Origin of the sequence: Streptomyces sp. NPDC048297, from assembly GCF_043201585.1 — a bacterium.
In the GTDB taxonomy this organism is placed as follows: Bacteria; Actinomycetota; Actinomycetes; order Streptomycetales; family Streptomycetaceae; genus Streptomyces.
In genome coordinates this window covers 91,468-149,138 of the sequence record NZ_JBICZA010000003.1, presented here as the reverse complement: position 1 = coordinate 149,138, position 57,671 = coordinate 91,468, and the positions used below count along the sequence as shown (strand labels likewise).

Annotated in this window: 43 protein-coding genes and 2 pseudogenes (2 of these 45 only partly in view); 20 read left to right on the top strand and 25 right to left on the bottom strand. The window is 70.2% G+C overall.

The genetic code is table 11. The annotated features are described in order from the left end of the window. The 3 genes and pseudogenes from ACGFYV_RS04470 to ACGFYV_RS04460 form a co-directional block, all read left to right on the top strand. Positions 1 to 979, top strand: the 3' portion of a protein-coding gene (locus tag ACGFYV_RS04470; protein ID WP_393876848.1) for a class I SAM-dependent RNA methyltransferase. The gene continues 350 nt to the left of window position 1, outside the view; 979 of the gene's 1,329 nt are visible here — the last part of the coding sequence; its start codon lies off the left edge, out of view; the stop codon is at positions 977 to 979. Between the two features lie 497 nt (positions 980 to 1,476). Then, a pseudogene (locus ACGFYV_RS04465) lies at positions 1,477 to 2,182 on the top strand (transposase); the annotation flags it as partial. 19 nt (positions 2,183 to 2,201) lie between these two features. After that, a pseudogene (locus ACGFYV_RS04460) lies at positions 2,202 to 3,179 on the top strand (tyrosine-type recombinase/integrase); the annotation flags it as partial. A gap of 384 nt (positions 3,180 to 3,563) precedes the next feature. Here the strand turns inward: ACGFYV_RS04460 and ACGFYV_RS04455 are convergent. Further along, the gene (locus ACGFYV_RS04455) at positions 3,564 to 3,809 is read right to left on the bottom strand and encodes a DUF2283 domain-containing protein (RefSeq protein ID WP_393876847.1); all 246 of its coding nucleotides are present in this window, start codon (positions 3,807 to 3,809) and stop codon (positions 3,564 to 3,566) included. Positions 3,810 to 3,811: 2 nt separating this feature from the next. Continuing rightward, positions 3,812 to 9,769, bottom strand: coding sequence for an RHS repeat-associated core domain-containing protein (locus ACGFYV_RS04450; RefSeq protein WP_393876846.1), 5,958 nt, complete (start codon positions 9,767 to 9,769; stop codon positions 3,812 to 3,814). Positions 9,770 to 9,977: 208 nt separating this feature from the next. Here ACGFYV_RS04450 and ACGFYV_RS04445 point away from each other — a divergent pair, with 208 nt between their 5' ends. The 5 genes from ACGFYV_RS04445 (at position 9,978) to ACGFYV_RS04425 (ending at position 13,753) form a co-directional block, all read left to right on the top strand. After that, the gene (locus tag ACGFYV_RS04445) at positions 9,978 to 11,225 is read left to right on the top strand and encodes a helix-turn-helix domain-containing protein (protein WP_393876845.1); all 1,248 of its coding nucleotides are present in this window, start codon (positions 9,978 to 9,980) and stop codon (positions 11,223 to 11,225) included. Between the two features lie 157 nt (positions 11,226 to 11,382). Next, entirely contained in the window at positions 11,383 to 11,721 is a 339-nt protein-coding gene (locus tag ACGFYV_RS04440) for a hypothetical protein (RefSeq protein ID WP_393876844.1), read from the top strand. Continuing rightward, entirely contained in the window at positions 11,714 to 12,001 is a 288-nt protein-coding gene (locus ACGFYV_RS04435) for a hypothetical protein (protein WP_393876843.1), read from the top strand. The genes ACGFYV_RS04440 and ACGFYV_RS04435 overlap by 8 nt, the downstream gene beginning before the upstream one ends. A 663-nt stretch (positions 12,002 to 12,664) precedes the next feature. Then, positions 12,665 to 13,072 (top strand): hypothetical protein, encoded by a 408-nt coding sequence (locus ACGFYV_RS04430; RefSeq protein ID WP_393876842.1) that lies wholly within the window; start codon positions 12,665 to 12,667, stop codon positions 13,070 to 13,072. Between the two features lie 273 nt (positions 13,073 to 13,345). Continuing rightward, positions 13,346 to 13,753 (top strand): DUF2690 domain-containing protein, encoded by a 408-nt coding sequence (locus tag ACGFYV_RS04425; RefSeq protein WP_393876841.1) that lies wholly within the window; start codon positions 13,346 to 13,348, stop codon positions 13,751 to 13,753. Between the two features lie 121 nt (positions 13,754 to 13,874). On the opposite strand, the gene ACGFYV_RS04420 is transcribed toward ACGFYV_RS04425, so the two are convergent. Together ACGFYV_RS04420 and rpmF are read right to left on the bottom strand one after the other, a co-directional pair. After that, complete coding sequence (locus ACGFYV_RS04420) at positions 13,875 to 15,056, bottom strand: GTP-binding protein (RefSeq protein ID WP_393876840.1); 1,182 nt, start codon at positions 15,054 to 15,056, stop codon at positions 13,875 to 13,877. 6 nt (positions 15,057 to 15,062) lie between these two features. Then, a complete protein-coding gene (gene rpmF, locus ACGFYV_RS04415) occupies positions 15,063 to 15,233 on the bottom strand; it encodes a 50S ribosomal protein L32 (RefSeq protein WP_393876839.1) in 171 nt (56 codons plus the stop codon). A 169-nt stretch (positions 15,234 to 15,402) separates the two neighbouring features. Here rpmF and ACGFYV_RS04410 point away from each other — a divergent pair, with 169 nt between their 5' ends. The 5 genes from ACGFYV_RS04410 (at position 15,403) to ACGFYV_RS04390 (ending at position 21,386) form a co-directional block, all read left to right on the top strand. After that, positions 15,403 to 16,056 carry a response regulator transcription factor gene (locus ACGFYV_RS04410; protein WP_393876838.1) on the top strand — a complete coding sequence of 218 codons (654 nt, stop codon included), beginning with the start codon at positions 15,403 to 15,405 and terminating at the stop codon, positions 16,054 to 16,056. 17 nt (positions 16,057 to 16,073) lie between these two features. Continuing rightward, positions 16,074 to 17,360: a sensor histidine kinase gene (locus ACGFYV_RS04405; protein ID WP_393876837.1), complete on the top strand. Its 1,287-nt coding sequence runs from the start codon at positions 16,074 to 16,076 to the stop codon at positions 17,358 to 17,360. Positions 17,361 to 17,398: 38 nt separating this feature from the next. Then, positions 17,399 to 18,676: a hypothetical protein gene (locus ACGFYV_RS04400; RefSeq protein WP_393876836.1), complete on the top strand. Its 1,278-nt coding sequence runs from the start codon at positions 17,399 to 17,401 to the stop codon at positions 18,674 to 18,676. Between the two features lie 224 nt (positions 18,677 to 18,900). After that, entirely contained in the window at positions 18,901 to 20,442 is a 1,542-nt protein-coding gene (locus tag ACGFYV_RS04395) for a hypothetical protein (protein ID WP_393876835.1), read from the top strand. Positions 20,443 to 20,447: 5 nt separating this feature from the next. Continuing rightward, positions 20,448 to 21,386 (top strand): lysylphosphatidylglycerol synthase domain-containing protein, encoded by a 939-nt coding sequence (locus tag ACGFYV_RS04390; RefSeq protein WP_393876834.1) that lies wholly within the window; start codon positions 20,448 to 20,450, stop codon positions 21,384 to 21,386. A 102-nt stretch (positions 21,387 to 21,488) separates the two neighbouring features. On the opposite strand, the gene ACGFYV_RS04385 is transcribed toward ACGFYV_RS04390, so the two are convergent. From ACGFYV_RS04385 to ACGFYV_RS04365, 5 genes are all read right to left on the bottom strand, one after another. After that, entirely contained in the window at positions 21,489 to 22,235 is a 747-nt protein-coding gene (locus ACGFYV_RS04385; protein ID WP_393876833.1) for a response regulator transcription factor, read from the bottom strand. A gap of 80 nt (positions 22,236 to 22,315) precedes the next feature. Next, the gene (locus ACGFYV_RS04380; RefSeq protein ID WP_393876832.1) at positions 22,316 to 24,967 is read right to left on the bottom strand and encodes an FtsX-like permease family protein; all 2,652 of its coding nucleotides are present in this window, start codon (positions 24,965 to 24,967) and stop codon (positions 22,316 to 22,318) included. Continuing rightward, positions 24,964 to 25,626, bottom strand: a complete 663-nt coding sequence (locus tag ACGFYV_RS04375; RefSeq protein WP_393876831.1) for an ABC transporter ATP-binding protein — start codon at positions 25,624 to 25,626, stop codon at positions 24,964 to 24,966. The genes ACGFYV_RS04380 and ACGFYV_RS04375 overlap by 4 nt, the downstream gene beginning before the upstream one ends. Continuing rightward, the gene (locus ACGFYV_RS04370; RefSeq protein ID WP_393876830.1) at positions 25,613 to 26,437 is read right to left on the bottom strand and encodes an ABC transporter ATP-binding protein; all 825 of its coding nucleotides are present in this window, start codon (positions 26,435 to 26,437) and stop codon (positions 25,613 to 25,615) included. The genes ACGFYV_RS04375 and ACGFYV_RS04370 overlap by 14 nt, the downstream gene beginning before the upstream one ends. Before the next feature lie 5 nt (positions 26,438 to 26,442). Further along, a complete protein-coding gene (locus tag ACGFYV_RS04365; RefSeq protein WP_393876829.1) occupies positions 26,443 to 27,078 on the bottom strand; it encodes a hypothetical protein in 636 nt (211 codons plus the stop codon). Between the two features lie 154 nt (positions 27,079 to 27,232). Here ACGFYV_RS04365 and ACGFYV_RS04360 point away from each other — a divergent pair, with 154 nt between their 5' ends. The 3 genes from ACGFYV_RS04360 (at position 27,233) to ACGFYV_RS04350 (ending at position 30,094) form a co-directional block, all read left to right on the top strand. Continuing rightward, positions 27,233 to 28,558: a histidine kinase dimerization/phospho-acceptor domain-containing protein gene (locus tag ACGFYV_RS04360; protein ID WP_393876828.1), complete on the top strand. Its 1,326-nt coding sequence runs from the start codon at positions 27,233 to 27,235 to the stop codon at positions 28,556 to 28,558. A 142-nt stretch (positions 28,559 to 28,700) separates the two neighbouring features. Then, entirely contained in the window at positions 28,701 to 29,150 is a 450-nt protein-coding gene (locus ACGFYV_RS04355; RefSeq protein ID WP_393876827.1) for a BlaI/MecI/CopY family transcriptional regulator, read from the top strand. Then, a complete protein-coding gene (locus ACGFYV_RS04350) occupies positions 29,147 to 30,094 on the top strand; it encodes a M48 family metalloprotease (RefSeq protein WP_393876826.1) in 948 nt (315 codons plus the stop codon). Before ACGFYV_RS04355 ends, ACGFYV_RS04350 begins: the two co-directional genes overlap by 4 nt. An 81-nt stretch (positions 30,095 to 30,175) precedes the next feature. On the opposite strand, the gene ACGFYV_RS04345 is transcribed toward ACGFYV_RS04350, so the two are convergent. Genes ACGFYV_RS04345 through ACGFYV_RS04325 form a run of 5 tightly spaced genes read right to left on the bottom strand, consistent with a single transcriptional unit; the run spans position 30,176 to position 35,859 of the window. Further along, positions 30,176 to 31,567: an MATE family efflux transporter gene (locus ACGFYV_RS04345; protein ID WP_393876825.1), complete on the bottom strand. Its 1,392-nt coding sequence runs from the start codon at positions 31,565 to 31,567 to the stop codon at positions 30,176 to 30,178. An 8-nt stretch (positions 31,568 to 31,575) separates the two neighbouring features. Then, positions 31,576 to 32,607, bottom strand: a complete 1,032-nt coding sequence (locus tag ACGFYV_RS04340) for a cysteine synthase family protein (RefSeq protein WP_393876824.1) — start codon at positions 32,605 to 32,607, stop codon at positions 31,576 to 31,578. Between the two features lie 38 nt (positions 32,608 to 32,645). After that, positions 32,646 to 34,019, bottom strand: coding sequence for a Y4yA family PLP-dependent enzyme (locus ACGFYV_RS04335; RefSeq protein ID WP_393876823.1), 1,374 nt, complete (start codon positions 34,017 to 34,019; stop codon positions 32,646 to 32,648). Further along, positions 34,010 to 34,999: an ornithine cyclodeaminase family protein gene (locus ACGFYV_RS04330; RefSeq protein ID WP_393876822.1), complete on the bottom strand. Its 990-nt coding sequence runs from the start codon at positions 34,997 to 34,999 to the stop codon at positions 34,010 to 34,012. The genes ACGFYV_RS04335 and ACGFYV_RS04330 overlap by 10 nt, the downstream gene beginning before the upstream one ends. A 47-nt stretch (positions 35,000 to 35,046) precedes the next feature. Then, complete coding sequence (locus ACGFYV_RS04325; protein WP_393876821.1) at positions 35,047 to 35,859, bottom strand: TauD/TfdA family dioxygenase; 813 nt, start codon at positions 35,857 to 35,859, stop codon at positions 35,047 to 35,049. Between the two features lie 606 nt (positions 35,860 to 36,465). Here ACGFYV_RS04325 and ACGFYV_RS04320 point away from each other — a divergent pair. From ACGFYV_RS04320 to ACGFYV_RS04305, 4 genes are all read left to right on the top strand, one after another. Beyond that, entirely contained in the window at positions 36,466 to 38,022 is a 1,557-nt protein-coding gene (locus ACGFYV_RS04320; RefSeq protein ID WP_393876820.1) for an ABC transporter substrate-binding protein, read from the top strand. A 413-nt stretch (positions 38,023 to 38,435) separates the two neighbouring features. After that, a complete protein-coding gene (locus tag ACGFYV_RS04315) occupies positions 38,436 to 39,326 on the top strand; it encodes an ABC transporter permease (RefSeq protein WP_393876979.1) in 891 nt (296 codons plus the stop codon). Next, the gene (locus ACGFYV_RS04310; RefSeq protein ID WP_393876819.1) at positions 39,323 to 40,180 is read left to right on the top strand and encodes an ABC transporter permease; all 858 of its coding nucleotides are present in this window, start codon (positions 39,323 to 39,325) and stop codon (positions 40,178 to 40,180) included. The genes ACGFYV_RS04315 and ACGFYV_RS04310 overlap by 4 nt, the downstream gene beginning before the upstream one ends. Beyond that, positions 40,177 to 41,874 carry an ABC transporter ATP-binding protein gene (locus tag ACGFYV_RS04305; RefSeq protein WP_393876818.1) on the top strand — a complete coding sequence of 566 codons (1,698 nt, stop codon included), beginning with the start codon at positions 40,177 to 40,179 and terminating at the stop codon, positions 41,872 to 41,874. The genes ACGFYV_RS04310 and ACGFYV_RS04305 overlap by 4 nt, the downstream gene beginning before the upstream one ends. Before the next feature lie 22 nt (positions 41,875 to 41,896). Here the strand turns inward: ACGFYV_RS04305 and ACGFYV_RS04300 are convergent, their stop codons facing one another. From ACGFYV_RS04300 to ACGFYV_RS04250, 11 genes are all read right to left on the bottom strand, one after another. After that, entirely contained in the window at positions 41,897 to 42,499 is a 603-nt protein-coding gene (locus ACGFYV_RS04300) for a hypothetical protein (RefSeq protein WP_393876817.1), read from the bottom strand. Continuing rightward, positions 42,499 to 43,317: an ABC transporter permease gene (locus ACGFYV_RS04295; protein ID WP_393876816.1), complete on the bottom strand. Its 819-nt coding sequence runs from the start codon at positions 43,315 to 43,317 to the stop codon at positions 42,499 to 42,501. Before ACGFYV_RS04295 ends, ACGFYV_RS04300 begins: the two co-directional genes overlap by 1 nt. Before the next feature lie 8 nt (positions 43,318 to 43,325). Next, on the bottom strand, positions 43,326 to 44,174 hold the full coding sequence (gene efeU / locus ACGFYV_RS04290; protein ID WP_393876815.1) for an iron uptake transporter permease EfeU: 849 nt from the start codon (positions 44,172 to 44,174) through the stop codon (positions 43,326 to 43,328). A gap of 130 nt (positions 44,175 to 44,304) precedes the next feature. Further along, positions 44,305 to 45,468, bottom strand: a complete 1,164-nt coding sequence (efeO, locus tag ACGFYV_RS04285; RefSeq protein ID WP_393876814.1) for an iron uptake system protein EfeO — start codon at positions 45,466 to 45,468, stop codon at positions 44,305 to 44,307. A gap of 335 nt (positions 45,469 to 45,803) precedes the next feature. Beyond that, positions 45,804 to 48,914: a glycoside hydrolase family 18 protein gene (locus ACGFYV_RS04280; RefSeq protein ID WP_393876813.1), complete on the bottom strand. Its 3,111-nt coding sequence runs from the start codon at positions 48,912 to 48,914 to the stop codon at positions 45,804 to 45,806. Positions 48,915 to 49,129: 215 nt separating this feature from the next. After that, positions 49,130 to 50,386 (bottom strand): PLP-dependent aminotransferase family protein, encoded by a 1,257-nt coding sequence (locus ACGFYV_RS04275; protein ID WP_393876812.1) that lies wholly within the window; start codon positions 50,384 to 50,386, stop codon positions 49,130 to 49,132. An 89-nt stretch (positions 50,387 to 50,475) separates the two neighbouring features. Then, the gene (locus ACGFYV_RS04270) at positions 50,476 to 51,522 is read right to left on the bottom strand and encodes an isocitrate/isopropylmalate dehydrogenase family protein (protein ID WP_393876811.1); all 1,047 of its coding nucleotides are present in this window, start codon (positions 51,520 to 51,522) and stop codon (positions 50,476 to 50,478) included. Further along, entirely contained in the window at positions 51,519 to 53,522 is a 2,004-nt protein-coding gene (locus ACGFYV_RS04265) for an aconitase family protein (RefSeq protein WP_393876810.1), read from the bottom strand. Before ACGFYV_RS04265 ends, ACGFYV_RS04270 begins: the two co-directional genes overlap by 4 nt. Next, positions 53,506 to 54,768, bottom strand: coding sequence for a LeuA family protein (locus ACGFYV_RS04260; protein WP_393876809.1), 1,263 nt, complete (start codon positions 54,766 to 54,768; stop codon positions 53,506 to 53,508). Before ACGFYV_RS04260 ends, ACGFYV_RS04265 begins: the two co-directional genes overlap by 17 nt. Positions 54,769 to 54,894: 126 nt before the next feature. Beyond that, positions 54,895 to 56,778: a non-ribosomal peptide synthetase gene (locus ACGFYV_RS04255; protein ID WP_393876808.1), complete on the bottom strand. Its 1,884-nt coding sequence runs from the start codon at positions 56,776 to 56,778 to the stop codon at positions 54,895 to 54,897. 22 nt (positions 56,779 to 56,800) lie between these two features. Beyond that, positions 56,801 to 57,671 carry the 3' portion of an acyl-CoA dehydrogenase family protein gene (locus ACGFYV_RS04250; RefSeq protein WP_393876807.1) on the bottom strand. Its footprint extends 302 nt past the window's final position, so only the last 871 of its 1,173 coding nucleotides appear in the window; its start codon lies beyond the right edge, outside the window; the stop codon is at positions 56,801 to 56,803.

Genomic DNA, 57,671 nt, shown 5'->3' with positions numbered 1-57,671 from the left:
CGCGGGTCTCACCCCCGAGGAGGCCGGCTGGGACGGCACGGTCATGCCGGCCGAGGGCGACAAGCTTCCGGCGGGCGAGGTGCCCCAGTGGCGGACGCGGGTGCAGTACGCGGTGGACGCCGACGGCAACGCGGGACTGCGCCGCCACCGCTCGCACGAGGTCGAACCGATCGACCACTGCATGATCGCCGCGCCCGGTGTCACCGAACTCGGCATCGAGGAACGGGACTGGGCCGGCATGGCGTCCGTCGACGCGATCGCCGCGACGGGCTCCCAGGACCGCATGGTGATCCTGGAACCGCGGCCCGGCGCCCGGCTGCCGCTCGTCGAGCTCGACAAGCCCGTCTCCGTCATGCGCGTCGACGAGAAGGACGGCGGCATCCACCGCGTCCACGGCCGCGCGTTCGTGCGTGAGCGTGCTGACGGCCGCACCTATCGCGTCGGCAGCGGCGGCTTCTGGCAGGTCCACCCGATGGCGGCCGACACCCTGGTCAAGGCCGTCATGCAGGGCCTGCTGCCGCGCAAGGGCGAGATGGCCCTCGACCTCTACTGCGGCGTGGGCCTCTTCGCCGGCGCCCTCGCCGACCGCCTCGGCGAGAAGGGCGCGGTCCTCGGCATCGAGTCCGGCAAGCGCGCGGTCGAGGACGCGCGCCACAACCTCGCCGACTTCCCCCGGGTCCGCATCGAACAGGGCAAGGTCGAGTCGGTCCTCCCGCGCACCGGCATCACCGAGGTCGACCTCATCGTCCTCGACCCCCCGCGCGCGGGCGCCGGCCGCAAGACCGTCGACCACCTCTCCTCCCTCGGCGCCCGCCGCATCGCCTACGTCGCCTGCGATCCCGCTGCGCTGGCCCGCGACCTGGCGTACTTCCGTGACGGCGGGTACCGGGTGCGGACGCTGCGGGCGTTCGATCTGTTTCCGATGACGCATCATGTGGAGTGCGTGGCGATCCTTGAACCGGCCGCAAAGGCCGTCTGACCTGCGGGTTCGGGTGGTGTGCGTTATGTGCGGTGTGGGCGGTACGGGCGATATCTTGACGCTGAAATGACGCTCTCCGAGGTGTCTTGACGCTCATTTGACGCTCGTTCTGATGGGGTGCCAGGTGGGCTGAACAGCTGGTTGGGCGGCCTGTCGGCCTCTCCAGCGAGGCAGGAGTGTTTGGAGTCTTTCGACGACGAGTGGCCACGCCGGCACGCCCGGCGGGTTCCGGTGCGAGGGACAACCGGTCCGGCGGTGGCAGATACCATCAGCCGTGTCTTGGCGTTGGAATTCCCCTTTCGCACCCAGCGAGGGCGTGCACCCGTACCCCGATGAGCAGGCGGTTGGCGGCGGGCGATGAGAGGGTCTGCCGCCAACCGTGACTCACCACGCCTGTGGCTATGCGACGGAGATTGTGAGCCAAGGGGCCTGGGTGGCGGGTCTGATGAGCCTTTGTGACTGAACAACCTGCATCCGCTTCCACCCTGCACCGCTTCGATGCGCACCGTGACGACCCGGAGTTCGGCCATCGCTTCCTGGCCGACGAAGCGCGCGGCGCTGGGGCCGTGATGGCGGACTGGACTGCATGGCGGATCTGCCGGGACAACCGCTGGTGGAGCGTGTCCGGCAAGAAGTGTGGCAAGGGCAAGAAGGCCGGCCCGCCGGTGCACGACGACCTGGTCCGCCGTGACTTCACCGCGACCTGCGCGAACCGGCTGTGGCTCGCAGATATTACCGAGCACGCCACCGGCGAAGGCAAGCTCTACCTCGGCGCGATCAAGGACGCCTTCAGCAACAGGATCGTGGGCTACTCCATCGATGTGCGGATGAAGTCCCGCTGGGCCGTGGCCGCCCTGAACAATGCCGTGGCCCGGCGTGGAGACGTCGACGGGTGCACTCTGCACAGCGATTGCGGTTCCTCTCCCGGAAGTTCGTCCGGGTGCTCGACAGCCACCGGATGGCCGGATCGACAGGGAGGGTCGGAGCTGCCCGGGACAACGCGGCCATGGAGTCCTTTTCAGCCTGCGGCAGAAGAACGTCCTCGACCGCCGTGTCCGGGCCACCCGCGAAGAACTCCGCATCGCGATCGTGACCTGGATCGAGCGGACCTACGACCGAAGCCGCAGACAAGCCTCACTCGGCCGGCTGACCCCCATCGAATTCGAGACCGTCATGACCACACCGGCCCTCCAGGCCGCGTGACCGCACCTGTCACCCGAACCTGCATCAGCCCCCGGGCCTCGGCGCCAAGAAGCTCGCCCGACTCACCACCCGCGACGTCGGCACCTTCCTCGACTGACTCCGCACCACCTGCCAGTGCTGCACCCAGGAACGGGATGCTGTTCGGCGGTCCTGCTGCGCTATCGGTCAGTGCTGCGACAAGCGGCTGTCACCGTTGACCGTGACGTACGTCCACGCGGTCCTCAAGTCAGCCCTGGAACACGCCGTCCGCGAGGACGAGCTGCCGCGCAACGTGGCCCGGAACGTCAAGACCGCTGCGCCCCGCACGAGGCGCTTCCGGCCCCTTACGGCGGCCGAGGCCCGGCAGTTCCTCCAGGCCGCCAGCGGTGACCGGATGCACGTGCTGTACGAACTCGCCCTGCGCACCGGGCTCCGCAAGGGCGAACTCCTCGGCCTACGCTGGGAAGACCTCGACCTCGACGGCGGCACAGCCAGCATCCACCGCTCCCTCCAGCGCACCCGCACCAGCGGCCTGACCACCCTGCACACCAAGACCCGCGCCTCCGAACGCCGCATCGCCCTCCCGACCGAGTGCGTCCATTCCCTCAAGAGCTACCGGGAACACCAGCAGGATGAACGCCAGGACGCCGGAACCAACTGGACGGACAGCGGGCTCGTCTTCACCACCGCGACCGGAAGCCCCCTCGACCCCACCAATCTCAACCGCCGCTTCGGCCGACTCCTCAGCCGGGCAGGGCTCCGCCGCATCCGCTTTCACGATCTCCGCCACTCGACTGCGACCCTGCTCCTGGAACAAGGCGTCGACCTCGTCGTGATCAAGGAACTCCTCGGCCACGCCCACATCGGCGTCACCGCCACCGTGTACGCCCACGTCCGGCTCCGCCTCCAGCGCGACGCCATCGACCTTCTTGGTAACGCCCTCCGCAACCCCGCCCAGATCACCGGCGAGCCCGGCGACAGCGACGAACCACCCCTTTGCGCAGCGCCCGTCCGCTGACGTTGCCGTCAACTACTGCCGTCAGACACCCGAGAGCACCGCAGCCGCCCCCACCGGATCAATCTCCGATGGGGGCGGCTTGCTCACTTCCGAAGACGCCAGGCAGCGCCCGCAGAAACCCTCACCCGAAGTCCGAATAATTCACCCGACGGTCTTCGTGCGCCCCATTCCATAGAGCCAATTGACACTATCGCGCGACCTGCAAGCACATCCCAAGCCTGACTGATTCAATTCTGTCGAGCCATGAACCGGAGAGCTATTTTCCTCCTGAAAGACGCGCCAAGATTTCGGAATGATACGCAACGGCGCCTCGAAAACTAGCAAGTCAAACCAGGAGGAGAGCTACAAATTCGAGAACTTGATTCGGAAGCCCGTTGGCAGCCTTTAAGAGCTCTCCATGTCGAGTCGCTCCGCCATATCAAGCAAGTGCTGGGGAAGCTTTGAACTGGCCGCCAGCACCTCGATACCAATGAGGCACCCGCTCTCGTCGAAGTCGAGATTGATCATGCCCCCGACCTCGACCGGATCGCAGGGATACATGCGAGCCACCTGCGTGCGCGCTTGCGGATCGGCGAAGTAGACATACGCCGCATTCGCCTTCTGATCGTATGTAACTCTAACGTCTGCCATGGTTAGCGCCCTCCCTGGAGACGGTTGATGTATGCCTGGTCCACATTGGTCATCACGGTGTTCACGTTCCCGTCGACGGTCTTGGCGACAAATACCTTGGACCGGGGATCATGGTAGCCCAGCTTCCACTGATCATCGTGATTGTAAGAGAAGGGCTCTCTTCCAAGAACGGCCTGAGCATCCTCTGCCGAAACCCCGCGCTGCTCCAGGCGCTGCGTAGCGTGAAGCGTGAATTCATCAACCTTAGCGGCAGCATTGGGGCGCGGAATGACCGGCTCCCCCCAATTGCAGTAGCAATCAGCTGCATGCGCAGGATCGCCGCATGCATTATGCACGAGAATCGGCGTGCTGCCTGCAAGGACATAGTACGTGTGCAGCTCTTTGACCGTCAGGTTGTACATGTCCGCGGCACCTGGGCGGGTACGGACGGACACAACGCGGACGTGGTGGTCAGTCGCAGTTTCCAGGTTGTGGCCCGGTGTGAGCTGACCGGCGGGTACCCAAGTGTGGCGTGTGTCGTCCCAGAAGGGGTGGCGGGAGGTGGTGTGCAGGATGCTGAAGTGGTGGTGCCCGGTTTGGAGCGTCAGGTCGACGAGATCATCGTCGTGATGGATGTGTGTGGCAGTGACTGTGCGAGAACCTTGGTGTCGCCCGGTGGCAGGATCTGCGGACTCGACTTCGTCGCCAGCCTTGATCTTTCCGATGGGCTTGGACTTCCGTCCGCGCATGAGAACACGGGTACTCGGGGTGAAACTGCACGGTCTTTTGAGCCTGACGCCCCCGGCGCGAGTGCGTATCCCGCCGCTTCTTCCGCGCGCGCCCGCGCCTTCACCCCAACCGAATGCGAAGAGGCCGCCGGCAACAACCTGCATGAAGCTTGATGTAGTGCCCTTCGGGCAAGCCTTTCCACCCCTGCAGGAATTCCACAACCACAGCTCCACCTGGGCATGCTGGTTAGGGTTGTCTGGGTCCAGGAGGTACTGAGGTGTAGACCCGTTGGTGTTCATGGTGCCCAACCAGTAGTGGTAGAAGCGGTCTCTGACCTTCTGCCAGCCCTTGAAGTGGTCAGGTATGAAAACGCCAGGAAAGATCTGACGCTTTCCAGTGCCCGGTAGCGTGACGTCATACGGAAGGGGCTGATATGCCGGGCTCGACTTGGCCACCTTGGTCACCTCGCCATTGGTGGCGCCGCCTTTGCCTTCGCCTCCGCCGCAAAGGTCAACCGGGCACAGGCCGGTCGGGTCGCTGAGGGTGACCGGGTTGTTCTCCGCGTACGAATACCCGTTGAGCGATTGGGGGTTGGTGGGATCCATCAACGGGTCGACGGACAGGAAGCGGCCGGTGGCCGGGTCGTAGTCGCGGGCGCCGAGGTGGGTGAGGCCGGTGGTGGCGTCGTTGGTGCCGCCGACGTACCCCTTGTCGCCGGGCCAACTGGTCGGTGCAGTTCCACGCTGAGCACCGAAGGGGGTGGAGCGGCGCTGCTGCATCGACAGGTCACTGGAGTTGATGGCGAGTTGGCTGGTGCCCTGGTGGTCGCCGATGAGGAAGGAGAGCTTGCCGTCATCGGTGCGTACCGCCTGGCCGCCGTCACCGAGGTTGTAGTAGCGGGTGCCCTTCTGAGTGGTGGAGCCGATGCCGAGGGTGATCTCGGTGCCTGAGAGGAAGAGCGTGGTGCCGGAGTCGGTGTCGGCGATCAGACGGTTGCCGTCGGCGTCGTAGATGTAGTTGGCGGTCTTGGTGCCGCCGTTGCCGTCGTCCGCGGAGACAGCCGCAAGGTGGCCCTCTGTATCCCAGGTGAGGGTCTGCTTGTTGGCGACTACGGTGCGGGTCTGAGTATTGCCCGTGTTGTCGGGCGGCGTGTATGAGTCGACAGCCGTGCCGTTGGGACCGGTGGTGGTCACCTGCGAGGGGAAGTGCGGGTGGGAGGCGCCGGGGTCGGGGTAGGTGAAGGTGTGCTTGAGGTCCTGGGCGCTGTCGCCGGAGGGGTCGTGGCGGGTCTCGGAGGTACGGTTGCCGGCCAGGTCATAGGCGTAGGACTGCCAGTACGGGGCGGGGCCGCCGAGCGCCGACGCGGCCGGGGCGGCGGCGCAGGTGGTGGAGCCCTGGGCCCAGGCTTCGGTCAGACGGCCGAGGTAGTCGTAGGTGAAGCACTGGTTGTCGGTGCCGTCGCGGGAGACGTCCGCGACCGACGTGATGTTGCCGGCCTGGTCGTAGTGATAGGTGGCGGACTTGTCGGTGCCGTTGATGTCCTGGCGGTCGACCCGGGAGTTCGACAGCCGCTGGGTGCCCCACTCGTAGGTGTTCGTGACCTGGGTGAACTTGGCGCCGGCAGCCTGGTAGGTGTACTGCAGCGGCTTGCCCGTGTAGCTGTAGGCGGTGTCGGTGACGTAGGTGTTGCCGCCGCTGCCGGTGAGCGTCTTGGGACGCAGCACCTCGTCGTAGGACGGGGTGACCGCCTCCGCCGCCAGCGCGCCGGTCTTCGGGTAGCCGATCGACTGGATGGTGCTGTCGGCGTTGTAGGCGACGGTCGAGGCGTACGAGCCGGCCAGGTCGCCTTCGGAAGAGGGAATGGTGACAGTGGTGCGCTGAGGCCGGTACAGGTTGTCGAACAGGCCGTAGCTGGTGGTGTAGGCGTATCCGGTGGCGCCGCCGATGTAGCGGGTGGCGGAGGCGAGCTGGCCCTTGTAGCCGGTCGGATCCCAGACGTGTGCGGTCAGCAGCGGGCCGGTGGCGTCACCGTCGTGGGTCTCGATCTCCCGGCCGAGGTTGTCGTAGACGTGCGTGATCTTCTTGCTGCGGGAGTCGGTGGTGGAGAGCAGCTGGCCTCGGTCGTCGTAGACGGAGGTGGTGGTGCCCTTGTCCGGGTCAGTGGCGGTCTTCTGGTTGCCGTCCTGGTCATAGGCGTAGGACCAGACGTTCCCGGCCGGATCGGTGATCTTGTCGAGCTGGCCAGCCGGGGTGTAGCCGTAGAGGGTCTTGTCGTACGCGCCGGTCGGGGTGGAGGCGTGGTACTGGTCCAGCTCCGTCGTCTGGCCGCGGGCATCGGTGACGGTGGTGATGGGGGTCCCACCCTGGGGCGGGGTGACGGTGGTGCGGTCGCCGCCGTAGACGGTGGTGGAGGTTGAGAGCACCTGGCCGCCGTCGCCGCTGCCGGCGACCTGCTTGGCGGTGGTGATGCGGCCCAGGCCGTCGTAGGTGTTCCAGGTCTGGGTCTCCACCCCAGTGGCATCCGTCAGCGACAGCAGGCCGGTCGAAGGCCCGGACTGGTTGTTGTAGTACGGCGCGAACGCCTTGGGGACCAGGCCGCGCTCGTCGTAGAAGGTGTCGGACACCAGCCGGCCGCCGGACGGTCCGGGCGCCTGGGCCTGGCGCGGGCGGAGGAATCCGTCGTAGAGGGTGTAGGAGGTCAGCGTGCCGGTGCCGGCGAGGGTGGTGGTGCCGACCGCGACGGCTTGGCCGTCGGTGATGGTGTAGGAGAAGGCGTAGTTGGGGGTCTGGCTGTTGGCCTTGGAGCGGTTGGGCAGCCAGACCTTCAGCGTGCGGCCGAGGGCGTCGTAGGTGGTGTCGGTGCGCTTGTTGTTGGTGTCCACCACGGTCAGCGGCAGTCCCCGGACCGGCTCATAGGTGGTGGTGGTGGTGGTGGTCTGTGCGGTCGTGCTGTCCCCGGCCTTGGCGGGCGGAGTGGTCACCGTCGTGGTGGTGGGGAAGCCGGTGGAGGGGCTGTAGACAGTGGTGGCGGTCCGCCCGTCACTGCGGGCGGTGCGCACCGGTGCCGTGGTTTCGGTCGCGGTGACGTTGCCAGTGATGTCCGTGGTGGCCAGTGGGCGGCCGTAGGAGTCGTAGGTGACGCCGGATTCCAGATAGGTGGCGGTGGTGCCATCGTGGGACTTGAGAGTTGCGAGGTGTGTGGCGTCGCCCGTGGTGGGTGCTACGCCGTAGTCCTGGCCGTCGTAGGCAGTGCGCACGTCGGAGAGGACGGCTTTGGATCGGTCAGGGGCGGTGGGGCAGGCCGTCGCGACCGTCTCGATGCGGGAGGGCCTGTTCAGGATCCACTTGCTGGTGTTGTCGGCGTAGGTGGTGCGGGTGCAGCGGTTGTCCGCCGAGGTGGAAGTGTCCCGCGTGTCGTTGACTGTGGTGACGCGGCCGGCGGTGTCCTCGTGGGCGTAAGAGACATACGTCTGGCGCCACTTGAAGCCGGCGCCGTCGTCCAGAGATGTCCAGGTGTAGGTGTGCAGGGTGCCGGTCAGGTTCGCGGTCACAGTTCCCCAGGAGCGCGTCACCGTCGCGGTCTGATGGAACCATGGTGTGGACACGTTCTTGTCGAGGACGTTGCCGCCGGGGCCGGAGTAGTCCTCGGTCTTGTACTCAAAGCCCACCAGCGGGTCGGCGTCGGTGATGGTGCCGCCGTTGTCGTCTGAGACGGGCGGCACGGACTTGGTTCCGCCGGAGGGCGAGGCCTTGTCGCCGTCCATGCCGCGCAGGAAGTAGTGCTCGCTTTGGGACTTCATGCCGGCCTGACCGCCGGTCTGCACGCGGACATGACCGTAGCCACGGAAGGTGGACCAGGTCTTGTACTTCTCCTTGGTCAGGCCGTCATCGTCGTCGTAGTGCCAGGCCGCGCCGTCCAGGTAGGTGTAACGGGTGACCTGGTCGGGGGCGCCGCCGGTGCGGTCGGTCTGGGTGACCGCGTCCACCACGTACTTGTTGAACCACTGCAGGGTCGGGTCGGAGTCACCCGACTTGGTGTAGTACTGCGGGAAGCAGCGCGTGGTATTCGTCTCCGGCGTGGGCAGGTTGCTCGCGTCGCACGCGGCGGTGGAGTACTCCACGTCGGTCTGGCCGCCGGCCTCGTCGTCGATCGTGGCAAGGCGTTCCTTGATGAACGGGGACGTGTCGTCGCCGTCGATCTTGAGCCGGTTGGTGCGCTGGTCGTAGCCGAAGGTCACCTTCGGCAGGGTGATGTCCGGGGTGGCGGCCTTACCGGTGTGCTGGATGGAGGCCAGCTCCAGTTGGTAGTCGATGTCCGCCATGCCCCACTGGTGGTCCAGCGCCCAGGAGTCCACGGGTGCATAGGTGCCGTCGGACTGCAGGGTGGAGGTGGAGACACCGGTCAGACGCTTGCGGGTGAAGAAGGTTGGGGAGGCCGCATAGCAGGAGGCGCCGGACTTGCAGTTGAGGTCCCACGGGGTGTCGTACCAGTAGGAGCTCTGGGTGTCGATGCTGGAGGCGTTGCAGGTCACCCCGGTCTGTGGAATACAGCGCTCGGCAGTGGTGAAGTCGACCTTCGCCAGGGCCTTGGCGGAGTACGTGGTGGAGAGCTTCAGCCCGTACTCGATGCGGTTGATCGACCCGCCTCGGTCGTAGACGGTCTCATCCGTCGCGGTGAGGTTGCGGCCGTAGTAGTTGGTCTCCTTGTCGTAGAAGTAGGCGATCGCGTTGCCGTGCACGTCGATGGCGTAGTCCAGGTTCCACCTCCAGCCCTGCTGGCACCACGAATCGGCGAACGTGGCTGCGTGGCACTGCTCGCCGGAGTCGTTGCCGTAGACCGGAACGGTCCAGGCACTGTTGGTGGTGGGGTTGCCCGTGGCCCAGCCGGTCAGGCGGTTGTAGCCGAAGTAGTAGCGGGTGCCGTCGGTGGTCGTCATCCGCCAGTACTCGTCGTTGTGGGCGCCGTTGGCACGCACGTTGGTGGAGTCACCGTAGATGCGGTCGACCTTCGTGCCGTCGTCGCCCTTGATGCGGAAGCTGTTGGCACCGGTGGCGATCAGCTCGCCGGAGTGGCCATCGAAGGAGATGGTGGCGTTGTCATAGGCCCAGCACAGGTCGCCGACCTTGTTTCCGGATGCGTCCTTGACGCCCTCGTCTCCACACGGCTTGTAGGAGCGCTCAATGGGGTCCCTCGCCGCCCGGTCACCGGAGGCGTACCAGGAACCCCCGGGGGCCGCCAAGGCCGAGCGCACGCGTCACCAGGTGAGCCTTGGCGGCCCCCGGAGAACCCTGGTCCGGCGAAGCTGCCCGACCGACGAGGGACCCCACCCGCTCAGGCTCCGGTTCTGCCGGAGGTCCGGCCCGTCGCACGGTGGGGCACCCTTGTGGGCGGGTGTCTGCCGGAGCGCCCCCGGTTGATGTGCCGACCGGGCGTACCGTGGAGTGGGAGGTGGTGAGTTGATGACCACGGAGCTGGCTGACAACGTCCGCAAGTACCGGCGTCGCGCGGGGATGAGCCAGGAGGAACTGGCCCACGCCGCAGGCGTATCGCCGGGCACCGTGCGCAAGGCCGAGCAGGGCGGCACCATCCGTATGGAGACCTTGCACACGCTTGCCCGCGCGCTGGGGGTGACCACGGCCGCGCTGATGGCCTCGGATGCACCGGAGCCCGTGGGGCGGGCCGAGGAGCCGAACCGGGTCAACCTGATCCAGCTCCGCGCCGCCCTCACCCCGGCCGTCGGGCTCGTGGACCAGGACGCCGAGGCCGTGGCCGAGGAACCGAACCTGCGTACCTTCCGGCGGACGCTGCAAGACGCACGGGTGCTGTACTTCTCCGACAGCTACAAGAGCGTCGCGGCTCAACTGCCGGGCCTGCTGCGTGATGCCGCACAAGCCGTCGCCTACTACGACAGCGGGGACGAGCACCGGCAGGCTCTGCTGGCCCGTGCCGAGGCGCTGCGTCTGGCCGGCACCTACCTCACACAGGTACGGCAGTACGACATCGCGTATGCCGCTGTGCGCGGCGCCATCATGGATGCCCGTCAGACCGGAGACATGCTTGCGGCGGGCTCGGGCGTCGGCTGCATGTGCTGGCTGCTGGTGAGGCAGGGCCGGTTGGACGAGGCAGAACAGGTCGCGGCCCGGAGCATGGACGCGGTGGAGCCGAAGATCACCGGGGCCGAGCCGGACCACTACGCGGTGTGGGGCGGCCTGGCGATGGAGGCCGCCGCTGCGGCAGCGAGGAACAACCGTCCCGACGAGGCGAAGGCGTACCGTCAGGCCGCCCGGGTCGCGGCAACCGCGGTCGGGACGGCGCATCGCAACGTCTCCCGGCACTGGTCCCTCTTCGGGCCGGTCACCGTCGCGGTCAAGGCACTCGAAGACGACATGGTCGTCGGCGACTCCCGCGCGGTGGTGCGCAAGGCAGGCGAGCAGGAGGAGCTGTCGCCCAAGGCGTGGAAACGCCTGGGCAGGCCCAGCACCAACGACGGGAACCGCTTCACCCTCGATGTGGCGCGTGCCCACACCCGGACCGGAGACTTGTCCGCCGCCATGGACGAGTTGACCCGTGCCAGGGAAGCCGCCCCGCAGTGGCTGCGGCACCAGAACGGGGCCGCCGAGACCATGCAGGAGATCCTGGGCAAGCGCAAGCGCACCCTCACGACAGAGATGCGCGAAATGGCCGACTACCTGGGCGTTGTCGGGTAGCTGCCACGCAGCGTGGCAGTTCGTGAACCAAGAGTCGCGAACTGCCATAACTACAGCCTGGGGTGACGATCAGTCAGTGCCTACGGTCACTGTGTCCACGATCAGTGACCCAGGCCGGGGGTGCCCAGTGAGCCAGCCCAGGAGCGATGCCGACCGCATGCGTCGCAGAGAGCTGTACGACGCCGCGTCGGGTGCGGGAGGACCCCGCTTACTGCCGTGGACCAGCCCGGAGGGGAAGCCCTGCTACCTGAGCACCGACGGCCGGGGCTACCTCTCCGCCCTCGCCGACAGCATCGAGACGGTACAGCTCAGCATGGGCCAGGAAGTGTTGGAGTACGCCCGCGACGCCACGATGCCCGGCGCGAAAACCCTGTCGGCGACCGAATACCGCTGGCTGGCCTGCCGGTTGACGGAAGCCCTGGCGGACGCGCTCAGGGTCGCGGACTCGCGCGGACGGCGCATTCCGGATCAGGAAGAGGCGACCGAGGATGCCTGACTCTCCGAACGCCGGCGCACCAGTACGCAATGTCTCTCGGGGGCGCTACCGCTTCCGCGAGTACCACGTGACCATCGTCCCCGACCCCCTGGCGCTGCCAAAGTTCGAGGCGGCCTGCGTCACCGGCGAAGAGCACAACTGCGGCGCCACCTCAGGCACACTGCATACCCCGGACGACCTGACCCGCTGGATCGCCGAACACTGCGCTCAGAGCGGCCACGAGTTCTACGAACAGACCGTCCGCGCTCTCGTCCGCGCCGAACCCGGCGCGTGGCAGTAGAGTCCCCCTGCGCCGACAGCCGCCAGCGGCAACGCGACCGTGCCGCCCGAGCCCTTGACGGCAGTAGCGACGGCAACAACGACGGATTTCCCCGCACAACCACGGACGCCAGCGGAACCCGAAACATACGCTGACCTGCAAAGAAGCAGGTAGAGCGGGGTCGCGCAGCACACGTACTATGTACTCGCTGGTCAGACGCCGGTTCTGGTTCACAACAGCAATGGGTGTGTGAACTGGTCGTCTAACAGCGTGAAAACGTGGGGTCACACATTCAAGACTCATGGCGCTGGGGCGAAGAACACGAAGGCTCTGACTGATCGTGCTCGCAGTACTGGGAACCAGCAAGGTCAATGGTTGGACAACGACGCTGCTGCAGATTTCCTCAAGGGGCTCCATGTCGAAGGGGCCGGTCCTAGGTCGGTGCAGATCCCGGAGGGAATGGGGCAGGTGATCATGCCGGATGGGAGCATTGTCCAGGCGCGCGCAGCTACCGTCGTACCAAGTCCAAATGGTCTGTACAAGACGGGATTTCCGATCATTGGCCCGAACTAGGAGGCTGGAGAGATAAGCTTCTCTGTGTCGTTCAATCTGGCCGTGCCGTCAGGTGCTCTAACCCCTGCTTCAGCGAGTATGGAGCCGGGTGGAGAGTATGAAACTCTCGTCATGGAGGCGTGTAGCGCCCTCTCCGATGTCGGAGGCGGCATATTCCACATTGGCGGCTTCGGGAATGATGAGTGGCCGCTCGATGTCGCGTATGACTTGTCTGCCTTCATGGAGCAACTCCCGTCGCTTCTGGCGAGTGTGCGTGAACGCCGCGAAGTCGAGGTGGATTTTTACTCGCAAGGCATCGAGAGGACTTTGACCTTCCGCCCAAGCGGAGATCTCGTGATGATTCACTGTGATTCGCGAACCAATTGGGTTCCAGACCCGGAGCGCGAGAGTATTGCGCAGAGTGAGCTAGTCGCGATGCTCTCAAGATTGGCCCGGGACTTCGCTGGAGGGCTGAAGGCGATCAATTCCGAGCTGTCGGAGGTCGCGCCATTCGAACGTTGGCTGGAGGGTGAGGTGTAGCCTCACTGCCTGATCCTGCAACCCTCGCGCTGGATAGCAACAGCAAAGTTGAAGCCCCGCCGGATAAGGGCGAATTCGAGGGGTCGTTGCAACGCCGTGGTCGGTTGATCAGGCCGCAAGGGACGGTGGTCGCCCTGGCCGCCGCCGTTGGCCTGTCCGTCTCGCTGTACGGCGTTCTCGGCCGGCATCCGGGCGCGCCCGCCGACCGGGATGGCGCCGTGGGCAAGGGCGCACCGAGCAGGCAACTCGACGTGAACTGCTTCGCGGACAGCTGTGCCGGAAAAAAATCCCGGGCCAGCCGGCTGCGGTGGCGACGCGTGGACCGCTGCCCTGTCCAGGGTCGGCAAGGTCTACGTGGAGCTGCGCTACAGCGATGCCTGCAAGGCCGCCTGGTCCCGCATGAGTTGGGGAGAGCCCGGCGACATCGCCCGGGTCATCGGCGAGGGGGGCCGGACGTACCAGAACAAGGTCCACTACGACACCGACACGTTCAGCGCGATGGTCGCGGCGCCCAGCCCCTCGACAGCCAAGGCATGTGTTCTGCTCACCTCCGGGGTGCACGCCTGCACCTCCCCGGGCGGCACCCAGCACCTCACCGAGCCCCCGAACCCGCCCACTCCGGCCACTCCGCCCACCCCGGCCACCCCACCCACCCTCTCCGTGGCGGCCGGCACGAGGTGAGCGAGATCGCCAAGAGCGGTCGTGGATACACCACTGCGGCGAACGTGACCCGTGACGCTCGCTCGACGCTCCGGGCGCCCGAGGGGGAGCAGCGGCTGCGACCACCGTCCGGCCCGGGGCTTCAGGGCCCCGCGACGGATACGGGGTGCTCGTGTTCGCAGGTGTCGTCGATGCCGTAGGTGTCCCAGGCGGGGAACGGGTCGGCACGCGGGTGGGCCTCGCCGGCCGTCATGAGGCAGTCGGTCAGGGCCGTTCGCAGGGCGTCGGCCCGCAAGTGGGTTCCGATGAAGACCAGTTCCTGGCCGTCGGGGCTCTCCGCTTCGCGGGCGGCGGACGGTTCGAAGCGGGCCACGGAACCGGCCTGTGACCACAGGCCCGTCACGTGCGGGCGGCCGGCGAGGCTGAAGAAGCCCTTGGAGCGCAGGATCTGCCCGTAGGCACCGCTGTCCAGCCGCTCGGTCACGAACGTCCACAGCCGCCCGGGATGGAAGGGCGCTTCGGCGCGGAAGACGGTGGAGGAGATGCCGTACTCCTCCGTCTCGGGGACGTGGTCGCCGTTGAGTTCCCTGACCCAGCCCGGGGCCTGCTGGGCACGCTCCAGGTCGAACAGCCGGGTGCCGAGGACGTCCCCGACGCCGACGCGGCCGTGGACGGCGGGGACGATCCGCGCCGCCGGGTTGAGGCGGCTGAGGGCCGCGCGCAGCCGGTCGGCCGAGTCGGTGTCGACCAGGTCGAGCTTGTTGAGCACGATGACGTCGGCGAACTCGATCTGGTCCATCAGCAGGTCGCTGACGGTGCGTTCGTCGTCCTCGTACGGGGCGAGGCCGCGCTCCACGAGATCGTCCCCACGGGCGAGTTCCGGCAGGAAGTTCGCCGCGTCGACGACCGTGACCATGGTGTCCAGCTGTGCGAGGTCGCTCAGTGTCGCGCCGTCGTCGCGCGCGAACGCGAAGGTGGCGGCCACCGGCATCGGTTCGGAGATGCCGGACGACTCGATCAGCAGGTAGTCGAACCGCCCGGCGCGGGCCAGCCGGTCGACCTCCTCCAGCAGGTCGTCGCGCAGGGTGCAGCAGATGCAGCCGTTGGTCATCTCGACCAGGCGTTCCTCGGTGCGGGACAGGGCCGCCTCGCCGCCCCTCACCAGGGCGGCGTCGATGTTGACCTCGCTCATGTCGTTGACGATGACGGCGACGCGCAGGCCCTCGCGGTTGCCGAGGACGTGGTTGAGGAGGGTGGTCTTGCCGGAGCCGAGGAATCCGGACAGGACGGTGACGGGCAGGCGACCGGGCCGGTCGTACGGCATCGGGCGTCAGCCCTCGGGACGCAGCAGGCCGCGTTCGTACGCCGTGGCCAGCCGCTGGGGTACCAGGTAGGGCACCCCGTCCACGGTGACCGGCACGAGCTGAGGCGTCGTGGCCTTCCACTGGGCCCGGCGGTGACGGGTGTTGCTGCGGGACATCTTGCGCTTGGGCACGGCCATGGGGACCTCCAGAGTGGGTGGACGGAGCAGCACGCTACATGAAAATGGATCCCATTACGATTTGCGGTCGTCCCGTGAGTCACCAGGGCGCCAGCTCGGCAAACGCGCACCATCAGGGCGCTGGCCAGGGAAAATGGAGAACTGTTGCGGGAGTGCCTAAGGTCGGCCTGTGGCTTTTATCGTGGTGTGTGAGGATGACGCAGCGGTCCGTGACGTCCTCAGACGTGCGCTTGAGCGCGACGGCCACACGGTCGCACTCGCTTCCACCGCGGACAGCCTGCTGCGGCAGCTCGATCCGGCCCCTCACCTGGTCGTCCTCGATCTGGGGCTCCCTGACGCCGACGGCCGCGACGTCTGCCTGGCGCTGCGGGCACGGGGCGTCGACGCCCCGGTGCTGATGCTCACCGCTCTGGACGGCATGCACCACAAGGTGGGCGGCTTCGAGGCGGGAGCCGACGACTACATGACGAAACCGTTCGACATCCCGGAGTTGCTGGTGAGGGTCCGCGCCCTGCTGCGCAGAACAACCGCGACGACCCCGGCGAGGGGCGTCGTTCTCGATCCGGCGAAACATGTCGTCAGCTACGGCTTGACGAGCGAGCGCCTGACGCCGACCGAGTTCCGGCTGCTGGGCAGGCTCATCGCCTCGCAGGGCGACGCGGTGCGCCGTCACGCCCTCGTCGCCGCGGGCTGGCCGTACGGCGCGCAGGTCAGCGACAACACCCTTGACTCCTTCGTGCGCCGGCTACGGACCAAACTCGGTGCGCTGGGCGTGGCCGATCGCCTGGCGACGGTCCGTGGGGTGGGCTATCGATGGGAGTGACGGGATTTCGCGGATCGATGGGAGTGACGGGATTTCGCGGGAGGGTCGTCGCGCTCGCGGTCCTGATCGCGACAGCGGTGGTCGCGGTGCTGGTGGTGGTCTCGCACGTGCTGCTGAGCCAGGTGACCGACGCCGACGCGAACGCCCTGGCGCACACACGTGCCGAGGCGGTGGCGGCGAACGTAGCCGTACGCGGTGGCCACGTCGTGCTGATCGAGGGCGGCAACGAAGCGCTGGACACGGTCTCGTGGGTGTACGCCGACGGGCGCCTCATCGACGGGATCGTGCCGGGCAGCGTCCTCGACCGCGTCGACGCGCTTGTCGGCTCGGGGCAGTCACAGACCACCACGGTCGGTAGTCACCTGCTGTATGCCCAGCCGATCCGGCTGGAAGGCCACCGCGTCATGGTGGTCGTGAGGGTGGATCTGACGCCGTACGAGACGTCGGAGCAGCGCAGCCTGACGATGTCGCTCGTGCTGGGCGGCATCGCGGTCCTGCTCGCGGGCGTCGTCGCGCGCCTCGTGGTGGGTCGTGCGTTGCGGGTGGTCCACGACATGGCCGCACTCGCCGACGAGTGGGGTGATCACGAACCCGGGCGCCGATTCGGCCTCGGCGTTCCGCGGGACGAATTCGGGGAGCTCGGGCGCACTCTCGATCGCCTGCTCGACCGCGTGGACAACGCGCTCGCGGACGAGCGCCGGCTCACCGACGAGATCGCCCACGAGTTGCGGACGCCGCTGACGGCGCTGCGGGGCGAGGCGCAGTTGGCGCAGCTCTCCGGTCAGCAGGTGGCACCGGAGTCCGTGCTGACCGAGGTCGACCGCCTGAACGCGGCGATCACCACGATTCTCGGTGCCGCCCGGACACGGATCGACGGCGGTACCCGCTGCGATCTCGGAGCGGCGGCGCGACAGGCGATCGCCGGCCGCTCCATCGAACTCGCCGTCCCGGCCGACGTCGACGTCGCCGTGGCGACCGAACTCGTCGTGGCCGTGTTGTCACCCCTGCTGGAGAACGGCCTGCGCCATGCGCGTTCGCGGGTCTGGGTCACGGCGCGCGTCCAGCCCCAGGGCGTCGTGATCGATGTCCTCGACGACGGCCCGGGGTTCGACCCGGCCGAGGTCGACCGGGTCTTCGAAGCGGGCGTGACCAGCGGCGACGGGCACGGTCTTGGGCTGGCCGTGGTCAAGCGTCTCGCCGCGTCCGCGGGAGTGGCGGTCCGTGCGATCGCGGGCGGCCACGGTCGCGTCGAGGTGACCTTTCCCACGCCGGAGGCGATTCCCCTGCCGGAGGCGATCGCGTAGTCAGGTTGTGTGCAGGTTGGCCCGGCCAGGCTCGCCGCATGACAACGACAAGCGAAGCCCGCACGCGCAGCAGTGGGCGGCTGATGGTGAACAAGGTTCCCGAGGTCACCATCTGGTTCTGGGTGATCAAGATCCTGTGTACGACCGTCGGTGAGAGTTTCGCCGACTGGATCAACATGAAGCTGGGCGTCGGCCTGGTGAACACCGCGTGGATCTTCACCGCGGTGTTCGTCGTGGTCCTGGCCGTCCAGCTGCGGCTGAAGCGGTACGTCCCGTTCCCGTACTGGCTGACCGTGGTCGTTGTCAGTGTCACGGGCACGCTGTACACCGACATCCTGACCGACCAGCTCAACGTGCCGTTGCGGATCAGCTCCGCGGTGTTCTCGGTCCTGCTCGCCGTGGTCTTCGGCGTGTGGTGGCTGCGCGAGCGGACCCTCTCGATCCACTCGGTCACGACGCTGTCGCGTGAGTCGTTCTACTGGCTCACCGTTCTCGTCACCTTCGCGCTCGGCACCGCGACCGGCGACTGGACCCTGGAGCTCACCGGCTGGAGCCCGGGCGCCTCGGTCCTGCTGCCGCTCGGCCTCATCGCGGCGATCACGCTGTTGTGGAGGTTCGGCGCGAACCCGGTGCTGTCGTTCTGGCTCGCCTACATCCTGACCCGCCCGCTGGGCGCCAACATCGGTGACTGGCTCGCCTCCCCGAAGGTCGCTCAGGGCCCGGGAGAGCCGACCGGCCTCGCGCTGGGCACCTTCACCACCAGCCTGATCTTCCTCGGCCTGATCCTGGCGACGGTCGTCTATCTGACGGTGACGCGCTCCGACGTGACCGAGACCTACGACGCCACGCACCCCCCGCAGCTCACCGCCGCGCCGCAGCGCGAGCGCGTCGCGCTGGCGGGCTTCGGCCTCCTCGCCGTCGCCACCGGGTTCCTGCTGGTCTGGGCGCACAGCCAGCCGCACGTCGGCCCGGCGCCGGAGACCGACGCCACCTCCACCGTTCAGCTCGCCCCCGGCGAGGCCGTGAAGAAGTTCCCGCCCGCGAAGGTCGACGCGCTGAGGGCGCTCGCGTCGACCTCCCTCAAGGACGCGCAGTCGGGGAACGCGAGCGGGGCCCACGCGGCGGCGCAGTCGCTGCGGGACCTCTGGGACGCCGACCAGGCCACGTTGCAGCCGCTGGACGACACCGGCTGGACGTTCCTGGACGCCCAGATGGACCAGGTCCTGAAGACCTTCGCCATCGACCACCCGAACCCGCCGATGTCGCCGGCCCAGCAGGAGGCCGAACTCACCAAACTCCTCACGGACATGCGCTGACGGACCTGATCGGCGGCGACTCCCCCTGGGAGCGCCGCCGATCACCTGTCGCGGGGCACGGGATCCGTGACGCGGTGGCCGCCGGCGGGTGAGACTTCCTGCTCCGGGACGTGACAGCGGAGGCGTCTTCTCACCTGTCTCTCACCCCGCGAGCCGTACTGTGGGACGTCCTCCTACGAGATGTAGAGCATGTGATCCGGGCGTGTGACGACGAGAGGTGCCAGATGGCCGACGGCTCGAACGCCACGGGGACGGGTGTCCCCCGCACCGGCCGCCCCTCGCAGACCCCACAGACCCCACAGACCTCGCGGACCCCGCAGACCTCGCAGACCTCGCAGACCCCGCGGACTCGGCGCCCGCGGGGCGAGCCCCGGCTCGGGGCGGTCGCCGCCGCCTTCACGCTCGTCCAGCTCGTCCTCGTACGGCCGGATCTCGGTCTCGGCTGGGACGAGACGGTCTACGTCAGCCAGGTCAGCGGGCACGTGCCCACCGCCTTCTTCAGCGCGCCCCGCTCCCGCGGCATCTCCCTCCTCGTCGCGCCGATCGCCTCGTGGTCCGACTCCACCGTCCTGCTGCGGATCTACCTGGCCGTCCTCTCCGGCCTGGCCCTCTACTTCGCCCTGCGGGTATGGCGAGGCCACTTCGGGCCCGGTGTCCTGGCCTCGGCCGGCGCCCTGTTCGCCTCGTTGTGGGTGACGCTGTTCTACGGTCCCCAGGCCATGCCCAATTACTGGGTCGCCATCGGTGCCCTGGTCTGCGTCGGCTGCTTCCTGCGCGCTCGCTCGAACACACGGGACCGGGCGGCCCGGTGGGGCGTCTTCGCGGGCGCGGCGGTGATGGCGTTGATGCGCCCCATGGACGCGGTCTACGTCGTGCTGCCCCTGCTCGCGCTCTCCGTGCGCCGCCCGCGTCTTCTTCTCGTGCTGGCCGCGGGGCTGCTGGCGGGTGCCGGCGAGTGGGTGATCGAGGCGTACGCGAGCTACGGCGGCCTCGCGCAGCGCCTGTCCGACGCCTCCGCCATCCAGGGCGGCCTCGGCTGGCACCTCGCGGTGCTCGACCAGCTGCGCAGCCTCGGCGGACGTACTCTGTGCCGGCCCTGCACCGGATCGGCCCCCAACCCCGCGGTGACGTTGTGGTGGTTCGCGCTGCCGCTCCTCGCCGTCCTGGGCGCCGCGGTCGCCGTACGCGCCCGGCGCGCGCTGCCCGTCCTGCTCCCGCTGGCCTGTGCCGTCACGGCCGCGGTCCCCTACCTGTTCCTCATCGGCTACGCGGCCCCCCGGTTCCTGCTCCCCGCCTACGCCCTGCTCGCCCTCCCCGTCGCCCATGGCCTCGCCCACGTGGTCACGGCCGCGAAAGGCCGGACGGCGCGCACCGTCGCCGTCGGCCTGGTGGCGATCGGTGTGGCGGGTCACCTGGTCGTGCAGTACGTCGTCCTGGAACACACCGTGCACAGCTCCGCGGCCTCCCGCGCCGACTGGTCGCGCACCGCCGCCGCCCTCCACGCGCTCGGCGTACGGCAGCCCTGCCTGCTCAGCGGGTACCAGGCCGTGCCGATCGCCTTCTACACCGGCTGTGGCTCCGCCCAGACGGCGGGGCACGACGCCAGCACGACCGTGGCCGAACTGGAGCGTGCCGCTCACCGCACGCCCGTCGCCGTCCTCACTCAACCGGGGGGCCGCCCGCCCGCGTACGCGCGCACCTGGCCCGCGGAGAAGGTCGGCGTTCTCCGGGCGTACGTGGCCCCCGATGTGCGGCGGGGGAGGTGACCGTCGTGGCCGCGACCGAGAGCCTGCCGGCCACCGTGGGCAGGCGCCTGTACGTCCAGCTGGGAATCACCCTGATCGCCTTCGCCGCCGCCGGCGGGATGCTCGCCGCGCACCGGACCACTCTGGACAGCGGCACGGACCGGCTGGCCGCCGCCGACCGGGAGTGGCTGCTGCTCGCCTGTGCCGCCGCCGCGGCCACCTGGGTGTGCGCGGCCGTGGCACAGCAGGGCGCGGTGATCGAACGGTTGCCCAGGGGGCGGCTGGTGGCGGCGCAGTTCGCGGCCGGCGCCGCCAATCACCTTCTTCCGGCGGGGGCCGGAGCGACGGTGGTCAACCTGCGGTTCCTGAAACGGTGCGGGCTGTCCACCGGGCGCGCGGCGACCGCGCTGGCGGTGAAGGCGGCCGTCGGCGGGTTGGTGCGGTGCGCGCTGGGGGTGGCTCTGCTGGTCGCCTCGCCCGGCGCGGTCCATCTCTCCGCGCGGGTCCCGCACGTGCTGGTCCTGCTGCCGGTGGCGGCCGCAGGCGCCGTCCTGGCGGCCGTGATCAGCGGCCGCCTCAGACGACTGGTGGTCCGGGCCTTCGCCGACGTGCGGGACGTGCACCGGTGCCGGGCGCGGGCCGGTGCGCTGTGGGGCGGGTCGGTCGCGTTCGCTCTGCTGCATGCCGGTGTGGTCGTGGCCGTGGTCCACGCGATCGGTCTCGGCCTGCCCGTGAGCCGTGTGGTCATGGCCTACCTGGTCGCCAGCGGCGCGGCGGCGCTGCTGCCCACGCCGGGCGGCCTGGGATCGCTGGACGCCGCGCTCGCCCTCGCGCTCACGGCGGCCGGCGCGCCGGGAGCGGCGGCGGTGTCGGCGGTCCTCGGCTACCGCCTGCTGACCGGATGGCTGCCGATGGCCCCCGGGCTGCTGGTCCTGGCGCTGCTGGCCCGCCGCTCGGCGCTGTGAACCAGCCGGTGTCCGCCGTGCCGGGGGCGCCGTGCGCACGTTCTCTCAACACTGAGAACCAGCGGGCGTTCGCCGTACCGGGGGCGCCGTGCGCGCGTCTTCTCAGTCCGGCGGATCGGGTTGCCGTTCCAGCCGGTACCCGTGCCCCCGCAACGTGGTGATCCTGGGCAGCCGGGCCTGCCGCCCCTCCGCCCGTGCCGCCTCGGTGAGTCTGCGGCGCAGGCCCGCCAGCGTCACGTCCAGGGTCTTGGTGGAGCCGAACCAGTTCTCGTCCCACACCTCGGCCATCAGCGTCTCGCGCGAGAGCGCCTCGCCGACCCGCTCGGCCAGTACCGCGAGCAGGTCGAACTCCTTGGCCCGCAGCGGGACGTCGACGCCGAGCAGTGCGCAGCGACGGGCCGTCACGTCGACGACCAGATCGCCCAGCCGCACCGGCTCCCGGGCAGGCACGGCCACCACGTGCCGCCTGAGGTGGGCCCGCAGCCGGGCGAGCAGCACGGACAGGCTGAACGGCTTGACCAGGTAGTCGTCGGCCCCGGCGTCCAGCCCGGCGATGATGTCGATGTCGTCGGTGCGTGCCGTCAGCACGACGATCAGCAGGTCGGGGAGGCGGGCGCGGAGCTGCCGGGCGACGTCCAGGCCGTCCATGTCCGGCAGCCCCAGGTCCAGGAGCAGCACCTCGTACGGTGCCCGCTCGGCCTGCGCCAGCGCGCCCGCTCCGGTGCGGCACCACGTCGGGGCGTAGTCGTGGCCGCGCAGGCCGGTTTCGAGGTGGCGGCCGATGGTGTCGTCGTCCTCGACGACGAGGACGCGCAGTCGGCTGCGGTCCGGTGCGGCGGGCGTGCGCATGGCCGACAGCCTAGGAGTCGCCGGGGCGAGGGGCCCGTCGAGGGGCCCGTCGTGGAGCCCGTCGTGGGTGCACGCCGTGTTCACAGGTCGCGCAGCTCCTCCACGGCGGGGCGGTGGCTGCCGCGGATGCCGTTGAGGGCCGCGGCCAGGATGGCGGCGACGGCGGCTGCCGCGGTGAGCGCCAGGTAGGCACCGGGGACCGACAGGGCCGCGGGCGGCGGGTCGAAGACGCCGGCCAGGACCGTGACCAGCATCTGGGACAGGGCCCAGCCGATGAGGGCGCCCCCGGTCAGGCCGCAGACGGCCAGCAGCAGGGCCTCGGAGAGGACCATGCCGCGAAGGTGGCGTGGACGCGCGCCGAGGACGGTCGCGATGGCGAAGGTGCGGCGGCGTTCGGCGAGTCCGAGGGCGAGGACCAGGCCGCCGGCCCCGGCGGCGAGCAGCACGGCGAAGGCGAGCTCGATACGGGTGAGACCGGCCAGGTCGACGGAGGTCAGGCTGGTGCCGACGGTGCCGCGGGTCTGGGTGAGGTCGGTGACGGTGGCCCGGGTACCGAGCTGACCCCGCAGGCGGGCGGCGATCCGCCGCTGGTCCGTGCCACCGGTGTCGAGGAGGAAGGCGCCCACCGCGTCGTCGCCGGTGGCCTTGGCGATGTAGGAGGCGTTGGCGACGAAGAAGCTGTCCTTGGGGGCGGTGGGGAACTCCTTGGCGATGCCGGCGTAGTGGAAGGGGACCGTGCGCAGGGACTTGGTGCGCGCGTCCTGGATGCGCAGGTTGACGGTGTCGCCGGGGGCGAGCTGGAAGTCGCTCACGGTCTCGGCACTGACGAGGAGGTTGTCCGGGCGCTGGGCGAGGCGGCGCATCAGCTGGTCGGCGCTGCCGCCGGCGAAGTAGGCGTCCTGGAGCGAGGTGGCCCGGGTCACGCTGCCCGGCCGGATGCCGTAGAGGTCCTGCAGATCGGAGCCGACGTAGGCGAAGCGGTGCTGGAGGGGTTCGACGTGCCGTACGCCCGAGATCCTCAGGGCTGCTCCGGCCGCGGGCGGGACGTGGGCGCCCGGTGGTTCGGTGACGGTGACGTCGGCGCCGTTGGTCAGCCTGGCGTCGACCTCGGCCTGCTGGTGGTAGGTGGCGTTGAAGACGGCGGTGGAGATCGCGAAGGAGACGGCGAGGGCGAGCAGGACCACCGACCGGGCGAAGGGGCGGCGGCGCCGGGCCAGGACGGCGGCGGTGGTGCCGGCCAGGGTCGCGGTCAGCGGCCGGACCAGCCGGGCCAGGGCGGGCCGGCCGTGGGTGAGGGCGAGCAGCATGAGACGCCACAGGAGCAGGGCCGCGCCGATCCACAGCAGGGCGGGGCCGAGGAAGGCCCAGTACGACACGGAGATGCTGGGGACACCCTCGGGGGCGAGGACGAGTGCGTACTGGTTGCCGGAGGAGGCGCGGAAGACGAGCCACGAGCCGGTCAGGAGGGCGAAGTCCAGGCCGTAGCGCATCCACCAGGGCGATCGGGAGCGTCGTACGTCCGCCTGCTTGCGGGTGTCGGCGACGGTGACCGTGCGCAGGTCCCGCAGGGCGGGGACGAGGACCGCACCCGCGGCCACCGCGGCCCCGAGCACGAAGGCGACGGCGTACCAGGCGGACCAGGTTCCCGCGCTCGCGCCGAAGGAGGCCGTGCCGAAGGCGAGACGGCCGGTGAGCGCGGCGATGCCCAGCCCGGCCAGACCTCCCACGACGCCGATCAGGGCGGCCTCCAGACCGGCGAGCGCGGTGATCTGGCGGGGCCGCAGACCGCGCAGCCGCAACAGCCCCTGTTCCTGACGGCGCCGTTCGCCGCCGGCCGAGGCGACCGCCGCCGTCAGCGTGGCGGCCAGCACCGCGCCCGGCACACCGAGGAAGAGGAAGAGGATCTGGGCGTACAGGGCGTCCTGGCGGGCCGAGTCGAGCGCCGCGCCGACGTTGTTCCCGACCAGGGCCGTGCCGGCGGAGCGGGCTTCGAGGTTGTGGGCGGCGCCGGTGACGGCGGAGTACGCGGCGGCCGGGTCGGAGGGCAGCCGGGAGTTGTCGCGTGCGGCGTGGATCTGGGCGGTGACACCGGTGGCGCCGCGAGTGAGAGCGGCGAACCGGGGAGCGGGCAGGAGGACGACGTTGTCCGGGGGAGCGGTCGGCTGGGACTGGCTCGGGGCGCCGACGGTCTGGAAGAGGGAGTCGGCCTGCGGCAGGTCGACCACACCGTCCACTCTCACCTGGCGCAGACCGGCACCCGGAAAGCGGATGCCGATGGTGTCGCCGGGGGCCGCGTGCAGGTTGGAGGCGGTCTGCTGGGCCAGCAGGACACCGGTGGAGGAGCCGGAGAGCGTGCGGACGGCGCCCGGGAAGCGGGCGCGGTAGCCGTCGGGCAGGCCGAGGGCCATGCCGGGGCCGGTGGTCTGGGTGCTTCCCCCCACGTGAGCGGTGAAGCCGCTGGTGTGCGCGAAGCCGACGGGCACGGCGGAGCGGATGCCCGGGGTCCCGTCCACCAGGGACAGGACCGCACGCGGGTCGGCGCCTGGCTGCACCTGGACCTGCCAGTCCACGGCGACCGAGCGGACGGCGCGCCCGGTCATGGTCGCCTTCGACGCGGTGAGGAAGGAGCCGAGCGCGGCGACCAGGGCGACCGCGAGCGCGATGCCGGTCAGGGCGGCCAGCAGCCGTCCGGCACGGTGGCGGGCCAGTCCGCTCGCCCATGTGGTGATCACGACACTTCCTCGGGGGTGAGCAGTCGTCCGTCGCGCATACGGCGGCGGACGGTGAGCCGGGCGGCGACGGCGGGGTCGTGGGTGGTGACGACGAGGGCCGCGCCGATGTGGTCGGCGGCCGTCAGCAGGGCGTCCAGGACGTGGGTGCCGGTGGCGTGGTCGAGGCGCCCGGTGGGTTCGTCGGCCAGGATCAGGCGCGGCGCCTGGGCCAGGACCCGGGCGGCGGCCACCCGCTGGGCCTGGCCGCCGGAGATCTCCTCGGGGAGCCGGTCGGCCAGGTCGGCGGCGTCCACCAGGGCGAGTGCCGCCAGTGCGCGGCGTCGCGCCTCGCCTTCCGGACGATCGGTGAGGACCAGGGGCAGAGCGGTGTTCTCCACCACGTTCAGCGCCGGTATCAGGCTGTCGCCCTGGAAGACCAGGCCGATGTCGTACGGCCCGAGCGAGGCGGCCCGGGTGACGGTGCCGCTGGTGGGCTGCTCCAGACCGGCGAGCAGGTGCAGCAGCGAACTCTTGCCCGACCCCGAGGGTCCGACGACCGCGAGCCGGTCCCCGGCCCGGATCTCCAGGTCGGCCCCGTGCACGGCCACGACCGCCTGAGGCCCCCGGCCGAAGGTCAGGGCCGCGTCCGCGCAGCCGACAAGTACCTCATCCGACGGCATCGTGTGCCTCCTCGCCGACGGCATCGGCATCGTGTGCCTTCTCGTGGTCCTGCCGCCGGGCATCGGTGGCCTGCCCGTCCGTCAGGGTGATCACCCGGTCCGCGACACGGACCGCTTCCCGGCTGTGCGTGACGATCAGCACCGCGCACCCCTGCGCGGCCCGCTCCCGCAACATCGCCAGGACCAACTGCTCCGTCTCGCCGTCGAGTTCACCGGTCGGTTCGTCGGCGAGCAGGACAGCGGGCGAGTTGGCCAGCGCGACGGCGAGACCGGCCCGCGCCAGCTCCCCGCCGGACAACTGGCGCGGCAGGGCGTGCGCCCGGTCGGCGAGCCCCACCCGGGCCAGCAGTTCCCCGGCCGGAACGGCGGCCTTGCGGCCCTGTGCCCGCTGCGGCAGGCGGACGTTGTCCCGCACGCTCAGGTGCGGCAGCAGGTTGCGGGTCTGGAGCAGGACGCCGATGCGCCGGGCCCGCAGCCGGGCCCGCTCGGCCTCGGGCCGATGGCTGATCCGTACGCCGTCGACGTGGACCTCGCCGCCGGAGGGCTCGTCGAGTCCGGCCAGGCACGCCAGCAGGGTCGACTTGCCGGCCCCTGACGGGCCCACGACCGCGACCGTCTCGCCACGGCGCACCCTCAGCGACACCCCGCGCAGCGCGAGTGTCTCCTCCTCGCCGGCCCGGTAGAAGCGGTACAGCTCGCGGGCCGTGAGGACGTCACCGGCGCCGCCGTCGCTCTGTGTGCCGTCGCTCTGTGTGCCACCGGTCTGTATGCCGTCGCTCTGCGCGCCGCCGGTCCGTGTGCCGTCCGACATGGTCCTCACCGCCAGGTGAAGGAGTCGCTGACGATCCGCCATGGATCGACGTTGTCGGCGTTGACCGGCCCCGACAGGGTCAGGTCCACCTCGTGCCCCGCGCGGTAGAACGCGTACCGCTCGAAAGCGTCCCGCACCACCTTGCCGGTGACCGGATCCTTCGCCGAGTCGCCCTGATAGGTCAGCAGCACCACCCGGCCGGCGTGCCGGGTCACCTCACCCACCTTGGGCGAGGAGAACTTCGGTACCTGGGAACGAAGGCGGGGTACGACCGCGTTCGTGACCGAGCCGGTCGTGGGCGCGCCGGAGACGGAAACCGCGGTGATCCTCACCGTGTTGAGCTTGTCGGTGAACGCGGTGGTGCCGCCCTGGCTCGTGCGGGCCCAGCCCTCGGGCACCTTCACGGTGAAGCCGGTGAAGGAACCGCCGGTCGGCCGGTAGGCGACGTACACCTGGTTGTCGGGGATGTCACCGGGCGGGTTCGACTCGGTCGGGGCGGGCTGGTTCTGTCCGCTGACGGTGGCCGAACCGGACGCGGGGCCGCCGGAGCCGGCGTGCGACCCGGAACCGGAACAGCCGGCCGTCACCGCCGCCGCCAGGGCGAGCCCGGCGACCGCGAACGTCCTCGTGCGTGCTGCCATGGTCACTGCCCTCCAGGGGAGTCCTCGGACCGGACGGTCACGGCACCGACGCTAGGAGGAGAGGGGTTAACGCCCCGCCCACCGAGGGTTAGACGACGGCAAAACCGTGTGGCGCGGCGCATCCGCCCAGGTGAACGGCCCGCATGATGAGGGCATGAGACAGCGCGTGGTGCGAGTCGCCCTGACCGCCGCTCTGGTCGCCGTCGTCCTCCTGGCCGTCCCGCTGGCCCTGGCGATCAGGTCGTCCCTGTACGCGGACCAGCGCGACACCCTGGAACGGTCGGCCCTGGCCGCGGCCGTACACGTGAGCCCGGACTTCGTGACCGGCGACCCGGTGGAACTGCCCGCGCCCCCGTCCGGCGGACGGCTCGGCCTGTACGACCCCCGGTTGCGACTGCGCGCGGGCAGCGGCCCCCGGACCGGCGACACCCCGGTCCGGCACAGCCTCGGCGGCGAGATGCTCCGGGGCCGGACGGGCGCGGACCTGGTGGTGGCCGTACCCGTCTCCCACGCCGAGAAGGTGATCGGCGTCGTACGGGCCTCCTCTCCCGCCGCCGCCGTACGGAACCGGGTCGCGGTCGCCTGGCTGCTGCTGCTCGGCGTGGCCGCGCTCGCGCTGACCGTCGCCGTCCTCGTCGCCCGCCGTCAGGCCCGGGCGCTGGCCGCGCCGCTGGAGGATCTCTCCCGCCAGTGCCGGGCGGTGACCGAGGGCGACCTGAACGTACGGGCCGCCACGAGCAGCGTCGCCGAGATCGACCAGGTCGCCCGCACCCACAACGAAATGCTGCACAGCCTTGCGGAACTCCTGCGCCGCGAACGCGACTTCACCGCCAACGCCTCCCACCAGCTGCGCACCCCGCTCACCGGCCTCCAGCTCGCCCTGGAGGCCGGGCTCGCCCAGGACGACGACGCCCGGCTGCGGCCCGTCCTGGCCGAGGCGCTGGCCACCACCCAGCGCCTGCACCACACGGTGGAGGAAGTGCTGCGGCTGTCCCGCTCCGCGGAGATGGCCCGCTCCACCGCCGGGACGATCGCCGTACGGCGACTGCTGCGGGAGACGGAGGAACGCTGGCACGGCCTCTTCGCCCAGGACGGCAGACGCCTGGAGTGCGCCACCGAGGAGACACCGGCCGGCATCCGGGTTCCGGGGGCGTCCGTCTCGGAGGTGCTCGGGATCCTGCTGGACAACGCCCGGGTGCACGGGCACGGCACGGTCCGCGTGGCGGTGCGGGACCTGGAGGACGCCCTCGCCTTCGACGTGAGCGACGAAGGCGCCGTGACGGGCGAGCCCGCCCGGCTCTTCGACCGCGGGCGCACCGGTGACGGCGGAGCGGGAACGGGTATCGGTCTGGCCCTCGCCCGTGACCTGGCCGTCTCGCTCGGCGGCAGACTCTCCCTGACCAACCGGTACCCGGCCACGTTCACCTTGCTCCTGCCCGTCGGCCTGGATGAGTCAGAGGGGGCGGGGACAGCGGGGTGACACCGGCGGCCGTACGCCGCCCGGGACGCCGAGCGTACGATGAGGCACGTCTTGGACGATCGGCGCCAGTCGTCCACCTGCGCGTAGTCACCTGCGGGCTGCGGAGGGCCCGGCGGGCGACCTGGACAGGGGGCGATGAGAAGTGGCGGATGAGAGGCGGGACGACAGACGCCGGCACGGCGAGCTCGTCGGGGATGTGCTGGCCGTGCTGTGGGCGGCCGGCCGGCCGATGACCGCGCAGCAGGTGAACGCCGCGCTCGACAGGGGGCTGGCCAGGACGACCATGGCCACCGTCCTGAGCCGTCTGTACGAGAACGGCACGCTGCGCCGGGCCCCCTCGGGGCGGGGTTTCGCCTACGAGCCGGTGGAGGACGCCCAGGGTCTCGTCGCCGGTCGTATGCGCCGTGAGCTGGAGAGCGATCCGCGTCGAGACCTGGTGCTGAAGCGATTCGTCTCCTCCCTGTCCCCGAGCGACGAGGAGACGCTGCGGCGCCTGCTCCTCGAAGCCGGGGCCGAAACCGGGGCCGAAACCGAGGCCGAGGCCGAGGCCGAAACCCAGGTCGAGACCGAGACCGGGGACGACTCCCCGTGACGTACGCACTGGTCCTGGTCGTGCTGGCCCTCGGCTTTCCCTGGGGCGGCGCGTTGGTCGCTCAGCGCCTGGCCGGGCTGTTGCCGCCGCGTGAGGCGTGCTGGGGACTGACCGGTGCGGCGGTCCTGCTCGCCGGCGGGACGACAACAGCGCTGATCGGCTTGCTCCATGTGCCGTTCCTGGCTTTGTTCGAGCGGGTGCCCCTGTCCCGTGTGCTGGAGGTGTGGCCGGCCGCGGTCCCGTTCGCCGTCGCGGCCGGAGTGGCGCTGTCCGTCCAAGTGACGCTGCTGCTGAGCCGTTGGTTCAGGCAGCGATCGCTGCTCAGGCGTGCCTGGCAGGCGGTCGGGCAAGGGACGGGCGAGGGCGATCTGATCGTGGTTCCGGGAGCCGACGTGGACGCCTTCGCCCTTCCCGGACACCGGGGACGCCGCGGCCGGGTCGTGATGACTTCCGCAGCGGTGCGGTCGCTGAGGGCGAAGGAGCGCGCGGTGCTGATGGCGCATGAGCGCGCTCACCTGGCCGGCCGGCATCACCTGCTGTCGGCGGTCGTGGACCTGGCCGCTGTCGTTCACCCCGCCCTGCGCGGTGTGCGTGAGTCGCTGGCGTTCCATCTGGAGCGGTGGGCGGACGAACGCGCGGCCGCGGTTGTCGGCGACCGGCGGGTGACAGCCGCGGCCATTGCGCGGGTGGCTCTGGCCAGGTCGGCCCAGGACCGGCCCCGCGCGGGAGGAGTTCCGTTGCTGTCGGCGGCGAGCGGGCCGGTGCCCCGGAGGGTCGAAGCCCTGCTCCGTCCGGAGCGGGCGGCACCGGGCGGTCGGGGCCGGCGCGCGGGCGCCGTGGTCCTGGCGGCCACGATCGCCGCTGTGGCACTGACCACTCTCGCCATGACCTACGGGCTGCACGAGTACGTGGAATTCGCGTGCGTCGCCGTGCGAGGCGGCTGATCGCGTCATCGACGTGACCGGACGAGAACCGGTTCGGCCCGACGAAGGCGCTCGGCGTCACCATGGCCCGGATCGCGCTGGTCAGGCGGCGGCAGCGGCGGCGGGCTGCCGGGTCCGTCTCGCGGTGAGCGCGGTGTCGTAGCGGCGCAGCAGGAGCAGGGCGGTGGCGGCGAGGCCGGTGAGGAGTCCGAGCCAGATGCCGAGGGTGTCGAGGTCCAGGGCGTAGGCGAACAGCCACGCGGCGGGTAGTCCGACGGCCCAGTAGCCGATCAGCGTGATCCGGAATCCACTCCTGGTGTCGTCCAGGCCGCGCAGGAGGCCGACGCCGATGTTCTGGGCGCAGTCGAAGAACTGCAGGAACGCGGTGACGATCAGCAGGTGGGCGGCGATGGTGACGGCCCTGTCGGAGCCGGTCTCGAGGAACGGGGCCAGCACGAGGCGGGGCAGGGTGAGGTACACGGCGCCGACCACGGTCATGACGGCTGCCGCGCAGGCCAGGGCCGTGTTCATGATGCGGCGGGCGCCGTCGTGGTTGTCGAGGGCGAGTTCGCGGCTGACGTTGATGGACGCGGCGTGGGAGAGGCCGACGGCGACCTGGAAGACGATGTAGACCAGCTGGTTGACGGCGGTGTGGGCGGCGAGTGCGTCGGGGCCGAAGGAGCCCGCCATGAGGGCGGTGACGGAGAAGAACCCGGCTTCGGAGCCGTAGGTGGCGGCGATGGGGATGCCGAGGCCGAGGAGGCGTTTGACGGTGGCGGCGTCGGCGCGGGTGATGTCCAGGGCGAGCAGGGGGGCCAGTTCGCCGTCCCGCTTCGCGGCGAGGTGGAGGGCGAGGAAGGACAGCAGGTAGACGCCGGAGGTGGCGATGCCGACGCCGGTCAGTCCGAGCCTGGGCAGGCCGAAGGTGCCGTGGATGAGCACCCAGTCGAGCCCGGCGTTCACGGCGATGGAGACGAGGGTGATCCGCAGGAGTGCCTGGGGGCGGCGCATGCCGACGGTGAACTGGCGGATCGCCTGGAACCACAGGCAGGGCAGCAGGCCGGGCGCGAGGGCGTAGATCATGGTCCGGGTGAGGCCGACGACGTCGGCGTCCTGCCCGAGCAGGGGCAGGGCCTGGCCGATGAGGACCATGACGAGGGCGCCCGCGACGCCGGCCAGGGTGGCGACGGCCATGGCGGCCCGGACGATGCCCCGGACCTCCTGCGTGCTCCCGTCGTCCGCGCCCGTGGTTTCGGTGCGGGCGGCTGCGGCGGCGATCTGGTTGCCGACGGAGGTGACCAGGCCGACGCCCATGGTGCGGATCTGGTTGAAGATGACGATGGCGAGGCCGCCGGCCGCGAGTTCGGTGGTGCCCAGCAGGCCCATCATCACCGTGTCGGTGGTCGTCAGGGCGACCTGCGCGAGCTGGGTGAGGACGAGGGGGACGGCGAGGGCTCCGAGCGCGCGGCTGTCGCGGAGGAGGGTGGTCGGCATGGTGGGGGTCACCGGTTCCTGCGGAGCTTGGTGAGGCGTTCCTCGACGTCGCGTTCGGCCTCGGGGCTGAGGAGAGCGCGCTGGGCCATCCAGTCGTCGTCGAAGACGGTGTCCATGTACTTCTCCCCTCCGTCGTTGATCAGGGCGACCATAGTGGTGCCGGGCGGCAGCGAGGGCATGCGGGTCAGGGCCTCGTGGACGACGCCGCCGGCGGAGCCGCCGATGAGCAGCCCGGTCCTGGCGACGGCGCGGCAGGTGGCGAAGGCCTCGACGTCGCCGACCTTGACGCCTTCGTCGATGAGGTCGAAGTCGACCAGGGCGCCGATCTCCGCGCCTTCGGGGGTGCCGGTGCCGGACTGGTAGTAGTCGTGGGCGGGCCCGCCGAAGGCTGTGGATCCCTCGGGCTCGACGCCGATGGTGGTGAAACCGTCGATGAGCCTGGCCAGTTCGCGGCCGGTGCCGCACAGTCCGCCGCCGGTGCCGACGGCCCCGATGAGGATGTCGAGACGGCCGTCGAGGGCTTCGGCGAGTTCATGGGCGACGGGGAAGTAGCCGACGCCGTTGGCGGGGTTGTTGTGCTGCTCGGTGAAGACGGTGTTGTCCTCGTCGCGGGCCATGTCCGCGGCGAGTTCTTCGCGGGCCGCGGTGTGGAGTTCGTCGCCGTCGGCGCCGTCGTCGACGTAGACGAGTTCGGCCCCCAGGGCCTTCATGGCGCGCAGCTTGTCGGCGGCGGCGTCGTGGTCGACGACGGCGGTGAAGGTGTAGCCGCGCTCGGCGGCGATGACGCAGAGGCCGAGCCCGGTGTTGCCGGAGGTGGATTCGATGATCCGGCCGCCGGTGCGCAGTTCTCCCGCGGACTCGGCGGCGTCGATCATGGCGCGGGCCATGCGGATCTTCGCGGTGCCGGTGGGGTTGAACATCTCCAGTTTCAGCAGCAGGCGGCTGCCGGTCTCGGTGGTGGCCAGTTCCAGCAGGGGAGTGCGGCCGATCAGGTCGGACATGCGGGAGACGACGGCGGGCCGCTGAAGGGCTCCGGACATCAAGGGGCTCCTGTGGCAGGGGAGGGTGCGGTGCGGGGTCAGGTGAAGTGGCGGTCGAGGCGCCAGCGCGGCCGGGCCCGGTCGGTGCGGTCGATGACGACCTTGGGCGGCAGCGGCAGGTCGTGGAAGGGGGACTCGTTGGAGTCCATCTGGTATCCGGCCGTGTTCGGGTAGAGCAGCAGATCTCCGACGCGTGGCGGATGCGGGAAGGCGATCTTGCGCCAGGTGAGCATGTCCGATTCCAGACAGGTCGCAGCGCCCACGCTCGCGGGGAACACCCCGGTGGGAGCGCCTTGCTCCCGGGGGATCAGCTGCGGGTCGGGGAGGTATTCGCTGTTGAACCACTGCTCGGACAGGCTCAGGCTGGTGCCGTCGACGGTCACGATCCGGTAGCCGTCCCGGTCCTTGACGCCCTGGATGCGGAAGACGGTGGCGCCGGCCCGGTCGAGCAGGGCGCGGCCGGGTTCGAGGAGCAGCTCGATCCCGGCGTCCGCGATCAGGTCCGCCAGCGTGCTGTCGGTGTTCTCCGGCCGGGTCGCCAGCAGGGCCGCCAGGGCGTCCGCGCCGGCCACGGGCGAGTGGTACGGGTAGAAGTCACCGCTCTGGAACGACTTTCCGGCGTGGTAGTGGGCGGGACGCCGGCCGGCGAGGAAGGTGTGCCAGCTGTCGGCGTCGGTGTAACTGATGGGCAGGCCACCGCCGATGGAGATCCGGCCGGCCTCCAGTCCCTGGAGCCGGGCGGTCAGGCACAGGTCGACGAGGCGGGCGGCGAGGTCCGCGCGCGGCTGGAGGGCGTAGCCGGACAGGTGGAAGCTGAAGCCCTCCATCCGGATCGCGTTCCCGGCCTGAAGGCACCGCTGGAGGGCGGTGGCCAGTTCATCCCGGTTCATCCCGAACCGGGAGTGCGGCTGGGTGTCGGGCAGGACGCGCAGCAGCACGCGGGCCGGTCGCACGCGGCCCGTCAGGGCCAGGGAGATCACCTGGTCCAGCTCGTCGAGAGCGTCCACGGCGACGGTCGCGCCGTGCGTGACGGCCAGGCGCAGCAGGGCGGGGTCCTTGGCCGGGCCGGTCACCATGAGGTGTTCGCCGCGCACCCCGTGGCCGAGGGCTTCGCGCAGTTCGGCGGCGGAGGCGACGTCGACACCGGCTCCGCCGGCGGCGGCGCGTTCGACGAAGACGGCCGCCTTGTTGGCCTTCTTCGCGTAGTGGACGAACCCGTCCACGCCCGCTCGGGTGAGGGCGTTCTGCATCGCGACGAGGTTGGCGGTGAAGGCGTCGGGCAGCAGCAGGTGGAACGGCCCTCCCAGCGCGTAGGCGAGTTCGGCCACGAGTCCGCCGGCCACGACCGGATGTGTGGCCGGGTCGGGCAGGGCGGGGAGCGTGGGCCAGGAGGCGGCGGTGGTCACTTCCACAGCGACATCTCCGTTCCGAGGCCCTGGTCGAGGGCGAGTTGCGCGAAGCGGTGCCCCAGGGCGATGTCGGTGACGACCAGGCCGCTGTTGTAGGCGAAGATGCGCTGCCCGGCGGCGGTGCGGGCCTTGGAGACACCGGAGATGGCGACCAGGAGTTCCAGGTCGACGTCGGGGAGCTTGCCGTCGGCGTCGGCCATGTCGGTGCCGGTGACCCGCATCTGGGCCTCGCTGGTGGCGATGACCCGGTCGGCGCGGTGCAGGGTGGAGGGGGCCAGGCCGTGGCCGACGAGGATCGCGGTCGCGCCGGGCTTGAGCCAGCCGGCCTCGACGGCGGCGGGTGTGTGCGCGCCGGCGGTGGCGACGACCACGTCGGCGTCACGGGCGGCGGCCTTCAGGTCGGTGACCAATTCCAGCTGCCGGCCGGGGAAGTGGCGGGCGAGTTCGTCGCGGACGGCGGCGATGCCGTCGGGGTGGGTGCCCGACAGCAGCAGGCGGTCCAGCTCGGGCAGGGTGGTCAGCAGGAAAGGCAGCGCGAGGCGGCCCTGTGTGCCGGTACCGATCACCAGCGCGGTCGAGGCGTCCGGGGTGGCGCATTCGCGGGCCAGCAGCGCGGAGACGGCGGGGGTGCGCAGGGCGCCGATGCGGGAGCAGTCCATCATCGCGACCGGCAGGCCGGTGACGTCGTCGTAGAGGGTCAGAGTCGTGTAGTAGTGCTGCTGCTCGCGGCCCTCGTGCAGCCCGTGTTTGTACGAGGTCTTGATGGCGACGACGTCGCGGACACCGTCGCGGCCGAGCATCGCGTACGCGACGGAGTGGCCGTCGTCGGGCTTGACGGTGAGCTTGCGCGGGTTGTCCGACCTGCCTGTCGCCAGGGTGCGGCAAGCCTGCTCGACGGTGTCGAGGACGTCGGCCAGGGAGATGTCCAGACCGGCGAGGTCGCTGGTGGACAGTACGCGCAGGGTGGTGTCGTCCCGGTCCATGTGGGGGCCTTTCGGAGGAGGTTCGGCGGCGGGGCGGAACAGGCCGGTCACGCGGGCCAGGCGGTCAGCGCGGCCTGCCCGTAGCCGTGCTCGTCGCGTTCGGCCGCGGGCCGGGTCGGGCGGCCCTCGACGCGGGCGGAGGCGCGCTTGAGCCAGCGGTCGGAGCCGTCGTAACGGGCCTTGAAGGGCACCCGTCCGTGGACGACGATGTCGTTGTCCACGACCAGGACGTCGCCCGGCTCCAGGCTCACCGCGACCGAGACCCGGGCCAGTTCGCCCTCCAGGCGCCGGTACGCCTCACGCCACTCGGCGTCCGCCTCGTCCAGCGGGGTGTAGGCGGGATCGAACCGCAGGGTCAGACCCTCCGGTGTCTCGAACAGGGTCGGCACCGGGGCGGGGCGCCCGGCGAACTGTCGCGCTTCCTCGTAGGCGTCGTCGGGCAGGATCGGCACGACCGGCCGCCTGAGCTGTTCCACGTCCGCCGGTTCGAGGGCGGTGAGGCGGATGCCGGCCGCCGTGGTGGCGATGTCGTCGTGGTTGCGCATGCAGCACAGCAGCAGCAGGTGGGCGCGGCCGGGGTGGAAGGCGTCCTCGGTGTGCGGGGTGAGCAGCACATCGCTGGAGGCGCCGGTCTGCTCGCTCTCGTGACCGGGCGAGGGGACGATGTTGTGGACGAACCGGCCGTCCTGCTGGCCGTCCCAGGCGATCGGCGTGCCCATGAGCGTGGAGACGAGGAGCAGGACCACGTCCCACAGCGCGCCGGCGTCGCCGACGCTCGACCAGTGGGCGGGGGTGGGGCCGAGTCCGGTGTCGTCCGGGCGCAGGCCGCGCAGGACGAACAGCCCGTCGGCGGTGTCCACCGGGCGCAGCGCATGCCGTACGGCGTCGGGGAGCCGAGCGCATGCGTCAGGCAGGGCGGCGAGGAGTCCGGGAGAGGTGGCCGAGCCGTGGTCGGCCAGCAGCTCGGCCGCGACGGTGGTCAGTTCGGCCGCGGCGGCATCGTCGAGTGGGCGTACCGGGCAGGGCAGGTGGGCACGGTGGCACCTTTCGGGGCAGGGAGGAGCGGAGCGCGGGCATGCGGCATCGCCGCACCGGCTCGAGAGCGGGGGAAAGGCGGGGGAAAGCCGGGGGAAAGGCGGGGAAAGGCGGGGAAAGGCGGGGAAAGCGGAAGGCGCGGTCGGGCGTTGCGCGGCTCGGGGCGCCGCCGGACACCAGGAAAGCTAACAACGCCGACCTGGTAAGGCAACCCTAACTTTCTCGATCGACTACATCGACGTAGTCCTGTTTCGGGTTCCCTGGAGAGTGTCTGGCGTGGCCTCAAAGTGCTTTCTGAGCAGGCCATTTGGGATGGCGAAATGCCGTTTCCGCAGCCGCGGTGAGGGGTGGGGGCGGCTTGCGGATTCCGGCTTAGTTAGGTTAGGTAAACCTAAGAACGACCAAGTGCTTACCTGAGACGAGGACCAGACGTGGGCGTCACCAGACGACAGCTGCTGTGGGCCGGAACCGGCATGTCCGTGGCCGGACTTCTCGCGGCCTGCAGCGGCGGCAGTGATGACTCCGAGGCCACCGCGGGTTCCGGCGGAACCGGCAAACCCCGCACCGGAGGCACGCTGCGCGTCGGGGCGCTCGGGCATGCGAGCGCGATCACCCGCGACCCGCACGGGACGCAGGCCAACGAGAGCGACTACCTCATCCTCGCCCTCGTCTTCGACACCCTCACGATTCCGGGTGCCAAGGAGAACACCGCTCCGCGGCTGGCCACATCGTGGGAGCCGTCGGCGGACCTGAAGACGTGGACGTTCAGGCTCGCCAAGGGTGCGGTGTTCCACGACGGCACCCCGGTGACCGCCGACGACGTGGTGTGGTCCCTGAAGCGGCTGCGCAACACCCCCTCCGGCGCGGCACGACTGCCCGGCATCCAGGCCGCGAACATCAGCGCCAGGGGCACCGACACGGTCGTGGTCGTCTCCGACTACGCCAACGCCGACTTCCCCCTCATGACCCGCTTCTCCTCCTTCGTGATGAAGAAGGGCACCAAGGACGCCGACGTCGCCAAGGCGCCCGGCACCGGACCGTTCAAGCTGGACTGGTTCCGGGGCGGCAACGCCCGCCTGGTGCGCAACGACACGTGGTACGGGCCCGACGTGTACCTCGACGCGATCGAGGTCACCATGTTCGAAACCCCGCAGGCGATGACGAACGCCCTGCTCGCGGGACAGATCGACCTCGCCTCCAACGCCGGTGCGGTGGCCGCGCGCACCGCCGCGTCCCGCGACGACGTACAGGTGCTGCGCCGCCCCGACGACATGGCGATGCCGATCGTCATGCGGACCGCGAAGGGCAGTCCGTTCGCGGACGAGCGGGTCCGTGAGGCGATGCGCCTGGTCGTGGACCGCGAGGCGATGGTCAAGCAGGTCCTGTCCGGCTACGGCACCGTCGCCAACGACATCCTGGGCACCGGTGACCCGGACTACGCCAAGGACATCCCGCAGCGCAAGCGCGACCTGGCCAAGGCCGGGCAGTTGCTGAAGGACGCCGGCTTCGACCTGTCCAAGACCTACGAACTGGTCACCACGGAGGACATCTCCGGGCTGGCCGACTCGGCGACCCTGTTCGCGAACCAGGCCCGTGAGGCCGGCATCAAGGTCAAGGTCGTCAAGCAGGAGTCGGGCGCGTTCTGGGAGAAGACCTGGAAGTCCGGTGACTTCTACACCACCTACTGGGGCACCAACGACTCGGTCGTCTTCTACGCCTCCAAGACCATGGTCAGCGAGGCGGGCCAGAACGAGGCCGGCTGGGACGACGCCGGGTTCGACGCCGCCTACCGCACGGTCATCGGCAGCGGCGACGCGAAGAAGCGGGCCGCGGCGCTGAGGGAACTCCAGCAGATCGAGCACGACCGCTCCGGCTATCTGCTGTGGGGCATGGCCGACGGCATCGACCTGGCCGCGTCCACGGTGCGGAACCTGCCCAAGCTGCCCGGCTACGGCCGCGTCCAGCTCGAAGGCGTGTGGCTGCGTTGAGCCGGACGGCGAAGACCGGTTCGGTGACCGCCTCTCCGGCCGAGGCCGGTTCGGTGACTGCTTCTGCGGCCGGGACCGGTTCGGTGACTGCTTCTGCGGCCGGGACCGGTTCGGTGACTGCTTCTGCGGCCGGGACCGGTTCGGTGACTGCTTCTGCGGCCGGGGCCGGTTCGGTGACTGCTTCTGTGGCCGGGGCCGGTTCGGTGACTGCTTCTGCGGCCGCGGCCGGTTCGGTGACTGCCCCCACGGACGAGACCGGTTCGGTGACTGCTTCTGCGGCCAGGACCGGTCCGGTGACTGCCCCCACGGACGAGACCGGCCAGGTGACCGCCCCCACGGCCGGGGCGGTCACCGTGCGCCGGGCCGGGGTGATCGCCGTGCGGATCGCGGGATTGCTCGTACGCCGCATCCTCATGCTCATCGTGCTGCTCGCGCTCGTGTTCGCCGCCGTCGACCTGCTGCCGGGGGACGCGGCCGGCGCCGCGGCCGAGCGCGGGGAGAGCGCGGCCGACCTGGCGGCGCGCCGTCACCTGCTGGGCCTGGACCGGCCGGTGTGGGAGCGGTTCGCCGACTGGATGACCGCACTGCCCACCGGCGACCTCGGCACCTCCGCCCGCGGCCAGAAGGTCACCGAACTCCTCGCCGACCCGCTGCCCAACACGCTCGTCCTCGCCGGGAGCGCGTTCGTGATCACCGTGCTGCTCTCCCTGCTGCTGGGCTGCTGGGCCGCCTCGCGCCCCGGCCGCCTGGGCGACCGGATCATCTCCCACACCTCGACCGCCGCGTTCGCGGTGCCCGAGTTCGTGGTCTCCGCCGTCCTGCTGCTGGTCCTGTCCCTGTGGACGGGCTGGCTGCCCGCGGCCACCGTGACCGGAGGCGACGGCAGGCCCGCGTCCTGGACCATGCTGGTCATGCCGGTCCTCGCCCTGGTCGTCCCGCAGACCGGCTGGAACACCCGCGTCGTACGCGGAGCCCTGGCGGACCAGGCGTCCACACCGCACGTCGAGGCCGCCCACTTCGACGGGCTGCCACCGCGCCGGATCCTGCTGCGCCACCAACTGCCCGGCGCCGTCCCGGCCATCGCCACCGGCATCGCCACCTCCACCGGCCTGCTGTTCGGCGGAGCGGTCGTGGTGGAGACCCTGTTCAACCACCCCGGCATCGGCAGCGTCCTGGCCGGCGCGGTCGCCGCCCGCGACACCCCGCTGATCGCCGGAGTCGTCATGTGTGCCGGGGCCGTCATCGGCCTCGTGCTCCTGGCCGCCGACCTCATCCGCCACGCCACCGTGGGAGTCCGCGCATGACCGCCACCCTGCCCGTGGCCGCGCCCCGGCCCTCCCGCCGGCCCGCACGCCGGGCACGAACCGCCGCACTCGTGGCCGTCGCCGTCCTGCCGCTGCTCCTCTCCCTCGCCGGACCGCTGGTCGCCCCGCACAGCATCGACACGCCCGTCACCGCACCGTTCGCCACCTCCGGCGGCGGCGCCCTGCTGGGCGGAGACCAGCTCGGCCGCGACGTGCTCAGCCGCGTCCTGCACGGCGGCACCCTCCTGATCCTCGGCGCGCTGCTCGTCGCCGTCGTCACCACCGTCGCGGCCATGCTGATCGGCTGTCTCGCCGTGCTGCGGCCCGCCCTGGGCCGGGTGGTCGAACGCGGCGCGGACGTCGCGATCCTCCTGCCGCCCCTGCTGGGCATCATGCTCATCGCCCTGGTCTGGCCCGGCGGCGGACGCCGGGCGGTCATCGCCGCCGCGATCGTCCTCGGCACCCCGTACGCGGTGCGGGTCGTCGCCGCGGCCGCGTCCCCGCTCGCCACGGCCGGCTACGTCGAAGCGGCCCTGGCCCGCGGGGAGTCCACCCCGTACATCGCGCTGCGCGAGATCCTGCCCAACCTCCGCGCCACCGTCCTCACCCTGTTCGGACTCCGGTTCGTCGAGGCCGTCTACGTCATCTCCATGGCCGGCTTCCTCCAGATCGGCCCCCAGCCGCCCGCCTCGGACTGGTCGCTGATGGTCCGTGAGAACGCCTCCGGCATCCTCCTCAACCCCTGGGCCGTCATCGCCCCCAGCCTGGCCATCGCCCTGCTGGCCGTCACCGTCAGCCTGGTCACGCGCTCCCTGGCACCCGACACCACAGCGAAGGCGGTGACCCGCTCATGAGCGACCTCGCCCCTGCCCCCGCCTCGACCACCATCTCCCTCACGCCCGTCGCCTCCGTGTCCGGCTTCTCCGTACGAGTGCCCGACGGCCCCGTCCTCCTGCCCGAGACGACGGCACAGATCCACGCCGGACAGGTCACCGCCCTCATGGGCGCATCCGGCAGCGGCAAGACCACCCTGCTGCGCGCGCTCATCGGCCACCTCCCGGCAGGCGCCACCGCCACCGGAACCCTCGACGTCCTCGGGCGCACCCCGCACCAGTTGCCCGCCGGACAACTGCGCACGCTGCGCCGCACCACGGTCGCCTACGTCGGCCAGGACCCCGGCTCCGCCCTCGACCCGCGCATGACCGCCCGCCGCCTGGTCGCCGAACTCGCCACCGACCCGCGCGGCGAGAAGGTCCTGGAACTGCTCGCCGAGTGCCGCCTGCCCGTGGACACGGGAATCGCCGGGCGCAGGCCCACCGCTCTGTCGGGCGGCCAGCAACGACGCGTCGCACTCGCCCGCGCACTGGCCCGCGCCCCCCGGGTCCTCCTCCTGGACGAGCCCACCGCCGGACTCGACGCCACGGTGCGCGACGACATCGCCCACCTGCTGCGCCACCTCGCCACCAGCCGCGACCTCGCCGTCGTCATCGCCACCCACGACCCCGACCTCGTCGACACCTGCGCGGACCGGATCATCCGGCTCACCCCGAGGACACGGCCCGTTCCCCGTGCGCGCGCAGACGAGCCCGCCACCGCGGCAACCGGAGCCGACGACCTCTCGGGTGCTGACGTCCTCTCGGGCGCTGACGATCTCTCGGGTGCTGACGGCCTCTCGGGTGCTGACGATCTCTCGGGTGCTGACGGCCTCTCGGGCGCTGACGTCCTCTCGGGCGCTGACGATCTCTCGGGTGCTGACGGCCTCTCGGGTGCTGACGATCTCTCGGGTGCTGACGTCCTCTCGGGCGCTGACGGCCCCTCGGGTGCTGACGGTCTCCCGGTCGTTGACGGCCTCTCGGGAGATGACGGTCTTGCCGCCCACACGATCGACGCCTTCTTCCGGGGCGACCGACGCCGGCGCCCCGCCCTGAGCGACGTCGCGTTCAGCGCGGCACCCGGCGCTGCCACAGCCCTCATCGGGCCCTCCGGCTCAGGCAAGACCACCCTGCTGCGCGTGATGGCCGGACTCCACCCCACCCACACCGGACACCTCACTCTCGACGGCCGCCCCCTGGCCGCCCGCGTGCAGCGCCGAACCCGGGAACAGCAGCGCCGCATCCAACTCGTGCCGCAGAACCCGCTGGCCGCGCTCAACCCCCGCCACACCGTCGGCCGGCAGCTCACCCGCCCCCTGCGCCTGCACGCCGGTCTGCCCAAGAGCGTCCGCCCCGAGCGGGTCACCGAACTCCTCGCCCAGGTCGGCCTCCCCGCCGACTACGCGGACCGCTACCCCGGACAGCTGTCGGGCGGACAGCGCCAGCGCGTCTCCATCGCCCGCGCACTGGCCGCCGGCCCCGACATCCTGCTCTGTGACGAGGTCACCTCCGCCCTCGACGCCGACACCGCCGCAGGCATCATGGATCTCCTCACCCGCCTGCGCGCCGAACACCGGATGACCCTGATCGTGGTGTCCCACGAACACCATCTGGTCGCCCGCTACACCGACACGGTCCACGTCATCGAGGACGGCCGCATCCGCTCTGTCACATGAGCCGCCGTGGGGCATCCGCGTCTCAAGGGTCTTCGCGCCGCACGAGCCGGTACACGCTGGTGGGCGCGGCACGGCCCGGTTTTCTCGGGCGGTAGGACGGCGGGACGTAGGTTTTGGGCTTGCGCGACCGTGTGCGCCGCGCCGCGTCCACCAGGGACACCAGCGCGGGAGACGATCTCCACATCCGACGGAGTCTCGAACCGCCGATGCCCGCGATGTCGGTGGCTTCCGCCCAGGAGTGGCCCTTGCTCATGGCGAGGATCACGACGCGGATCATCGCCGGTGTCGTCGTCCCGCCAGGCTCCAGTCCGTGTGCTGCCGCAAGGTTCGAGGCCGCTTGTACGGCGAGAGCGAAGTCCTCGTCGTGGGCCAGCCACTGCCGGACGAGTTGCTCGGGCACCCCGGCCCACACCGCGGCCGCCCGTGGTCCGAGCCCTTGCGCGGTGGCCTGGAGGATGTCGGCCATCCGGGCCATGCGGTCGTCGCGTTCCCCCGGCAGCCTGTCCAGCGGATCGCGGAAGGCTTCTTCGACCTCGTCACGGGCGGCCAGCCAGGCCAGTACCCGCTCGGCCCGAGGCGCTGCCTCATTGACCAGGTCGGCGTCGGGCCTTCGGCTTTCGGACATCATCTGCCTCCCGGGGCGGAGGCAGACTGCGCGGAGCCCGGCGCGCCGCGGCGGGGTGCGGTGAGGCGGCGACGGGTGACCAGTTCGAGGGTGACGGAGACCGCGACGGCCTGGACGGCCATCAGGGCGACGAGGACGAAGAGTTGCACGGCCCCGGCCGTGAGAGCGTCGGCTCCTCCCAGGAGCATGCCGACGAACGCGCCCGGAAGAGTGACCAGGCCGACGGTGCGGGTCTGGTCCAGTCCGGGGACCAGGGCGTCGGAGGCGGCAGGCCGGGCGATCTCGACGCGGGCGTCGCGTTCGCTCAGGCCGAGGGCGAGACCCGCTTCGACCTCGCCGTGCCGCTGCTCCAGCGCGGCCAGGCTCTGACGTCCGGCCAGGACCGTCGCGGTGAGCGCGCCGCCGATCAGGATGCCGGTCACCGGGATCAGCGCGATGCCGCGCACCGGGAGCAGGCCGGTGGCCAGCAGGAGGGCGACAGCCGGTACGACGCCGGCCGCGATCGGCAGGGCCGCCCACCACCACGTGCTGTCGGAGGTGATCCTGCGTCCGGCGGTGCGTACGGCGACGGCGTACATCAGCAGCAGGAAGCCGAGCAGGGCGGCGCCGTGGTGGACGACCCAGCCGATGACGGCGGAGACGGCGGCCAGTTGGACAGCCGCGCGCACCCCGGCGGTCAGCACTTCCCGGGCCCGGCCGAAGCCCTGCTCCGGCGAGAGCCTGGCCACGGCGGTGACCGCGACGGCGGCGGCGAGGAGCACGGCAAGGACCCGGCCCAGCACGGCGTCGACCGGCAGCAGCGCGGCCGAAGCGGACATCGTGGTGGTCACTCGGTGCTCGGCCGGCTCGCGGTCTGCTGGGGCCGGGTGGCGGGGCGGGTGCGTTCGGGGGCGAGGAAGAGGGCCATGACGGGGACGAGGTAGAGCAGCCAGACGATGACCTGGAGGACGGTGGGGTCGGGCTGGAAGTTGAAGATGCCCTTGAGCAGGGTGCCGTACCAGGAGTCGACCGGAACGGTGTTGCTGATGTCGAAGGCGAGGTTGCGCAGGCCCGGCAGGATGTCGCCTTCCTGGAGGTCGTGGATGCCGTACGCGAGGACGCCGGCGGCGACGAGGACGAGCATGGCGCCGGTCCAGCGGAAGAACTTGGCGAGGTTGATGCGCAGGGTGCCCTTGTAGAACAGCCAGCCCAGCACCACCGAGGTGGCAAGCCCGAGGAGGGCGCCGACGAGCGGGCGCACCCCGTCGCCGCTGGCCTGTACCGCCGTCCAGATGAACAGGGACGTCTCCAGCCCTTCGCGGCCGACGGCGAAGAAGGCGGTGATCACCAGGGCGCCGGTGCCGAGCGCGAGGGCGGCGTCCAGCTTGCCCTGGAGTTCGCTCCTGAGGTGGCGGGCGGTGCGCCGCATCCAGAACACCATCCAGGTGACCAGTCCCACCGAGAGGATGGACAGGGTGCCGCCCAGGATCTCCTGGGCCTGGAAGGTGAGGGTGGAGGACCCGAACTGCAGCAGGGCGCCGAAGGCGAGGGACAGCGCGACGGCGATGGCCACGCCGGTCCACACCGGGGCCAGTCGGCTCTTGTTGCCGGTCTTGACGAGGTAGGCGATGAGGATGCAGACGACGAGGCTCGCCTCAAGACCCTCGCGCAGTCCGATCAGGTAGTTGCCGAACACGCCGGTTCCTTTCTCAGGTCTCAGGTTGACGCGGTGGGGCGCCGTGGTGTGTCAGGTGAACAGCGCCCGGCCCACCGGTCGTCCGTGTCCCGGACGCCTGGCGGGACGGCGAACTGTGGTGCCGCGCGGTTCACTTCGCCACAGCGGCGGCGAGCTTCGACAGCGGCTCGGCCAGCGCGTTGACCCCGTCGGAGAGTTCCTTGCGCTTGGCCTCGGAGACCTTGTCGTAGGACGTGTAGGTGTACAAGTCCTTGTCCGCGCCGTCGTCGGTGCGGTAGACGTCCAACTGCTCGGTCAGCGACGCGAACTGCTTGTCGAGTTCCCTGGCCAGCGCCGGGTCGTTCTTCCGCGCGATCGGCTTGAGCAGGTCGTACGACTTCTGCGCGCCTTCGAGGTTGGCCTTGAAGTCGACCAGGTCGGTGTGCGAGTAGCGTTCCTCCTCGCCGGTGACCTTGTTGCGGGCGACCTCGTCGAGCAGGCTCTTCGCACCGTTGGCCATGGAAGTCGGGGTGATCTCGGCCGTGCCGACCTTCTTCACCCAGGCGTTCAGGTCCGTCGTCAGCTGACCGGCGAGTTCCTTCTCCCGGTCACCGATCTTCCTGTCCCGCCACAGCGCCTTCTCCAGGCGGTGCCAGCCGGTCCAGTCCGTCCTGGGGTCCTGGCCGGCCTCCAGGCCGTCCTCACGGACGTCGACCTTGGGGTCGATGTCACCGAAGGACTCGGCGATCGGCTCGGTCCGCTCCCACCCGATCCGGGAGGGGGCGTACAGCCGCTTCGCCTTCTCGACGTCGCCGGCCTTCACGGCGTCGGCGAACGCCTTCGCCCCGGGCAGGGTCTGCTCGGCCTGCGCGAGCACGTAGGAGCGGTAGGCGGCGACCGCGGCGTCGGCTTCCGGACTGTGCTTGGCAGCCGTGCTCTTGCCGGTGAGCGTGACCTTCTGCCGGATTCCGTCGCCCTTCATGCCGGGCTTGCACGCGATCTCGTAGTCGCCCGCCTTCAGCTCGGTGACCAGGGTCGCCTTGGTGCCGGGGCCGATGTTCTCCCGCTCGGCCGCGATCCGGTCGTCCGGGAACAGGACGTACACCTCGGTGATCTTGGATCCCGTGTTCTCCAGGGCCAGGCTGACGTGTCCGGCGGGGATCTGGGTCCTGGAGACCTTGCACGCCGAGTCCGAGGCGGTCACCGTGACCGCGCCGTCGCCGCTCGTCGCCTTCTGCGTGCAGCCCGACAGCGTCACGGCGACGGCTGTCGCCGTGACGGCGCCGAGGAGAAGGGGACGGGGTCTGGCGGACATGGGTGCCTCAATTCACAAGGGTGAGCCGACGGCACGGGCACAGCTGCCCGGCCGCAGCGGAGTCTACGCAAATGTAGACGGTGAGGGAAGGCTGCCCTTACTCACCCCTGGCGGGGGCACCCCGCAGCCGGTGGTGGCGAGTTGTCCGGCCGCGGCGAACGGACGAGGCCGCAGGCGGCGTGGTTCCCGGAGATGGGCCTCGCAGCCTGCGGCCTTCGCGTGCACCACGGCCGCGGTCGGTTCGGCACCGCGGCCGTGGGTGCGACGGGTCCGTTCCGTAACAGGTCGTGGACCTGCCCGGTGGTGCCGTCCGTCGATGCGCTTTTACGACGGCATCAGGTCGGGTCGCCCTCGTAGTCGGGCCGGATGGCGAGTTTGCCCGCCTCCCACAACTCGTGGACGCGCTTCTTGCATTCCTTGTCGGATTTCACTTCGTCCGCGAGCCGGAGGCCGATCTCGTTGTTCTTCTCGTCCGCCGCGTTGTCCGCGTCGGACCCGGGGCGGCCACGCTCGTGCGCCTCGCCCATCGCCTTGGCGAATTCCTCACCCAGCCTCTTCTTGAGCAGGCACTGCCAGAACACGTGGCGAACGGAGTTCTGCATTTCCGGGTCCGTCATGTGCTCGACCAGCTGAAGCACCTCGACGTGCACCCCGGCCCACCTGATGATGTTCTGGGGGTGCTTGAGGAGTTCGTAGACCTCCGGGCCGGAAACGTTCTTTCCGATCAGCCAGATGTACTTGTCCAGGGCGGCTGGGCCTTCTTCCAGAAGGCTCTTCTCCAACTGCGACAGAACCCGCGAGTATGCCGCCATGTTCTGTGACGTGTCCGCCAGGTTGTCGGCGATCAGCTTGGACGCGGTGAGCCCGACGCCGAAGATGAAAACGCCCAGGGCGAGGAGCGGGAGCAGCTCGGGAGCCATGAAGGCGATCGTGGCCACACCGGCGAGCGCCGTGGCACCGGTCTTGCCGAGATCCCGGGGGGCGAGGCCCCGCATTGCGTCGAGCTTCCGGCGGGTGTCAACGAGGGTGTCGTAGACGTGCGTGCTCGGCACGGTGTTGCATTCGCACCGGAACGCGGCCTCCCTGGTCACGCTCATCGACATGGTCCAGTCGCCGGCCGGGGGATCCTTGACGACCAGGTACCGGACCGAGTCGCCGGACATCTTGACGAGTTTTCCGTCCTCCTCGGCGTCCTTGTCGAAGGAGTTCCCGTCCGGGTCCTTGAGGGTCATGACGACGCCCTCGGGGAAGTCGACCGAGCCGTCGCCCTTGGTGATGACCGAGTAGAGGAAGGGCGCGCCGTCACCGATGGTCATCGTGTTCGTCAGGTTGAACCGTTCCACGTTGCCCAGGCCCTCCAGGACCTTGGCGGGAAGGGTGCCGACCTGGCAGTACATGCAGTCGTTGTCGCCCTTGATCTGCGCGGTGAACGCAGGAACGGGGCTCGGCTTGTCGCTGACGTCGAAGATGCCCCAGAGTCCGCCGACTCCCTTGTCCTCGATCTCCGTCGGCTCGTCGAAGTACTGGCCCGCGACGAGCGCCGGGGTCTGCTTCGCCGCCGCCTTCCAGTCGTCGCTGAGGGACAGGCCCCACAGGCGCGAGGCGTACCGCGTGTGCCCGTCGGGCGCCCCGTCCTTCTCCTCCATGTGGCCCCAGAACCAGTCCGGTACGTCGTCGTTGTCGCGGACGTCGAACTCGCCCCAGAGGCCGAGGGCGCCCTTGTCCACGATGCGGGTCGGCCGGTTGAAGTACTGCCTCTTGACCACGGCCGGGCAGTTCTGGGCGACGGACTTCCAGTCCGCGTCGTCGGGGATGTTCCACAGCCGCGCCGAGAACTGGCGCATGCCGTTGTCCTTGGTGCCGTCGTCCTGGAACTGCAGAGGGCCGGCCGCGTGCCCGAGGAATCCGAGGGAGTCCCACAGATACGAACCGGCCACCGGGACCGGCGGATCCGTGACGGGCGAGGACTCGGGGACCGGGTTGCCGGAGGCGAGGTAGAGGGACTTGATGATGCTCTTGCCGTCTTCCCAGACGTCGTTGGAGAGTTCCCAGATGATGACGCCCTTGGCGCCGACGTCCTTGAGGAACTTCAGCTTGGTGACCGCGGTGTCCGGGGTCTCGAAGTAGACGTTGTGGGCGTACGGGTACTCACCCGGAGGCAGGGGCTCCTTGAGCTTGGGGCGGGGCGTGCTCCCGTCCACCTTGATGTTCGCGTCCTTGGCCTGGAGGGCGTCCGGGAACTCGTCCAGGATCTCCTTGTACCGGAGCACCTTGTACCCCGGGGGCACGTCACCGGTCAGGTCGTCCGGCTCCTTGGCCGCGGCGAAGTCGTAGCCGTAGACGGGCACTCCGGCCGCGATCTTGCCGCGGTCCACACCCTGCCCCTTGCCCTGCCAGTTCATGAAGAGCGGATTCGTCCAGTACCAGAGGCAGTCCTCGACCGACAGGATCGGGTTGTTCTCCAGGGCGTCGCCGCCCGGGGCGTCCGAACCGGCGCCGGCCCTGGCCCCCGGCCAGTCGCCCTGCTGTTCGCCGAGATACGACTCCAGATAGACATCCGCCTCACGGATCTTCGCCGTGTCCTTCCCGCGGATCTTGTGCAGGGCGGAGTGCGGGCCGACCGGGGACCTGTCCCACGACCCGGTGAGGTCGTAGGTCATCACGCCGAGCCAGTCGAGGTGTTCGGCCATGTCCGGGTCGTAGTTGTTCCCGTACCACGAGGTGCCGAAGACGGCCGCCGACACGATCTTGTCGGGCATGGCCTCCTTCAGTTTCCTGGCGAACAGGGCCAGGCCCCGCCCCGCGGGATGCGGCCCGTCACTCTTCGTCCGGCCGCCCTGGTCCTGGTCGCCGGGCCGGCCCCACCAGCACTCCAGGTCGAGATCGACGCCGGCCAGGCCGTTGTGGGTGACGTAGTCCACGACGTTGCGGACCGTCTGGTCGAGCTTCGGGGAGGCCGGGTCGTTCCCGATCGCCGTCATCAGGTCCAGGAACGCGTAGTCGTTCGCGCCGCCCAGCGCGACCATGATCTTGGTCCCGTACGTGTTCGCGGCGATGAGCACGTCCGGGAGGATGGTGCTGATCTCCCCGACCGACGCGGGGTCGAACGCGCCGGGATCCTTGTCGCTGAACGTCAGGAACGCGATGATGCCGTGCGTGATGTACTGATACATCTCGCCCTTGCCGTAGTCGAATCCCTCGTTCTTCCGCCAGGTGGGGATGTAGGCGATGATGTTCGCACGCTCGGTCGGCTCGTGCGGGGTCTGGTCGTACAACTCGTCGAAGAATCGCCAGCCGTTCTGGTTGGGGTCTCCCGCTCCCGGCTCCGAGGCCCAGAAAGCGGCACGGAAAACATTGCCCTTGTATTGGACGACGGCTCCGGTCTGGTAACCGCTGGGATTTTCCTCCCACGTGGGGACGTCAGGATAATCTGACGAAAGGCTCATTGAAGGTCACTCCCCGTGTTGTGGATCACTGCGCCCCACTCAATCACGGGCGACCTTGTCGATCACAGGTCGGAATGAGCCCCTCCGGTTGTGCCTTATTTCGCCAGAACGGGTCGAGGGGAATGGCTTGGAATTGATGAACCGGAGAACATCTGGTCTATGCGGCCACCGGTGGTGAGGGTGTTGCTGTACGCGCGCGAGAGCTGTCGGCGGCACTATGTCCCGGCCGAGGAGAACGCCGCGGGGCCGGCCTCCGCTCCCCTCGCCCCACTCGCGCGATGGCCCGCGTGGAATACGCCGGCCAGCCGCTTCAACCCCCGGTCGATCTCCGGTGGATGGTGCGTGGTGAAGGACAACCGCAGGGTGGCCGGGTTCGCGGGGCCGGCGAAGAACGGGGCTCCCGGGACGTAGGCGACTCCGTTGGTGACGGCGTCCAGCAGCAGTGCGGCCGTGTCGAAGCCGTCGGGCAGCCGGGCCCAGACGAACATTCCGCCGTCGGGGCGGCTCCATGTGCTGCCTTCCGGCAGGACATGCGGAAGCGTGGTGAGCAGCGTGTCGCAGCGTTCTTTGTAGGCGGCCTTGACGGGCACCAGGCGCGCGTCCAGGTCGTGTTCCGTCAAGTACCGCGCGGCAGCGGCCTGGTCGACGGTCGAGGAGTGCAGGTCCAGCGACTGCTTGGCCAGCACACAGGCGCGGCGCAACGCCACGGGCGCCCGGAGCCATCCCAGTCGCATACCTGGAGCGAGCACCTTGGACAGGCTGCCCAGCAGTACCGTCCGGTCCGAGGCTTCCTCGTGCGCGGTGATCCACGGCACCGGTTCCCCGCGGAAACGCAGTTCGCCGTAGGGGTCGTCCTCGGCGATCCAGAATCCGTGTTCCGCCGCGAGGCGTGCCACCGCGTGCCGGCGTTCCGCGGGAAGGGTGTGGCCGGTGGGGTTCTGGAAGGTGGGGACGATGTAGAGGAGCCGGGGGCGCTCCCTTGCGACGATGGTCGCCAGGGCGTCGACGACGATGCCCTGGTCGTCGGTCGGCACAGGAACGACGCGGGCGCCGGCGAGGCCGAAGCATTGAAGGGCCGCCAGATAGGTGGGCTCTTCGACGACCACCACGTCACCCGGGTTGAGCAGGGTGGTCGCCAGCAGCGCGAGCCCCTGTTGTGCGCCGGTGGTGATCATCAGATCGTCCGGGTGGCTGGGCAGCCCCTGGCGGGACAGCCGCGCGGCGATCGCCTCCCGAAGGCCCGGGTCCCCTTCGGTGACGGAGTACTGCAGCACACGGTGCGGGGACTCGCTCAGTACCCGGTCGTAGGCGGCCCGGATGTTGTCGGTGTCGAACAGTTCCGGCGCGGGAAGTCCGCCGGCGAAGGAGATCACCTCGGGGCGAGCGGTCAGCGCGAGCGCCTCGCGGATGACCGATCCGCCGGTCGAGACGGCCCGTTCGGCGAGGCTGGGGGGAGGGACACGTCGTTCCATGGATGTCAGCGTTCTCCGGTCGTCGACGGCCGGCCGCCAGGGCACCGCCTGGCGCGAGCGCGGGGCGGTCCCGGCGGCCGGTGTCGTGGTCAGGGGGTGGGGAGGTCCGGAAGAGCGGACAGCTTCCGGTCGAGCAGTTCCATGACCTTCGCCATGAACTGCCGTGTGCTTCCCCCGCCCCCCAGGTCGGGGGTCGCCGCCTCGCTTCCCGCCGCCTCGGTCAGACAGTCGCGGAGCAGGCCGGCCGCGGTGCCGTGGCCGAAGTGATCGAGCATCAGCACCAGGGACATCGCGGCGGCGTACGGGTTGGCCGTCCCCTTTCCGGCGATGTCGGGGGCACTGCCGTGCACGGGCTCGAACAGCGCGAAGTCCGTCTCGGGGCAGATGCTCGCGCTCGACGCGAGGCCGAGGCCTCCCATCAGGGCCGCGCCTATGTCGCTGATGATGTCGCCGAAGAGATTGGGCGCCAGGACGCCTTCGTACGGCGTCGGATCGCGCACCAGGTTGTAGCAGAACGAGTCCACGTACTCCTCGGAGCCGACCAGTTCGGGGAACGCCTCCAGTTCACGCCAGAACACGTCCTGCCAGAGTCTGCCCGTGTTCGGCACGGCGTTGGACTTGTGCACCAGGGTCACCTTGCGGCGATGCTGCTCCCTGAGCCGGCCCAGGCAGAAACGGACGAAACCCTCGACGGTGTCCCGCGTGTACACGCACTCGTCGATCGCCACCGTGACCGCTCCGGACCGGGCGATCGAACCGCCGACACCTGCGTAGAGTCCCTGCGTGTTCTCGCGGTAGAGGTCGATGACACCGTGCTTCAGCACGATGGGGCGGTAGTTGACGTACAGATCGAGGCCTCTGCGCAGGCCGAGCAGGATGTCGCGGCCGTGCGCCATGTCCGGGATGCGAGGGTCGCCGAGCGCGCCGAGGAAGACCGCGTGGTAGTCGCGGGCGAGACGGCTGATCGCCCCGGCGGGCAGCCCCACGCCCGTGGCGAGCCATTGGTCGGCACCCCAGTCGAAGACATCGTGAGAGATGCCGAGCCCGAACGCCTCGTCGAGTGCCGTCAGGGCGGGCAGGGCCGCCGGGACGACTTCCTGACCGATCCCGTCTCCGGGTACCACCGCGATTCTCATGGGCGGGCCCTTTCCGCGAGCATGGCTTCGACGGAGCTGAGTCGGCCGGCGATCGCCGTGGCCGCCACCACGTAGGGGGAGGCCAGATACACCTGTCCGGGCCCCGAACGCCCCGGGAAGTTACGGTTCTGCGCGCTGACGGTCACCTCGTCCGGGCTCTCCGACACTCCCGGTCCGGCGTTGATGCACGCTCCGCACGAGGGGGGCAGGACCTGCACGCCGACTTCCTCGAACAGACCGATGTAGCCGCGTTCGACGGCGTACGCCATCACGGATTCGCTGCCGACCTGGATGTACGCCCGCACGTCCGCGGCTACGGCCAGGCCATGTGCGCGTGCCAGTTCGAAGACACTCGCGTACATGTCCATGTCGTACGCCTTGCCGCCCGTGCACGATCCTCCGTAGACCTTGTCGACCCTGACGTCCTCATGGACGGAGGCAAGGGGGACGGCGTTCCTCGGGTCCCCGGGGAGCGCCACCATGGGTTCGACCCCGGCCAGTTCGATGTCCACGACGGCGCTGTAGGTGGCACCCTCGTCCGAGGTCAGGTAGGGCACGCCGGGATCGTGCGGTGCTCCGTGGCGCCCTGCCAGGTGGCCGCTCGTCACGTCGTCGGGTTCGAACACGGCGGTCATGCCCCCCGCCTCCACCGCCATGTTGCACAGCGTCGCGCGCTCGTCGGTGTTCAGCTCGGCGCAGCCGGGACCGGTGAAGAGCAGGACCTTGCCCAGCGTCTGGCTGCCCTCGATCTTCGGGTGCGCCAGCAGGGCCAGCATGAGGTCCTTCGCGCACACGCCCTGGTGGAGCCGGCCCAGCAGGTTGATCTTGATGGCGGCGGGGACCTTCACCAGGATCTCGCCGTTGTACCAGGCGTTCGCGATGTCGGTCGCTCCCACCCCGAACGCGAAGGCGCCGAGGGCGCCGGCCGTGCACGTATGGCTGTCCGTGCCGATGATGATGTCACCGGGCCGGGCGACGTGTTCCATGACGTAGTTGTGGCAGATGGCGCGGCTGCCCCCCGTGTCGGAGGGGCCGATGAAGTGACCGCCTTCCAGCTCGGCGAAATCCCGCTGGCGCCGGCCGAGGTTGTGGACCCGCTCGATGAGTTCCGGACCGCGCGGGCGGCGGGTCAGCACCTGCTCCGCCAGCGAGAGATGGTCCTGGAAGAAGTAGCAGGAGTCCGGATCGTGGAGCGTGGCCTCCGCGCCGAACTGCTGGGTGAACATGCCGGCCGCCATGGGGGTCACGTACTCGTGCGAGAACCTGACGTCCGTCCGCACGAAGTACGACTCGCCCACCCGCACACTGGAGTCGGCGGGCGGCCGGTTCCGGGACGAGAGCCGGCTCTGGATGATCTTCTCGACGATGTTCAGCGGCCTGCTTCCGTCGAAGGCGGTGCGGACCGCGGAGCCCGTTCCGTCCCGGTGGGCGCGGTTGAAGCCGAACAGACCGCCGAGATCGATGACGGCGCGCTCGATGTCGTTGGCGCTGCGCGTGAACGCCTCCAGCGGCAGCTCCTCGCCGGCCAGCAGAGCGGCGAGGACGTCGAAGTCGTCACACGTGACGATCCCGACGTTGCGGCAGTTCTGCTGGTAGATCCGTTCGAAGGACCGGGCGAAGACGAGCTGGACCCCGGAGTACTTCTCCGCGTACACGGCGTGCTCCCGGGAGGACCCGCTTCCCTTCGCCTCACCGCTGACGATGATCTGCGGGGCGAACGCCTTCACCGCGCCCTCGCCGAACTGCCGTCCGCGCAGGCCCAGGTAGGCGTAGTCGCCCAGCTTCTCGTCGTACCAGTAGCAGCACCATCCGGGGATGATCTCGTCCGTCGAGATGTTGTTCCGCAGCGGTTCGCGCAGCAGCTGCTCCGGTGTCGAAGAGCCGCTGCCGTCGAGCTGGGACGCGAGAAGGTCCGGGCTCTCGGTCATGACCAGGACGTTGCCGCGGAGCCTGATCGTGCGGTCGCGGCCGGCCTTCGCCGCTTCACCTGCCTGTCGCAAGGACCAGTCCTATCTCTTCGTCGGTCAGGGGCGCACCGTTCGACTTCGCCCGCTCCAGCACCCGCTTGATCAAGGAGGCGTCGTCCGTCGCGTGTCCGTGCAGCGTCAGCCAGTACTTGACGTTGCTCTCGCCCGACGCCGCGTCGATGAGCACTTCCTGCTCGCGGCCGAGGAGGCCGGCGGGAACCCCCGCGTAGACCCCGTCCTTGATCGTGGTGCTGCCCTTCTCATGGGCCTTGAGGATCGCCGAGGCGTGCACTCCGGCACTGGTCTTGAAGACGTCACGGCCCATGGCGGGGTAGTTCTGCGGGATGTCCACGCCGAGCAGCGGCGCCGCGTACCGGCAGTACTCACTCAGGGCCTTCAGGTCGTAGGCCCGGTGACCGTCCAGATGGCTGTTCACCATGAGCTGGTCGAGGGACGCGTTGCCCGCCCGCTCGCCGATTCCCAGGATGGTGCCGTGGACGCGCGCACAGCCCAGGGCCAGTGCCGTGAGCGAGTTGACGAGGGCCAGCCCGCGGTCGTTGTGCCCGTGCCATTCGAGCTCCACGGGATGACCGCGGTCCGCGAAGTACCGCTGGGTCCAGCGGATCAGCGCTTCCGTCCCGCTGGGCACCGCGGCACCGACCGTGTCGCAGAGCGTCAGCCGCCCGGTCCCCGTCTCCATCGCCGTGTCGTAGACGCTGCGCAGAACCTCCGCGGTGCAGCGGACCGCGTCCTCCAGCACCAGGACGAACGTCACGTTCCCGCGCTCGCACTCCGCAGCGGAGGTGCGGATGGCGCGCTTGATCACCTCGATGTCCCAGTCCTCCACGTACTGCCGGATGGGACTGACACCGATGAAGGCGTAGGCCTCGACCGCGACCCCGGCCCGCTGCCCCACCTCGCAGATCGCGTTGATGTCCGCCGGGTGGGTGCGGCCCGCGTAACCCGGCACCAGGTCGAGGCGGTTCGCCGCGATGTACTTCGCGATCTCCGTGCACTCCCGGGCGGCGGCCACGTCCGAACTCGGGAAGCCCAGGTCCGCGGACCGGACCCCGGAGCGGACCATGTGGTCGACGAACTGGAGCTTCTGCTCCAGAGTCAGTTCGCGGATGTGCGGGGCCTGGAGGCCGTCCCGCAGCGTCTCGTCGAAGAAGATCCCGGAATAGGCCGACGCGGGGGAGGGCTCCTCCGTTTTCACGCTGTTCCAGGTGAACCACACATCTCCTGCTGGCGGCATGTGCTCGCCCATTGCTTCACTCACCGTTGTCTCCGGAGTGTCTCGTGCGGGTAAGAGTGATTGCTCTCCTGCTGAGGCGTCCCGCTCGTGCGGGGCGGAGCGGGGCGGGCCGGGACGGGACGCGTCCTCACGTCCCGGCCCGGACGATCCTCAAGCCGTGTCGGCGGGCCGGGGGCCGAGCAGTGCCGCCACACGTCGCAGGTCCGGCTGCCGCATCACCTGCGGCGCCCGCAGCCGCACCCCGCTGTCCTTCTCCAGCGCCACGAGCAGCCGGGCTATGTCGATGGAACTGCCGCCGGCGTCACGGAAGTTGTCATCCAGCCCGAGGTCCGGGTTGTCCAGAATGGTGCGGCAGTGCGCCAGCACGCGCCGCTCCTGCTCCGTCTCCGCGCCGTCCAGCCGCGAAGCCGCTTCACCGGCCTGCGCGTCGGTGCGCGGCTCCTCCTGGGCCAGCAGCGCCTTGCGGTCCACCTTGCCGTTGGCGTCGTACGGAAATCCGCCGACCACCCGGACCCGCGACGGTACGACCTGCGGGGGCAACCACCGGGCGGCGTGCGCCAGCAGTTCGGCCTCGTCCGGTTCCGCGCCCGGTGCGGGCAGGACGAAGGCCACGACCTTGTCGCCGCCCCGGGAGGCGACCACGGCTCTGCTGACCCGCTCGTCACGCTCCAGGGCCGCCTCGATCTCCGCCGGCTCGATGCGTATGCCGCTGATCTTCAGCTGGTCGTCCAGGCGCCCGAGGAACTCCAGAACGCCGTCCGTCCGCATCACGACACGGTCGCCGGTCCGGTACGCACGGCCGCCCGCGCCGCCCTCCGCGGGCGAGGCGGGGAACCGTCGCGCCGTCAGCTCCTTGTCGAGGTAGCCCAGGGCGAGGACCGGTCCGCCGATGCGCAGTTCGCCCGCCGTGCCACGGGGTACGACCGCCCCCGCGCCGTCGGTGACGTAGGCGACCGCTCCCGCCAGCGGACGCCCGATCGGCGGGGCGTCCACGCTGCCCGCCTCGGCCGGGTCGAGGGGGTGGAAGGTCGTTCCGATGGTGGTCTCGGACGGGCCGTACACGTTGTCCACCTGCGCGGTGACGTCGGCGGCGGGCCAGCGTCGGAGCCGGTCGCCACCGATGCACAGGTAGCGCAGGGACTGGTCCCGCGGCCAGGGCCGGTCGAGCACGGTTTCCCCCAGAGGGGCGGGCAGCAGGGTCGCCGTGATGTCGGCCCTCGTCCACCAGTCCGTGAGGGCGGCGGGATCGCTGCGCGCCTCCCGCGGGGCGACCACGAGGGTGGCGCCGGCGCTCAGGCCGCCCCAGAACTCCATGAAGTGCGCGTCGAACGCGGTGTGCATGAACAGGGCCTGCCGGTCGCCGGGGCGCAGGTCCGCACGACCCCGGTACCAGCGGACGACACGGGCGAGGGAGGCCGCGCCGACGAGGACGACCTTCGGCGCGCCGGTCGAGCCGGAGGTCAGCACCGCATAACGGGCACCTTCGGTGTCAGCCGCCACGGCGGTGCCCTGCGGCGGCGTGTGCACATCCAGCCGGGTGGCCGTGGCCGCGCCGTCGGGAGCGGGCACGTCGACGGCGGAGCGGGCGAGGGGCAGCGCATCGCCGGGTTCACCGAGGACACAGGTGAGGCGCACCGCTTCGGTGAGGGCGAGCAAGCGGTTGGCGGCGGGCTGCGGTCCGAGCAGGATCTGCACGGCTCCCAGCCGGGCGAGTGCGACGGTGGCGGCGGCGAGCAGGGCGGAGTGTCCGAGGCACATGCCCACGATGTCCCCGGGGCGGACCCGGGGCCGCAGCGCCTCGGCCACGGCGTCGGCCGCCGAACTCAACCGCGCGTACGACCACTGCTCACCGTGATCGTCGACGGCGATGGCCTGCGGGGTGCGCCGCACCCAGTCGTCGAACGCCGCGAGCACCGGGTCGGCGAGGGTGTCGTCCGTGTCCTGCGCTACGGGGCCGATGTCCTCCTGACTGCTGTAGGCGATGCTGAGTTCCGCCTCGACCGGCGGATTCGTCACATGCGTGGTGTCGTTCATGGTTCCTCCGGGTCAGGACGGCTCAGCCAAGGCCCATGGAGCGGGCGATGATCACCTTCTGGACCTCGGAGGTCCCCTCGATGATCGTCATCATGCGGATGTGGCGGTACAGGTACTCCAGGGGATGACCGCGGACATATCCGGTGGCGCCGTGCACCTGGAGGGAGCGGTCCACGACCTTGGTGGCCGTCTCGGTGGCCACGAGCTTGGCGAGCGCGGCGTTCTCCCCGCTCTCCTCTCCCGCGTCGACGAGTTCGGCGCACGCCAGGGTGAGCAGCTTGGAGGTCTCGACGCCGGCGCGGCTGCCGACCAGGTGCTCCTGCACGTGCTGGTAACTGCCGATCACCTGCCCGAAGGCCTGGCGCTGCCGGGCGAACTCGACGCCCGCCCGGAGCGCGTACTCCGCTATGCCGTTGCACTGCGCGGCGACGAGCAGGCGCCCGTAGGCGAGACTGTCCATGGCGAACTCCACGGACGCGCCGATGCCGTCCTTGTCCCCGATGAGCGCCCCCATCGGCAGCCGGACCTGGTCCAGGAGCAGTTCGAACAGCGGCTCGCCCCCCATGCCGAGGTAGCGCTGGCCGCGACGTACGCCCGGGTGGTCGAGCGGCATGATGAATGCGGTGGCACCGCCGGCGCCGGCCGCGCTCGCCGCGACATCGGCGATGACGACGGCGTAGTCGGCGTGGCCCGCGTTGCTGACGAAGGTCTTGCGTCCATTGAGCAGCCAGCTGTCGCCGTCCCATTCCGCCTTGGTCGCCATCGTGAAGGCGTCGGAGCCGGAACCGGGTTCGGTCATCGCCAGGCACCGCAGCTTCTCGCCGCGCACCATCGGCACGAGGTAGGTCTCGATCTGTTCGGGCGTGCCGTGCGTCAGCATCCAGCTGGGGCCG

What these genes read in the sequence shown, in the direction of transcription:
- ACGFYV_RS04455 (WP_393876847.1), bottom strand. Translation starts at nt 3,809, where the DNA reads ATGGCAGACGTTAGAGTTACATACGATCAGAAGGCGAATGCGGCGTAT.
- ACGFYV_RS04445 (WP_393876845.1), top strand. Translation starts at nt 9,978, where the DNA reads ATGACCACGGAGCTGGCTGACAACGTCCGCAAGTACCGGCGTCGCGCG.
- ACGFYV_RS04440 (WP_393876844.1), top strand. Translation starts at nt 11,383, where the DNA reads ATGCGTCGCAGAGAGCTGTACGACGCCGCGTCGGGTGCGGGAGGACCC.
- ACGFYV_RS04435 (WP_393876843.1), top strand. Translation starts at nt 11,714, where the DNA reads ATGCCTGACTCTCCGAACGCCGGCGCACCAGTACGCAATGTCTCTCGG.
- ACGFYV_RS04430 (WP_393876842.1), top strand. Translation starts at nt 12,665, where the DNA reads ATGGAGGCGTGTAGCGCCCTCTCCGATGTCGGAGGCGGCATATTCCAC.
- ACGFYV_RS04420 (WP_393876840.1), bottom strand. Translation starts at nt 15,056, where the DNA reads ATGCCGTACGACCGGCCCGGTCGCCTGCCCGTCACCGTCCTGTCCGGA.
- rpmF (WP_393876839.1), bottom strand. Translation starts at nt 15,233, where the DNA reads ATGGCCGTGCCCAAGCGCAAGATGTCCCGCAGCAACACCCGTCACCGC.
- ACGFYV_RS04405 (WP_393876837.1), top strand. Translation starts at nt 16,074, where the DNA reads ATGGGAGTGACGGGATTTCGCGGGAGGGTCGTCGCGCTCGCGGTCCTG.
- ACGFYV_RS04400 (WP_393876836.1), top strand. Translation starts at nt 17,399, where the DNA reads ATGACAACGACAAGCGAAGCCCGCACGCGCAGCAGTGGGCGGCTGATG.
- ACGFYV_RS04395 (WP_393876835.1), top strand. Translation starts at nt 18,901, where the DNA reads ATGGCCGACGGCTCGAACGCCACGGGGACGGGTGTCCCCCGCACCGGC.
- ACGFYV_RS04385 (WP_393876833.1), bottom strand. Translation starts at nt 22,235, where the DNA reads ATGCGCACGCCCGCCGCACCGGACCGCAGCCGACTGCGCGTCCTCGTC.
- ACGFYV_RS04375 (WP_393876831.1), bottom strand. Translation starts at nt 25,626, where the DNA reads ATGCCGTCGGATGAGGTACTTGTCGGCTGCGCGGACGCGGCCCTGACC.
- ACGFYV_RS04370 (WP_393876830.1), bottom strand. Translation starts at nt 26,437, where the DNA reads ATGTCGGACGGCACACGGACCGGCGGCGCGCAGAGCGACGGCATACAG.
- ACGFYV_RS04365 (WP_393876829.1), bottom strand. Translation starts at nt 27,078, where the DNA reads ATGGCAGCACGCACGAGGACGTTCGCGGTCGCCGGGCTCGCCCTGGCG.
- ACGFYV_RS04360 (WP_393876828.1), top strand. Translation starts at nt 27,233, where the DNA reads ATGAGACAGCGCGTGGTGCGAGTCGCCCTGACCGCCGCTCTGGTCGCC.
- ACGFYV_RS04345 (WP_393876825.1), bottom strand. Translation starts at nt 31,567, where the DNA reads ATGCCGACCACCCTCCTCCGCGACAGCCGCGCGCTCGGAGCCCTCGCC.
- ACGFYV_RS04340 (WP_393876824.1), bottom strand. Translation starts at nt 32,607, where the DNA reads ATGTCCGGAGCCCTTCAGCGGCCCGCCGTCGTCTCCCGCATGTCCGAC.
- ACGFYV_RS04330 (WP_393876822.1), bottom strand. Translation starts at nt 34,999, where the DNA reads ATGGACCGGGACGACACCACCCTGCGCGTACTGTCCACCAGCGACCTC.
- ACGFYV_RS04315 (WP_393876979.1), top strand. Translation starts at nt 38,436, where the DNA reads ATGCTCATCGTGCTGCTCGCGCTCGTGTTCGCCGCCGTCGACCTGCTG.
- ACGFYV_RS04310 (WP_393876819.1), top strand. Translation starts at nt 39,323, where the DNA reads ATGACCGCCACCCTGCCCGTGGCCGCGCCCCGGCCCTCCCGCCGGCCC.
- ACGFYV_RS04305 (WP_393876818.1), top strand. Translation starts at nt 40,177, where the DNA reads ATGAGCGACCTCGCCCCTGCCCCCGCCTCGACCACCATCTCCCTCACG.
- ACGFYV_RS04300 (WP_393876817.1), bottom strand. Translation starts at nt 42,499, where the DNA reads ATGTCCGAAAGCCGAAGGCCCGACGCCGACCTGGTCAATGAGGCAGCG.
- ACGFYV_RS04295 (WP_393876816.1), bottom strand. Translation starts at nt 43,317, where the DNA reads ATGTCCGCTTCGGCCGCGCTGCTGCCGGTCGACGCCGTGCTGGGCCGG.
- efeO (WP_393876814.1), bottom strand. Translation starts at nt 45,468, where the DNA reads ATGTCCGCCAGACCCCGTCCCCTTCTCCTCGGCGCCGTCACGGCGACA.
- ACGFYV_RS04280 (WP_393876813.1), bottom strand. Translation starts at nt 48,914, where the DNA reads ATGAGCCTTTCGTCAGATTATCCTGACGTCCCCACGTGGGAGGAAAAT.
- ACGFYV_RS04275 (WP_393876812.1), bottom strand. Translation starts at nt 50,386, where the DNA reads ATGGAACGACGTGTCCCTCCCCCCAGCCTCGCCGAACGGGCCGTCTCG.
- ACGFYV_RS04270 (WP_393876811.1), bottom strand. Translation starts at nt 51,522, where the DNA reads ATGAGAATCGCGGTGGTACCCGGAGACGGGATCGGTCAGGAAGTCGTC.
- ACGFYV_RS04255 (WP_393876808.1), bottom strand. Translation starts at nt 56,778, where the DNA reads ATGAACGACACCACGCATGTGACGAATCCGCCGGTCGAGGCGGAACTC.